At 58.1% G+C, this 47,752-nt stretch carries 38 protein-coding genes and 4 pseudogenes; 30 read left to right on the forward strand and 12 right to left on the reverse strand.

Going from position 1 to position 47,752, the window contains the following annotated elements:
• Positions 1–417 precede the first annotated feature (417 nt).
• The 12 genes from AC07FD_RS19360 (at position 418) to AC07FD_RS19415 (ending at position 13,969) form a co-directional block, all read left to right on the forward strand.
• Positions 418–1,350, forward strand: a complete 933-nt coding sequence (locus AC07FD_RS19360) for a PhzF family phenazine biosynthesis protein (RefSeq protein ID WP_478351147.1) — start codon at positions 418–420, stop codon at positions 1,348–1,350.
• A gap of 745 nt (positions 1,351–2,095) precedes the next feature.
• Entirely contained in the window at positions 2,096–2,254 is a 159-nt protein-coding gene (locus AC07FD_RS19365) for a hypothetical protein (protein WP_478351148.1), read from the forward strand.
• Positions 2,255–2,790: 536 nt separating this feature from the next.
• On the forward strand, positions 2,791–3,798 hold the full coding sequence (locus AC07FD_RS19370) for a dipeptidase (protein ID WP_478351149.1): 1,008 nt from the start codon (positions 2,791–2,793) through the stop codon (positions 3,796–3,798).
• Positions 3,795–5,393 carry an ABC transporter substrate-binding protein gene (locus AC07FD_RS19375; RefSeq protein ID WP_478351150.1) on the forward strand — a complete coding sequence of 533 codons (1,599 nt, stop codon included), beginning with the start codon at positions 3,795–3,797 and terminating at the stop codon, positions 5,391–5,393. The genes AC07FD_RS19370 and AC07FD_RS19375 overlap by 4 nt, the downstream gene beginning before the upstream one ends.
• 60 nt (positions 5,394–5,453) lie before the next feature.
• A complete protein-coding gene (locus AC07FD_RS19380) occupies positions 5,454–6,371 on the forward strand; it encodes an ABC transporter permease (protein WP_478351151.1) in 918 nt (305 codons plus the stop codon).
• Positions 6,368–7,264, forward strand: a complete 897-nt coding sequence (locus AC07FD_RS19385) for an ABC transporter permease (protein ID WP_478351152.1) — start codon at positions 6,368–6,370, stop codon at positions 7,262–7,264. The genes AC07FD_RS19380 and AC07FD_RS19385 overlap by 4 nt, the downstream gene beginning before the upstream one ends.
• An 11-nt stretch (positions 7,265–7,275) precedes the next feature.
• A complete protein-coding gene (locus tag AC07FD_RS19390; protein ID WP_478351153.1) occupies positions 7,276–8,262 on the forward strand; it encodes an ABC transporter ATP-binding protein in 987 nt (328 codons plus the stop codon).
• Positions 8,259–9,125, forward strand: a complete 867-nt coding sequence (locus AC07FD_RS19395; protein ID WP_478351154.1) for an ATP-binding cassette domain-containing protein — start codon at positions 8,259–8,261, stop codon at positions 9,123–9,125. Before AC07FD_RS19390 ends, AC07FD_RS19395 begins: the two co-directional genes overlap by 4 nt.
• 54 nt (positions 9,126–9,179) lie before the next feature.
• Positions 9,180–9,815 carry a helix-turn-helix domain-containing protein gene (locus AC07FD_RS19400; RefSeq protein ID WP_478351155.1) on the forward strand — a complete coding sequence of 212 codons (636 nt, stop codon included), beginning with the start codon at positions 9,180–9,182 and terminating at the stop codon, positions 9,813–9,815.
• Positions 9,816–9,954: 139 nt separating this feature from the next.
• Positions 9,955–11,226 (forward strand): FAD-dependent oxidoreductase, encoded by a 1,272-nt coding sequence (locus AC07FD_RS19405; RefSeq protein ID WP_478351156.1) that lies wholly within the window; start codon positions 9,955–9,957, stop codon positions 11,224–11,226.
• A gap of 78 nt (positions 11,227–11,304) precedes the next feature.
• Positions 11,305–12,315 (forward strand): bifunctional Delta(1)-pyrroline-2-carboxylate/Delta(1)-piperideine-2-carboxylate reductase, encoded by a 1,011-nt coding sequence (gene lhpI, locus AC07FD_RS19410; protein ID WP_478351157.1) that lies wholly within the window; start codon positions 11,305–11,307, stop codon positions 12,313–12,315.
• Positions 12,316–12,406: 91 nt separating this feature from the next.
• Positions 12,407–13,969, forward strand: coding sequence for a M81 family metallopeptidase (locus tag AC07FD_RS19415; protein ID WP_478351158.1), 1,563 nt, complete (start codon positions 12,407–12,409; stop codon positions 13,967–13,969).
• 126 nt (positions 13,970–14,095) lie between these two features.
• Here AC07FD_RS19415 and AC07FD_RS19420 read toward each other — a convergent pair whose 3' ends face one another.
• Positions 14,096–14,998 carry a LysR family transcriptional regulator gene (locus AC07FD_RS19420; protein ID WP_478351159.1) on the reverse strand — a complete coding sequence of 301 codons (903 nt, stop codon included), beginning with the start codon at positions 14,996–14,998 and terminating at the stop codon, positions 14,096–14,098.
• Between the two features lie 201 nt (positions 14,999–15,199).
• On the opposite strand from AC07FD_RS19420, the gene AC07FD_RS19425 reads away from it, so the two are divergent.
• From AC07FD_RS19425 to AC07FD_RS19465, 9 genes are all read left to right on the forward strand, one after another.
• On the forward strand, positions 15,200–16,765 hold the full coding sequence (locus AC07FD_RS19425) for an ABC transporter substrate-binding protein (RefSeq protein ID WP_478351160.1): 1,566 nt from the start codon (positions 15,200–15,202) through the stop codon (positions 16,763–16,765).
• Positions 16,766–16,853: 88 nt separating this feature from the next.
• Positions 16,854–17,876 carry a dipeptidase gene (locus AC07FD_RS19430; protein WP_478351161.1) on the forward strand — a complete coding sequence of 341 codons (1,023 nt, stop codon included), beginning with the start codon at positions 16,854–16,856 and terminating at the stop codon, positions 17,874–17,876.
• A gap of 84 nt (positions 17,877–17,960) precedes the next feature.
• Positions 17,961–19,145 carry a mandelate racemase/muconate lactonizing enzyme family protein gene (locus AC07FD_RS19435; RefSeq protein WP_478351162.1) on the forward strand — a complete coding sequence of 395 codons (1,185 nt, stop codon included), beginning with the start codon at positions 17,961–17,963 and terminating at the stop codon, positions 19,143–19,145.
• A 66-nt stretch (positions 19,146–19,211) separates the two neighbouring features.
• Positions 19,212–20,219: a membrane dipeptidase gene (locus tag AC07FD_RS19440; RefSeq protein ID WP_478351163.1), complete on the forward strand. Its 1,008-nt coding sequence runs from the start codon at positions 19,212–19,214 to the stop codon at positions 20,217–20,219.
• Positions 20,220–20,273: 54 nt separating this feature from the next.
• Positions 20,274–20,501 carry an FAD-dependent oxidoreductase gene (locus AC07FD_RS19445; protein ID WP_478351164.1) on the forward strand — a complete coding sequence of 76 codons (228 nt, stop codon included), beginning with the start codon at positions 20,274–20,276 and terminating at the stop codon, positions 20,499–20,501.
• Positions 20,492–21,550, forward strand: a complete 1,059-nt coding sequence (locus AC07FD_RS19450; protein ID WP_478351165.1) for an NAD(P)/FAD-dependent oxidoreductase — start codon at positions 20,492–20,494, stop codon at positions 21,548–21,550. Before AC07FD_RS19445 ends, AC07FD_RS19450 begins: the two co-directional genes overlap by 10 nt.
• Positions 21,543–22,856, forward strand: coding sequence for an NAD(P)/FAD-dependent oxidoreductase (locus AC07FD_RS19455; protein WP_478351166.1), 1,314 nt, complete (start codon positions 21,543–21,545; stop codon positions 22,854–22,856). The genes AC07FD_RS19450 and AC07FD_RS19455 overlap by 8 nt, the downstream gene beginning before the upstream one ends.
• Before the next feature lie 138 nt (positions 22,857–22,994).
• Positions 22,995–23,084 carry a hypothetical protein gene (locus tag AC07FD_RS19460; RefSeq protein ID WP_478351184.1) on the forward strand — a complete coding sequence of 30 codons (90 nt, stop codon included), beginning with the start codon at positions 22,995–22,997 and terminating at the stop codon, positions 23,082–23,084.
• A 72-nt stretch (positions 23,085–23,156) separates the two neighbouring features.
• On the forward strand, positions 23,157–24,101 hold the full coding sequence (locus tag AC07FD_RS19465; RefSeq protein ID WP_478351167.1) for an NAD(P)-dependent oxidoreductase: 945 nt from the start codon (positions 23,157–23,159) through the stop codon (positions 24,099–24,101).
• A 1,033-nt stretch (positions 24,102–25,134) separates the two neighbouring features.
• Here the strand turns inward: AC07FD_RS19465 and alr are convergent.
• Complete coding sequence (gene alr / locus AC07FD_RS19470; RefSeq protein WP_478351168.1) at positions 25,135–26,361, reverse strand: alanine racemase; 1,227 nt, start codon at positions 26,359–26,361, stop codon at positions 25,135–25,137.
• A gap of 269 nt (positions 26,362–26,630) precedes the next feature.
• Here alr and AC07FD_RS19475 point away from each other — a divergent pair, with 269 nt between their 5' ends.
• Both AC07FD_RS19475 and AC07FD_RS19480 read left to right on the forward strand, forming a co-directional pair.
• Positions 26,631–27,416 carry a class I SAM-dependent DNA methyltransferase gene (locus tag AC07FD_RS19475; RefSeq protein WP_478351169.1) on the forward strand — a complete coding sequence of 262 codons (786 nt, stop codon included), beginning with the start codon at positions 26,631–26,633 and terminating at the stop codon, positions 27,414–27,416.
• Positions 27,417–27,839: 423 nt separating this feature from the next.
• Positions 27,840–28,577 carry a methyltransferase domain-containing protein gene (locus AC07FD_RS19480; protein WP_478351170.1) on the forward strand — a complete coding sequence of 246 codons (738 nt, stop codon included), beginning with the start codon at positions 27,840–27,842 and terminating at the stop codon, positions 28,575–28,577.
• A 155-nt stretch (positions 28,578–28,732) separates the two neighbouring features.
• Here the strand turns inward: AC07FD_RS19480 and AC07FD_RS19485 are convergent, their stop codons facing one another.
• Positions 28,733–29,380 carry a UPF0149 family protein gene (locus AC07FD_RS19485; RefSeq protein ID WP_478351171.1) on the reverse strand — a complete coding sequence of 216 codons (648 nt, stop codon included), beginning with the start codon at positions 29,378–29,380 and terminating at the stop codon, positions 28,733–28,735.
• Between the two features lie 186 nt (positions 29,381–29,566).
• Between AC07FD_RS19485 and AC07FD_RS19490 the strand changes: the two genes are divergently transcribed.
• The 4 genes and pseudogenes from AC07FD_RS19490 to AC07FD_RS19505 form a co-directional block, all read left to right on the forward strand.
• Complete coding sequence (locus tag AC07FD_RS19490) at positions 29,567–29,893, forward strand: hypothetical protein (RefSeq protein WP_478351172.1); 327 nt, start codon at positions 29,567–29,569, stop codon at positions 29,891–29,893.
• 354 nt (positions 29,894–30,247) lie between these two features.
• On the forward strand, positions 30,248–32,881 hold the full coding sequence (locus tag AC07FD_RS19495) for an AMP-binding protein (protein ID WP_478351173.1): 2,634 nt from the start codon (positions 30,248–30,250) through the stop codon (positions 32,879–32,881).
• Positions 32,882–32,923: 42 nt separating this feature from the next.
• Positions 32,924–33,796, forward strand: a complete 873-nt coding sequence (locus tag AC07FD_RS19500; RefSeq protein WP_478351174.1) for a PhzF family phenazine biosynthesis protein — start codon at positions 32,924–32,926, stop codon at positions 33,794–33,796.
• A gap of 234 nt (positions 33,797–34,030) precedes the next feature.
• Positions 34,031–34,336 (forward strand): annotated as a pseudogene (locus AC07FD_RS19505) (hypothetical protein); the annotation flags it as partial.
• Positions 34,337–34,413: 77 nt separating this feature from the next.
• Here AC07FD_RS19505 and AC07FD_RS19510 read toward each other — a convergent pair.
• The 3 genes from AC07FD_RS19510 to AC07FD_RS19520 are packed head-to-tail and all read right to left on the reverse strand — an operon-like array spanning position 34,414 to position 39,668.
• Positions 34,414–36,852 carry a GcvT family protein gene (locus AC07FD_RS19510; RefSeq protein ID WP_478351175.1) on the reverse strand — a complete coding sequence of 813 codons (2,439 nt, stop codon included), beginning with the start codon at positions 36,850–36,852 and terminating at the stop codon, positions 34,414–34,416.
• A 58-nt stretch (positions 36,853–36,910) separates the two neighbouring features.
• Positions 36,911–38,077 carry a mandelate racemase/muconate lactonizing enzyme family protein gene (locus AC07FD_RS19515; protein ID WP_478351176.1) on the reverse strand — a complete coding sequence of 389 codons (1,167 nt, stop codon included), beginning with the start codon at positions 38,075–38,077 and terminating at the stop codon, positions 36,911–36,913.
• A 46-nt stretch (positions 38,078–38,123) separates the two neighbouring features.
• Positions 38,124–39,668, reverse strand: coding sequence for a trimethylamine methyltransferase family protein (locus AC07FD_RS19520; protein ID WP_478351177.1), 1,545 nt, complete (start codon positions 39,666–39,668; stop codon positions 38,124–38,126).
• A 104-nt stretch (positions 39,669–39,772) separates the two neighbouring features.
• Here AC07FD_RS19520 and AC07FD_RS19525 point away from each other — a divergent pair, with 104 nt between their 5' ends.
• Positions 39,773–40,681, forward strand: coding sequence for a LysR substrate-binding domain-containing protein (locus AC07FD_RS19525; RefSeq protein WP_478351178.1), 909 nt, complete (start codon positions 39,773–39,775; stop codon positions 40,679–40,681).
• Between the two features lie 383 nt (positions 40,682–41,064).
• Here AC07FD_RS19525 and AC07FD_RS19530 read toward each other — a convergent pair whose 3' ends face one another.
• Positions 41,065–41,445 carry a hypothetical protein gene (locus AC07FD_RS19530; RefSeq protein WP_478351179.1) on the reverse strand — a complete coding sequence of 127 codons (381 nt, stop codon included), beginning with the start codon at positions 41,443–41,445 and terminating at the stop codon, positions 41,065–41,067.
• On the opposite strand from AC07FD_RS19530, the gene AC07FD_RS19535 reads away from it, so the two are divergent.
• A complete protein-coding gene (locus AC07FD_RS19535) occupies positions 41,423–41,944 on the forward strand; it encodes a helix-turn-helix domain-containing protein (protein WP_478351180.1) in 522 nt (173 codons plus the stop codon). The two genes, AC07FD_RS19530 and AC07FD_RS19535, sit on opposite strands and share 23 nt — an antisense overlap.
• Positions 41,945–42,352: 408 nt before the next feature.
• On the opposite strand, the pseudogene AC07FD_RS19540 reads toward AC07FD_RS19535, so the two are convergent.
• A pseudogene (locus AC07FD_RS19540) lies at positions 42,353–43,328 on the reverse strand (IS1595 family transposase); the annotation flags it as partial.
• Positions 43,329–43,412: 84 nt separating this feature from the next.
• On the opposite strand from AC07FD_RS19540, the pseudogene AC07FD_RS19545 reads away from it, so the two are divergent.
• Positions 43,413–44,309, forward strand: a pseudogene (locus AC07FD_RS19545) (phospholipase effector Tle1 domain-containing protein); the annotation flags it as partial.
• Here AC07FD_RS19545 and AC07FD_RS19550 read toward each other — a convergent pair.
• From AC07FD_RS19550 to AC07FD_RS19565, 4 genes and pseudogenes are all read right to left on the reverse strand, one after another.
• Positions 44,287–44,841 (reverse strand): Mov34/MPN/PAD-1 family protein, encoded by a 555-nt coding sequence (locus tag AC07FD_RS19550; protein WP_478351181.1) that lies wholly within the window; start codon positions 44,839–44,841, stop codon positions 44,287–44,289. The pseudogene AC07FD_RS19545 and the gene AC07FD_RS19550 sit on opposite strands and share 23 nt — an antisense overlap.
• Entirely contained in the window at positions 44,838–46,619 is a 1,782-nt protein-coding gene (locus AC07FD_RS19555) for a ThiF family adenylyltransferase (RefSeq protein WP_478351182.1), read from the reverse strand. Before AC07FD_RS19555 ends, AC07FD_RS19550 begins: the two co-directional genes overlap by 4 nt.
• Complete coding sequence (locus AC07FD_RS19560) at positions 46,612–47,505, reverse strand: nucleotidyltransferase domain-containing protein (protein ID WP_478351183.1); 894 nt, start codon at positions 47,503–47,505, stop codon at positions 46,612–46,614. The genes AC07FD_RS19555 and AC07FD_RS19560 overlap by 8 nt, the downstream gene beginning before the upstream one ends.
• Positions 47,506–47,542: 37 nt before the next feature.
• A pseudogene (locus AC07FD_RS19565) lies at positions 47,543–47,752 on the reverse strand (transposase); the annotation flags it as partial.

Consider the following 47,752-nt stretch of genomic DNA (forward strand, 5'->3'; position numbering starts at 1 on the left):
GCTTAAGCAACCAAATCCTACGTCATTTCAACGGCTTGCACCACATCCGCCAACCTCCATGAATTTTCCGGGTTAACTGGGCTAGCCGATTTCGGAGGTGGCATGATGGATGTGTCGGCGTCGGTTTATCGTCGCGACATCGAGGACCGACCTGAATATTCCTTTCTGGCTCACGACACCGAGCGCGACGTTCGCGAATTAAGGGATGTGCTGCGAGAGTTTGCAATAGGCGGGACATACGCAAGGTTGGTTAGCGCAAGTGACATGGAAGCTAAGCTCGTTCCGGTTATGCGGAGCGAACCATATGGGTTCCTGCATGAGAGCGCCAAATCTGAGGCGCAACGCGCGTTCCCTTGCGAAGAGCAGGTCGAAGACGGCCGAGATGTTCGGTCTTTCGCCGAGCGCAGGAGCTGAGATATGGCTCCCGGAAGTCAAGGTTTTGTCCTCCCGCCCAGCTCAAGCCAGAAAGCTACGCGATCGGAGGGCGCTTCACCGATAGTCGTTCATGCGTTTGCGGACGGCCGCTTCGCCGGCAACCCCGCGGCTGTCGTACTCTATGAGAAATATCCAGCGTCGGCCGAATGCGTAAGGCTGGCCCAAGGTTTCCGTCAACCTGTAACCGTGTTTCTTCGCCCGCTCCAAGATGCAGGTCATTTCGAGATTCGCTGGTTCACGCAGAACGCGGAATTGGACCTCTGTGGACATGGAACGTTGGCGGCGACATATTGGGTGTATTCCTCAGCCGCTTGCGAGCGGAACCTTCAAGTAACCTATCAGTCGCGGAGTGGACTTCTCCGTGGCTGGATGCAAGGGGACGTTGTTCAGGTCGCGCTTCCGCCGATCGACACGGCTGTTGCGACCTCCGCGGAATACGAATTGGTGGAACGGTGCATAGGCGCGCCGGTGAAAGAAATTCGAAAGGCATATGACGACTTCGTCGTTGTCGTCGACCACGAACGTACCGTTCTTGATTATGAGCCGAATTTTGGCAGCATAGCAGAGATCGACTGCCGCGGCGTCGTTCTCACGGCACTTGTCGATCCAAACGGGGCGTTCGCTGAGTTTGATATCGTATCCAGATTCTTTTCGCCGAGAATCGCAATCGACGAGGATCAGGTCTGCGTGTCAGCGCACTGCAAGCTCTATTCATATTGGGCGAAGGTCCTCGGTAGGAGGGATTTGCGTGCTCTGCAGGCTTCCGAGAACGGAGGAGGGCTCCACCTGTCGTCTGAGAATGGTCATGTCATCGTTGGAGGAAGGGCCAAGCTTGGGAGTATGGATGGCTGCCACGAAGGCCCACGAGATGGGCACCGCCGATTGCCATTCGCATGGAAAATCCCATTAGGTTAGCGACGCCATCAGAGTTTGGACTGGACGCTTCTGAGGCCGCCAGCGATCGGCTTCCCGGGTCGGCAGCCGTAGTGCCACTGTGACATTGCGGCATAGCCGTAGCCCGATTTGGACTGTGGAGACTACGACACTGACCCCGACACGAAGCGAACCGCTAGCATTTTCTTTTCCCAGACTCAGGGATAGCCGTCGGAGGTCTGCCAGCGGGGGTGGTTACGATCGAGCCCGTGAATCCTAGGTACATTTCATGCTCCCGGAGAAGGTCATGGGCGTTGTCTGCGATTAGGTCGACCTCGCGCGGATCCGCTGAGACGGCGGCAGCGACATCAAGATCTACGGCTGTCGTCCTCGTCACGGCGAATGCTGGCGAAAAGACATGCCGCCACGATCCTGTGTACCGCCCGGTTGTTACCGTGGAGAGTTGGCCTTGATGCGAGCAGTGGAGTGCGGGTCTGAGACGAAGGCTTCGAGGAAGTCACTCCATTTCAGCGGTGCGGCGCGCATGGGCAAGCATTTGCTCCAGCTCTTCCCTTCCGTCGCGGGTAAGCGAAATTATTGCCTCGTCCGGCCTGGCAGATGCTGATGATGCTAGCTGAGGTTGTCATCATTGCTGACGATCGTTTGAATCAGTCGAGTGCATGCCCTTCTTGGGGACGCCTGTGTCGTCGACGATCCACGCCGGATCGGTTTGCGCTGCTCGTGGAAGAACCCAGTCGCGACCCGCGCTAGGGTCAGGATCTGTAATTTGCAGAGCTTGGCCGCCGCCTGCGACAGCGTCGTGGCGGCATCAGAAGTCCCAACAGCCGAGAGTGAAGCCGCATTCGACGCTTATGTCGATGGTTCGATCAGGGTGATCGGCCATGCCGACCGAGCTTCCAGCCGGGCATGGCGAGCCGCTGCCTGATCACGAAGCTCCACCCTAACGCATCGGCGACCAGCGCGAATTCCTCCGCCGCCGCTACCTTCTGACTCAGCAAGACTATGGGCCTGCCCGGAGTCGCGGTCGCTCATCGTGCCGTCCTTGACAGGGCACTGGCGCAGGCCGCGCTTGCCACGCTGCATTATCGTCTCTGGGAGCCGACGACATCCATCCATTGTGCGAGATGGCGTCCCGTCGTTCACAGGCTGTTCGAGCGGCAGCCGATGCCGGGCATGTCGTCTCCGCCCCAGTCGCGTTCATGCAGGAGCTTCCCCAAATTGTCATGCGGACGGCTCGCGCCGAGCGGCAACCCATGCTCGGGAGGGCCAATGAGCGCCCTGCCGTTGCCGATTCTGGGGGCACAGCGGGGTGGAAGTGCCCATCGTGCGTAAGCCGGAGACGGCGCTTTTTGTCATATGTGTCCACAGTACGACAATTTTGTTGCATATCAGACAAAAGTTTCTTAAAGGAAAAACCTGGTCGGGAGGAGCCGACCAATCAACGGATGGATGGGAGGACGGATGGACGCTGCGGGTGAACGACTTCACGCGGATGCGATCATTGTCGATGCGGTATGCCCGCTATTGGACGATCAAGAGCGTATAGCGGACTATCAGGCCGGCGGGTTGACAGCCATCGCGCCAACAGTCGGCTACTGGCATGGAGCTGCGGTGACGCTGCGGACGATTGGATCATGGTACAGGCTGCTGAGGGAGCGCCACGATCTAATATTGGTCCGTACCGCTGCCGACATCCGGAGCGCCAAGGCTCAGGACAAGACGGGCATCATCTTGCATTTCCAGGGACCTGCGCCGATTGAGGACAGCCTCGATCTCATCGATGCCTTCAAGGCCCTTGGTGTAGGGATCATGCAACTTGCCTACAATGTGAAAAACCGGATCGGCGACGGTTGCGAAGAGCGTACCGATGCCGGGCTGAGCCGCTTCGGGTTGCAGGTCGTCGAGCGCATGAACCAGGCGCGCATGATTGTCGACTGCTCCCACACAGGCACTCAGACGACGATGGATGCAATCGAGCATTCCTCGGCTCCGGTGATCATCTCTCACGCAAACGCGAAAACCGTCTATCCATCGCCTCGCAATGTCTCCGACGAGATGATCAAGGCGATCGCAAAGAACGGCGGCACGATTGGTGTGGTGGGCTTTCCCGGCTTCGTTTCCGGCGACAAGCGCCCGACGATCGATCAGTTCATCGATCACATTGCTTACATGTGCGACCTGGTCGGCACCGAGCACGTCACGCTTGGCATTGACTACTATAGCCACCAGCATCCGTACGCCGACGATCAGGCAGCGAGGACCATGTACGAGAACGCCTTGGCTGACAACAGCTGGAGCCCCAACGCCTATCCGCCGCCCCCGCATTTCTATCCCGCAGGCATCGAGACGCCCAAGAGCATGTCGGCGCTGACCGAGGCTCTGCTGCGACGCGGGTTCAGGGCTGACGACATCCGAAAGATCTACGGCGAAAACTTGCTGCGGATTTACGAAACCGTCTGGGGAGAATGAAGCAGAACGACACTTCCGGCTACATCTTTCGCTGGTACGCACTTCTGTCAACTATCAACAACCGGGGAACTTCCATGAAAAACAAACTGACAAAATACAAAACCGCCCTCGGGCTCATTGCCCTAATTGCCGTTAGCCAGCCGGCTTTCGCTGGCAAGGCGGACGACACCCTCAATGTCGCCTTCACAAACGAGATCGAGACGCTGGACTATTATACGGCGACCAGCCGCGAAGCGCTTTCGGTCGGCCGCATCCTTTACGACGGCCTCGTCTCGAAGGACTTCAAGACGGGAAAGTTCGTTCCGGAGCTGGCCGAGTCTTACAAGTTCAATTCCGACACGCAGATCGACTTCAAAATTCGCAAGGGTGTCAAATTCCACGACGGGTCTGCGTTCTCCGCCGACGACGTGGTTTTTACCCTGAACCTGGTCTCTCGCCCTGACTTTGGCGCCAAGTATGCGATCGCTGTAAATTGGATCGACAAGGCTGAAAAGTTGGACAATGACACGGTCCGCCTCACCATGAAGGCTCCGTATCCGTTGGCGTTGGAGATGCTTGCCGGCAACGTGCCGATTTACTCCAAGGCCTACTACGAGAAGGTCGGTGCGGCGGGCATGGCTGTCAAGCCGATCGGAACAGGACCGTACAAACTGGTTGAACTGTCGCCGGGCGTCGGCGTCAAGCTTGAGCGGTTCACCGATTACTACAAGGGCGGACAGAAGCAAGATCCGAAAATCGGCAAGATCAACTTCCGGGTGCTGCCCGAAAGCAATACCCAATATGCGGAATTGCTGAACGGCAATATCGACTGGATCTGGCGTGTGCCGAAAGATGACATCCAGAGGCTTGCAAGTCAGCCCGGCGTGCAGGTGGAAAGCGCGCCCATCATGCGTTTTGACGAAATCAGCATGGACCCGCACGTGCCGAACTCCCCGCTCGCCGATGTCCGTGTGCGAAAGGCGGTCAACTACGCCATCAACCGCAAGGAAATACGCGACGCCTTCAAGGGAGAAAGTTCTCCGATCATCAACTCGGCGTGCAATCCGGTACAGTTTGGCTGCGAGACCGACGTCACCACCTATGAGTACAGTCCGGAAAAGGCAAAGCAACTGCTGAAGGAAGCCGGGTTTGAAAAGGGGATCAACCTCAGCATGATCATCTCCTCCGAAGGGGTGGCGGTGGCTGAAGCGGTCAAGGCCAATCTGGCCGCGGTGGGGATCAACCTGGCGATCAACAATCTGCAATATGCCGCGGGCGTGGAACAGTGGCGAAACCACAAGCAGGACATGTACTACAGCGACTGGGGTTCCTATGGCGTTGGCGACGTCGCCCTGAGCGTCGGTGATTTCTTCGCAGGGACCGGCGACGATGTTGTCAACGACCCGGAGGTCGTCTCGCCAATCGTCGAAGCCTCCAAGATCATGGACAGGGATCGCCGGAAAGCGCTCTATTCGAAGGCGCTGAAGCTGATCGCGGATCGGGCGTATTGGGTTCCGCTCTGGGTATGGAGCATGAACACCGCGATGTCGAAAGATCTCGATCTTCATATCAATCCTGATGAGTTCATTCCTTTCTACGACGCGAAATGGAAATGATCTCCTGCCGTCCAGCCGCGCGAGGCGGCTGGGCGGCGTAGCTCTTGCCGGGAGCGCACGATGTTGCACTTCGCAATTCGCCGGATACTGATGGCCTGCCTGCTCACGCTATTGGTCTCCTTCATCGCCTATTCCCTGATCTTCGCTGCCGGTGATCCGGCAGCCGCATTGGCCGGCCAGGCCTCGACCGCGGCCGATGCCGACCGGCTTCGGCACCTCTACGGTTTCGATCGGCCCATAATCGTTCAGTACCTCCACTGGCTATCCGGCGTTCTTCGTGGAGATTTCGGGACAAGCCTTTATTTTGGCCAGCCGGTCGCGACGCTTCTTGTCGATCGCTTCGCGATGACAGCTCGGCTGGGGTGTTTCGCCCTAATCCTGGCCCTGCTCGTCGCTGTACCTTTGGGTGTCGTCGCGGGCCGTTGGCCCAACAGTCTTGTCGACCGTCTGGCTTTGCTTTTCGCAGTTGTCGGCCAGGCGATGCCCAGCTTCTGGTTCGCGCTGCTGTTGATCATCCTGTTTTCCGTGAAGCTGGGGATCCTGCCGGCGTCGGGAACGGCGTCGTGGCAAGCCTTCATCATGCCGACTATCGTCCTTGGCTACTTCGCCACGCCGGCGATCATGCGCCTGACACGTTCAGGCATGATATCGGCACTGGAAGCAGACTATATCCGTACCGCCCGCGCCATGGGTCTCTCCGAGACGCGAGTCCTGTTCGATTACGCCCTGCGCAACGCAGCATTGCCCATCATCAGCCTGGCATCGGCGCAGTTCGGTTTCATGCTGGCAGGGTCTGTGGTTGTCGAAAACGTATTCGCCATTCATGGAGCTGGATCGCTCGCCTGGGAAAGCATATCGCGAGCCGACCTACCGACCGTCCAGGCGCTCGTTCTCTGCTTCTCGCTGTTTTACGTCGTGCTGACCCTGCTCGCCGATATGCTCAGTGCCATGCTCGATCCAAGGGTGCGCGGCCAATGACCGAAGCCTCAGCAGTTTCCACGGCAAGATCGGAACCGATTGCGAAAAGGAGCAACCTGGCGCGGTGGCTAAGGCACGGCGGCCTCATGCTTGGGCTCCTGGTCTTGTTGTTCGTCATCGTCATGGCTATGTTTGCACCGCTGCTAGCGCCCTATGACCCTTACCTGCAATCGCTTGCGGCCCGCCTCGCGCCTCCGATCTGGTCGCCGGGCGGCAGTTGGGCGCACCCGCTTGGCACAGACCAGTTGGGCCGCGACTACCTGTCACGCATCATCTATGGGGCGCAAATATCACTGGTGATCGGCGTCGGGACCGCCGTTGTCTCGGGCATCATCGGAACCGCTATCGGTGTTTGCGCCGGCTATTTCGGCGGCAAAGTCGACAGCGTGGCGATGTTCGTCATCACCGCTCGTCTGGCAATGCCGGTCATTCTGGTTTCGCTCGCCGTGGTGGCGCTCGTGGGCTCCTCGCTCACGGTGGTGATGCTGACGCTCGGCCTCTTGCTTTGGGATCGGTTTGCGCTCGTTACGAGGGCAACGACGATCCAGCTGAGGTCGTCCGAATTCGTAACGGCGGCCGAGTTGCAGGGCGCCTCCGTCCTGCAGATCATAAGGCACGAGATCCTTCCGAACCTCCTCAACAATCTTGTCGTGGTGGCTACGCTTGAGATGGCTCAGGCAATGATCCTAGAAGCAGCGCTCTCGTTCCTGGGCCTCGGCGTGCCCGCGCCATTGCCGTCATGGGGACTGATGATTTCCGAAGGCAAAGCCTCGATCCTGTTTGAGCCTTGGCTTATCACGATCCCGGGAGGGTTTCTGTTCACGCTCGTCCTGGGCACGAACCTTCTTGGCGACGGTCTGCGCGATGTGCTGTCGCCGGACGGACGCAATTGATAGGAACGCCCATGCTGATCAACGTGGAAAATCTGAACATTGACATCGCCACGGCGAACGGAACTCTTGCTGCGGTCCAGGATGTCAGTTTCAGCGTCTCGAAGGGCGAAACTGTCTGCATCGTAGGTGAATCCGGCTGCGGAAAGTCGATAACCGCGCTGTCGCTTCTGGGGCTTTTGCCCAAGGTCGCAAAGCGGTCAGCGCGGCGCATGACCTTCGACGGGATCGACATGCAAGCGATGACGAAGCGCCGACTTCGCGACTTGCGCGGAAACCGGCTGTCGATGATCTTTCAGGAGCCAATGACGGCGCTAAACCCGCTGCACACGATCGGGCGGCAATTGACGGACGTTTACCGCGCGCATCGCAAGGCCCCCCGAAGCGAGGCCAGGGAACGGGCCATCCATCTGCTGGAAGAGGTCGGAATTGGCGACGCGGCACGGCGCCTGGACAATTACCCCCACGAACTTTCCGGCGGCATGCGCCAGCGCGTCGTAATCGCCATGGCGCTCATGTGCGAGCCCGAGCTCATCGTGGCAGACGAACCGACAACGGCTCTCGACGTAACCATACAGGCTGAACTGCTGCGGCTCCTCATCGACCTGCAGAAGTCTTTCGGGATGGGGATGATCATGATCACCCACGATCTCGGGCTCGTATCGCGCATCGCCGACAGGGTGATCGTGATGTATGCAGGCCAGGTGGTGGAAACAGCGTCGGCCGAAAAACTGTTCGCCAATCCGTCCCACCCCTATACGCGCGCGCTGCTCGGTTCAGTACCCGATCCCTCGCATCCCCGGATGAAGCCGCTGCCCTCGATAGGCGGGACGGTTCCGTCGCTCCTGACCCGGATAGAGGGCTGCCATTTCTACGATAGGTGCCCTCTCGCCTCCGATGCCTGCCGCAGGCCGATTGAACTGGCGACAATCGGCGAAGGCCATGAAGCACGTTGCATAAAGGCTGGTGAAGCCGAAGTCCGTCTGAAGGTCGTGGCATGATGAGCGACAAACCCGTTCTTGAATTGCGCAAGGTCTCGCATGAATACAGCGGCCGAAGGGGGATTTTCGGCCACAGCGCACCGGTGCGTGCCGTCGATGAGGTTTCGATCCGCGTCGAGAGAGGCGATGTTCTTGGTATCGTTGGAGAATCGGGCTCGGGAAAAAGCACCCTCGCAAAGATCATGCTGGGTCTTCTCCCCCCAGCGCAAGGAGAGGTGCTGCTTAATGGTCGGCCGATTACCGGCATGACACGTCGGCAGATCGCGGAACGCGTGGGGTTCATTTTCCAGGATCCGTATTCGTCGCTAAACCCGCGCCAGACCGTGGGCACCATCGTGGCCTATCCGCTATATTTGCGCGGCGAGGGCACGTCTGCGGAGCGGCACGAACGTGCGCGAAAGATCCTCGACATTGTGGGGTTGCCGCCGCGCTTTCTCGAAGCCTATCCCAGCCAGATGTCGGGCGGACAACGGCAGCGCGTTGCTATCGCAAGGGCTCTGATTTCACGCCCGAAACTGCTGATATGCGACGAGCCGACCTCGGCGCTCGACGTGTCGGTTCAGTCCCAGGTGCTCAATCTGCTTTTGCAGCTGCGCGAGGAATTCGATCTGACCTATGTCATGATCAGCCACAATATGAGCGTGATCCAGCATATGACCACGCAGGTAGCGGTCATGTACCTTGGCCGGGTCGTGGAAATGAACGCCTCCGAGCGGATCTTCGAAAAGCCGCGCCATCCCTACACACAGCTTCTGCTGAACTCGACGCTGACGGTCGCTCCAGGTGCCGGTGTTCCCGATCTGAGGGCTGATGCCGCAGCCCGCCAGGCGATGCGTGAGCATCCATCCTACATTGCTCCCTGACTGATACAAAGGACCTCCGACGCCCTGGAGCGATTCGCCGGGCTTGACCGTGAAATGAAAATTGAGATGACGCAGTTGGATTCCGTAGAGCAGCATAAATATCCACCGGTCGGAGTTACCGTCCAAAAGCTGCGCAAGCAATTCAGGTTTACCCTGAATGACCTGGCGCAGAGATCCGGGCTCTCGATTTCGGCCGTTTCGAAAATCGAAAACGGTCAGGTGTCGCCCACTTACGACACGATCCTGCGTCTTTCGGTTGGATTAGGCGTCGATGTGACAGAGCTCTTCGGCAGTACGAGCAGCAAGTCGAATGCGGCAGGCCGCCTGGTCGTGACCAGAGGCGGCCAGGGCATTCAGCAACGAACACCTCACTACGAATACGAGTTGCTCGGTGCCGATCTCGCAACCAAGCAGTTCACGCCTCTGCTGACGCGTGTGCGCGCGCACTCGATCAAAGAATTCTCCAAAATCGAGGGCCATTTGGGGGAGGAGTTTTTCTATGTGCTGTCGGGCGAAGTGATCTTGCACACCGAGCACTATGCACCCGTCCGCCTCTTGCCAGGCGACAGCAGCTACTACGATTCGACCATGGGACACGCGCTCGTCTCGGCGAGCGAGGAAGATGCACTGATCTTGTGGATCGCCACGCGCGTCCACGGGGTACTGGTCCAGCCCACTTCAGCCGGTTGAAGGCGGCCTGACGACCGTTGCGCACGATAGATTTTGCCGAGAATACACTTCCCGCGAGTGTATCGCATCCCCGCTTGGCGGACCGGCCAAGGGCCGTGGGGGGGGATTGATGAATGTGGTGACGTTTTGAAGACAGTTTATGCGTGACGCAATTGGGACTGACAGGATCGCCGTGATTGGCGCCGGCGTGGCCGGCATCACAACCGCATACGCGCTTGCAAAGCGCGGCATTAACGTAACTGTCATCGACGCATTGTCCGGGCCTGCCGAAATGTGCAGCCGCGGGAACGCTGGGATCATCGCTGTCGGGCATGCGAAGGCCTGGGCAGGGCCGCAAGCTATTGGCGCCATGATGAAAGCTATTGCCGGGCGTGACCCGTCGGTCGAAGTAACACGCCTAAGAGACCCTGCACTGTGGCGTTGGGGCGTTGAGTTCCTGCTCAACTGCCGTCCTTCGGCCCATCGCACGAACACCGACAAGCTCCAGCGCCTGAGCCGCTACAGCCGTGCTCTCGTGGCCGCGGCTGAAACCGACATGAACCTGCCGAAGGAAACCCGACATCAAGGCGGCCTTTACCTGTTCCAGGATCGGAGCCAATTCGATGCTCATGCCGCCTCCATCAAGCGCCAAGGGAACGGCTCGATCGAAGTGCTTAGCCGCGACGCGCTCATTGCGCGCGAGCCCGCGCTGTCGGTATTGCCCCGCCTTGTCGGGGGGCTGTTCAGTGCGGCGGACTCCGTTGGCGACTGCCGACTATTTAGCCAACGGACAGCTGTCTATTTGACCCGGGAATGTGGGAGCAGCCAGCATTTTCACACGCGTGTCACTGGCTTTCACGGCGCAGGAAGCACCATCGCGGCGGTCAAAACCGAGCGAGGAGAGATACCTTGCGCAGGAGTGATCCTGGCCACAGGTGTCGAAACGCCTGACATAACCGGCTCGCTCGGCTTTCGTCCGAACATATACCCGGTAAAGGGCTATTCCGGCACGTGGACGGTAACAGATCCCGCCGGGGTACCGGCGTTGCCTTATGTGGACGAGACGGAATTGCTGGCGGTGGCGACCTACGGCGGAAAAATTCGAGTGACGGCGATCGCCGAATTCGCGGGTCGCGATCGGTCTATTCCCGAAAAGCGCATCGAAAGGCTCACCGACTACATGCGACGGTCTTTCGGGCATGCGGTGGACCTTGAGACGGCGGAATTCTGGTCCGGTCTGCGACCGACCACAGCCGCTGGTCCTCCCTATCTGGGGCGGATCCGAGGGTTTGACAATTTGTGGATCAACGCCGGACACGGGCAACTCGGCTGGACCATGGCGCTCGGCTGCGGTGAGCTGCTGGCGCAAATTGTCACAGGCGAACGAGCATCGCTGGGTGACGTCAGTTCGAGTGCCAGATGGCTTTCATAACCCGTGCAGCCCCAGGCGACACGATATGCGGCGCCCGCTGGAAAACGAGAGCTATGAAGCCGACAAGGAGTAACGACAATGACCGATGCATCCTTCAGGATCGTCGACGCGCAGAACACCGCAGCGTGCCTTCCCTTCGACAGCCTTGTCGACGAGTTGCAGACTGGTTTTGGCAAAGGCTGTGTGGTGCCCGCCCGACATCACCATCATCTTGCAAAGACCGATGAGCCGTCGGCAACCCTTCTCCTGATGCCAGCTTGGGCCAAAGCCGACGACCAGGATCAGTTCCTGGGAGTGAAGCTCGTCACTGTGGTCCCAGGGAACGCCGCCCGAGGCTTGCCCGGGCTGACATCCACATACGTGCTTTACGATGCTGTAACAGGCCAACAGCTGTGCCTGATGGATGGCAATGTCATTACCTCGAGGCGAACCGCGGCCACGGCCGCGCTGGGCGCTCGGTTCCTGGCCCGGGAGGACGCTCGCTCGCTGCTCGTCATCGGAGCAGGGCGTGTCGGCAGTCTCATTCCCGATGCCTACCGCGCCGTCAGACCGATCGAGAAGGTGTCGGTTTGGGATATCCAGCCTGAGGCCGCCCGGAAGCTTGTCCGTTCATTAAACGAGCGCGGGATTGCCGCTGAAGTCGCGAGGGACCTGGAGACGGGCATTGCTGCCGCCGACGTCGTCACCGCTGCGACGCTTGCGACCGAACCTGTAATCAAAGGCGAGTGGATCCGGAAGGGGACGCACATCGATCTCATCGGCGCCTTTACCCCAAAGATGAGAAAATCGGACGATGCGGCATTGGCGATGTCGCGCGCGTTTGTCGATACGGATGAAGCGCTGCACGAAGCGGGTGACCTCGTTCAGCCAATAGAAGCCGGCGTCGTTGCCAAAGAGCATGTTCTCGGCACGCTGGCCGACCTTGCGCATGGCAACTTGAAGGGACGAACCGCCGCCGACGAGATCACGTACTTCAAGGCGGTTGGGTCTGGGCTGGCTGACCTCGTCGCAGCTCGCATGGTCTACAAGAGTGTTTGCGCGTTCGATCGCAATTTGGCGCCACCGGCATTGCGTGCGCAGCCTTCGTGAGCGAGGGGTCCGTAGCGCCAGGAATTGATTAGCAGGAACGGTTCTCGAGGCAGCAAAAGGGCCGGGAGCCGATTTGTCGAAGGAACACCGCATGAGCCAAAGCGCTGAAGCAGCATCGACCAAGGATCAAGAACCTCGCCCGCGCATAGCCATCGCGGGATTCCAGCACGAGACCAACACGTTCGCGCCGTTTGGTGCCTCGTACGACGACTTTGCTCGGGCCGACGGGTGGCCGGCAATGACGTTCGGCTCTGACATCCTTCAGGTCTTTCCTTCCCTCGAGATCCCGATCGGCGGCTTTATCGCTGCAGCGAAGCAGACGTGCGATCTCGTGCCTATTGTTTGGGCCGCGGCAGAGCCAACAAGCTTTGTGTCGGACGACGCGTTCGAACGGATCGCCGCGACCATCTGCAACGGCATCGCCGCCGCGGGGAAACTCGACGCGGTCTATCTGGACCTGCATGGCGCCATGGTGGTGCAATCCTATGAGGACGGCGAGGGTGAACTGCTTCGACGCGTCCGAGCCGTTGTCGGGCCGGAACTTCCCGTCGTCGTCAGCCTCGACCTTCATGCCAATGTGACTGAGGCAATGGTGGAGTTGTGCGACGGCATCACTCTGTTCCGTACCTACCCTCACGTCGACATGGCCGCGACGGGTCAACGCGCCTTTATGCTGCTGCAGCAGCGCCTCGGTCATGGCGGCCCGCTAGCCAAGGTCTTTAGGAAAACGCCGTTTCTGATTCCGCTGGCTGCGCAATGCACCGATTTCGAGCCCTGCAACAGCCTGTATCGGGAGTTGCCGGACTATTTGGACGCCGCCGTCTTCAATGTCGACATCGCGCTTGGCTTTCCGTTGGCGGATATCCGGGATTGCGGGCCGGCACTCGTCGCATACGGTATAGATGCCGCAGCTGTCACCGCCGCAGCCGACAAGGCGTTTACAGCAATGCTCGATGCCGAAGCTAGGTTCGAGATGCCATTGCTCAGCGTCGATCAAGCCGTCGAACACGCACGTAGTCACGGACGCGAGGGGGAAACCATCGTGCTGGCCGATGTGCAGGACAATCCAGGCAGTGGAGGAACATCGGATACCATCGGTCTTCTCAAGGGGATGGTCGAAGGGGGCCTGCACAACAGCGCTCTCGGGCTGCTTTGGGATCCGGAAGCAGCGGCGGCGGCACACGAAGCCGGCATCGGCGCGGAAATCGAGCTGCGTCTTGGTGGAAGGTTCGGCTACGATAAAGAGCCCTACCAGGTCAAAGTTCGCGTTGAGGAACTTTCGGAGGGCAAATTCACAGCCAACGGGCCCTTCCTTGCCGGCGTCCAGGTTGATCTCGGCCGGATGGCACGGCTAAGGATTCTGGACCCGCGTTCCGACGTGCAGGTCGCAGTGTCGACAGTGCGATACCAATGCCTCGATCAGGACTTGTTGCGGGCTGTTGGCATCGAGCCGAAGGAGCAGTCGGTGGTCGCCGTCAAGAGCACTGTGCACTTCCGCGCCGACTTTGCACCCATGGCGAAAGAGATCCTCATGGTCGAGTCACCTGGTGCTCACTGGTGCCGCAGCGAGGCCCTCCAATATCAGCGTTTGCGTCGGGAAGTGCGAAAGAGTCCGACTGGGCTGGTAAAATGGTATGATGATCGCTTCGCCTAACAGTCCGAAAGGGCATTCGAGCGCAGAACGCTGACTGCGGCGTAGCTCTAGGGACTGCAGGCGAGGGCTGGGAGCGCATCCTCGGTTTCCGTCTTTGCACGGCCTCGGCGGTAGCGTGCTGCCTGCCTACCTCACTGAAAGCAGATGCTGGAGGTAGGCCACCATCTTGCCGGTTACCAACGAGTAGCCTGCCTGTCTGGTCAAAAAAAATGTTTCCACAAGCGGCGAAGCCTCGACGAATTCTTTAACCACCAGCTTTGGTAGCTCAGCGTTGCGGACGCATGACGGATAAAGCGTTACGCCAAGACCTGCGGCTACCATACTGAAGATGGTTGCCCCATCTTCTGCCTCAAGAGCGATCCTCGGTACGAACCCGGCAGTTGCACAGAATGCCTCCACGGTCGGGAGGTATAGTTCCCAGCCCTCACGATCACCCATAACGAACGGCTCTTCAGCAAGATCGCTCAAGGAGATGCGTTCCTGTTGCGCGAGTCGATGGTGTCGGCTCATCACGGCCACCAACGGCTCTTGCGTGAACGGCAACACTTCTACGTTGCGCTGAAAGCGGTGCCTGACGGCAAAGCCAACATCGATACGATTGGCGTTAAGATCGGTGGACTGTACGTCTGATCGATGACGTTTTAGGCTGATTTTCACAAGCGGATGGGTCCGCTTAAATTCAGCCAGAAGGGGTACCATAGGGCTGTGGATCGCAAAATCCATGTAGCCAACTCGCAATTCGCCGGTGAGGCCGACCTCTGCCTCTTGCGTCAGCTGAATCGCCCTTTTCATCTGAGCGAGCGTATAGTGCGCTTCCGCCAGAAAGACTTTGCCGGCCAAGGTGACATGTGTTGATCGAGTCGTCCGGTCTAGAAGCTGCACACCGAGCTTGGCTTCCAGCATGCTGATTGTCCTGCTTAAAGCCGGCTGGGCAACGTTAAGGCGCTTCGCCGCACCCACGAAGCTTAGCTCCTCTGCAACAGCCACAAAGGCACGAAGCTCCCTCATTTCCAAGGATGGAGATGCCATCAAGGTTCCATACAACTTTATACCGACTGCTGCTTTATCCCCCCATTCATAGCAAAATCAACAACAATCGGTGCCCAAGTTGTATTGGGACGCCGGTCGTTCCGAAGCTAGAGTTGCGACGTTGAAGTGCCGATCATCCGGACGAGAAACCCACAAGGGAACCGCTGTTTGACGGCCGCCGAAAGCCAATGGGAGCTAACGATGGATTTTGAAGATTCGAGCAACAAGCCGTTGCTCAAGCTTGATCGACGAACTTTACTCCGTGGATCTATAGGTCTCGGCATAGCCGGAGCTGTTGACCGCATTGTTCTGCCTAGAGCGGCATTTGCTCAAACACCACGACGTGGCGGCAAATTTGTCGCCGGGGTCAAGGGTGGGTCGACGACCGATACGGTTGACCCTACGAATATGCCTTCCTCGGTCCCGCTGTTTGTCTCCTATCAGCTTGGCAACCGGCTACTGGAGCGCACTACGGATGGAAAATTGGCCAGTGAGCTGGCTGAGAGCTGGGAGCCGAGCGACGGCGGAAAAACCTGGACATTTACCCTGAGAAAGGACGTCACCTTTCACAACGGTAAAGAGTTCACCGCCAAGGACATGGTCTACTCGCTGAACCGTCACCGCGGCCCCGATACGAAATCGGGCGCCGCCGCCCTGATGAAGGCGATCAAGGACATTAAGGTGGACGGCCCTCACCAATTGACGGTGACCTTGTCCGCGCCCGACGTCAACTTCCCGTACCTGATGACCAATGCGGCACTTATTGCTCAACCCGAAGGAGAAGACCCCGCCAAGGGAATCGGGACGGGACCGTTTATCCTTGACTCGGCACAACCGGGAATCCGCTATAATTTCCACCGGAATCCGAAGTATTTCAGGCCAGAGCAGCCATTGTTCGAAGAGCTCGAGATCTTGGTCATCAATGATGATATGGCCAGGATGTCCTCGCTTCTGGCGGGCTCAACCCACTTTGCCTCGGAGCTCACACCGAACCTTGTCGTGCGGCTCAAGAATTCGTCATCGGTCAGGGTCGACGTGGCGGATACCACCACGTTCTACTATTTCGTGATGCAGACGAACAAAGCGCCATTCGACAATCCCGATCTGCGGCTAGCGCTCAAATATGCGGTTGATCGGAATTTGATCTTAAAAACCACGCAGGCGGGCTACGGCACCATCGGCAACGACAATCCCATCAATTCGATCTATCCGCTTTATTCCGAACTGCCCCAGCACACGTACGATCCCGATAAAGCCAGCTTCTATTACAAGAAGTCTGGTCACAGCGGTGCGATCGATCTCTACACGTCCGAATCCGTGTTCCCGGGAGCGGTCAACGCCGCAGAAATCTTCCAGCAGACGGCAGCCAAAGCTGGCATTACCATCAATCCAAAGCGTGTACCGGCTGACGGCTATTGGAGCGACGTCTGGATGAAAAAGCCCTTCTGTGCCTCCTATTTTGGCAGCTTGGCCACGGAAGATCAGGCGTTCACCCAGCCATTTGAAAGCGACTCACCGTGGAACGACGGAAACTGGTATCGGCCGGAGTTTGACAAGCTTCTGGCCCAAGCCAGGTCGGAATTAGACACCGAAAAGCGCAGGTCCCTATATCACGATGCCGCCAAAATGGTTCAGGAGGACGCAGGCCACGTAACCTTGATGTTTTCGACCTCCATCAACGGCTTGGCGAAAAACGTACAGGGTTTCGTAGGCAATCACTTTCACGGCGAGGCGAAGAACTTCGCACGTTGCTGGTTTGAGGCCTAATAAGCGCATTACGACGCTCCCAGCCACGCTCGAAACGGTTCGAGCGGGGGTCTCCACATCCCTACTTTTGAAAAATCAGGGTGAGAACGTGACTATTACTTTGAATAATGGACGAGAAATATCTCCGGCGGCACGAAAGCTCCTCGCTGATTCGATTGTTTGGGACACGCACGCCGGTGTCGCTTGTCGGCCCAGTCTAGATCTGAGTTTTCTGTCGCGCTGGCGCGACGGCGGGGCAACTTTCATCGGTCTGAACGTCGGATGGGACGCGCTCTCCTGGCAGGAGTCGCTCCGGTGCGCGGCTCACTACCGCAGGTGGCTTGAACTTCATGACGACGAGTACGTAGTCGTCGACCGGTTTGCCGATGTTGAACGTGCCAAACTAGAGGGCAAGCTCGCCGTGGCCCTTGATCTGGAAGGCGCTAATGCCCTCGACAAGAACATTGAAATGATTGGAGCCTTTCATCGTTTGGGCATACGCCAGATGAACCTAGCTTATAACAAGAACAATGCGTTCGCCGGTGGGTGCACGGATGAAGATATTCCTCTCACGCCACTTGGTCGTGAGGCTATAGCCGAGATGAATCGTGTCGGCATGATGGTCGATGTCACCCATACCGGCTATCGCTCTTCGATGGAAGTCATGGAGATTTCCACGACGCCCGTCATCTTCACACACTCCAACCCGCGGGCCCTTTGGGACCACGAGCGCAATCTGCGCGACGACCAGATCAAGGCCTGCGCCCGGACAGGCGGGGTGGTGGGTATCAACGGCGTCAGCAAATACATGGCCGCAGATGAGGATTGTACGCCGGAAACCATCATCAACCACATCGACTACGTCGCGAACCTGGTAGGAGTCGACCATGTTGGCTTGGGCTTGGACGCCGTCCTTGATCCAGATGAGATGCCGAACCTCGTGAAGGAATTTCCCAATGTCTGGCCAGAGTCAGAGGCCGATCAATGGGATTACTCGTCATGGCGGTTCATTCTCCCGGAACAACTCCCTGACATCGCTGAGGGTCTGTTGCTCCGGCAGTACAGTGAGACGGACGTAAGAAAGATCATGGGGCAGAACTTTGCAAGGGTAGCTTCCGAAGTCTGGATCTAGCGTCAGCGCTTCAAAAACTCTGCAACAAGTCTTTGATGCTCGGGGATGTCATCTCTCCGAGCAAAGCCTCTGCTCGGAATTTTTATGAAGATTACCAACATCAAGGTCACACACGTTAACGTGCCGTTGTCAGCACCGCTGTGGTGGACGGCGGGGCTCTATGGCGGCGCTTCCAAATCGATCATTGAAGTTGAGACTGATTCAGGTCTTATCGGCCTGGGCGAAGCTCCTTGGTGGCACTTTGGCGAGGTCGTCAAATCGGATATCGCTCCAGCCCTTATCGGGGCTGACCCGCTCGATCTTGCGGACTGTGAAGCGCGCTGCGTCCCGCCCTGGCAGATCACGGTCAACACAGGTGAAAACGCTGCCTCGATTGCGTTTGGTGCGGTGGAACTCGCGCTTTGGGACATTCGGGGCAAAGTGATTGGCATGCCGCTTTATCGGTTGCTAGGCGGCGCGGTCCGTAAAAGCATTCCTTTCTCCGAGTATTTTGCCTTTCGTCCCGATCAGGACGGAGCGGGTGGGGAAATGACGCCCGAAGCCGTCGTAGAGCATTGCCTTAAAATGCGCGAAGAGCACGGTTCGACCATTTTCGAGGGTAAGCTCATATTAGGCGATCCTCAGCTCGAGATTCGTACAGTGCGAATGCTGCGGGAAGCTTTTGGACAGGGCGCAGAGATCAAGCTGGACACGAACATGCAGTGGTCCCTGACCACCGCGCGCTGGGTTCTGCGCGAGATTGAGCCTTACAACATCCGTAACTATGAAGATCCGGTCGCGACATTCGAGGAGATGGCTGCGTTGCGGCAGCATTCCCGCATTCCGTTCTCGACCCATGTCCCAGATTTGCGGCGCGCCGTAGCGCTTGGCGCTCCCGACTATTTTGTCTGCAACTTCGCAGCCCTCGGAGGTCTTTCGAAGGCGCTGAAGTTCATCGCTGCCTGCGAAGCCATGGGCAAGGGCTTTTGGTGCTATTCTAATGACTTGGGTATCATGACGGCTGCGTATCTCTATGTCGTGGCTGCCACGCCCTGGATCACCGAGGCTTCGCAGTCGCTCTTTCGTTGGCAAGTGGGCGACGTCATTCGCAACGGGCCCTTCCGGCAGACCAACAACACGGTGCCCGTGCCCGAGGGGCATGGTCTCGGGGTTGAGCTCGACCCCCCGGCAATGGCTCGATGGTTAAAGCATTTGCAGGACAACGGTCCAGTCAACCATTTCTTCGATCCGATCCGGCCGGGGCGGTACAGGCGTCTGCCACTTCACTGACGAGACGGTCTCGCGCGGAATCCTCTCGCGAGGTGCCGTGGCATGGAACTGAGCTAGGGAGCGACAATGAGTGCGGCCGCAGAATCCCTCCACCAAAATGCGATCATTATCGACGCGGTATGTCCCCTTTTGGATGACCAGGACATGATTGCTGAATATCGGGCGGGCGGTCTGACTGCGATCGCTCCGACTGTTGGGTTCTGGGACGGGACAGAGGTTACCCTGCGGAAAATTGCATTGTGGCATCGGCTGTTGCGTGAACGTGACGATCTGCTTCTCGTCCGCACGGCGGCCGATGTCCGCAAGGCCAAAGTGCTCGGCAAGATGGGCATCATTATGCACTTCCAGGGGCCTGCACCCATCGAGGATAAACTGGATCTCATCGACACCTTCAAGGTGCTCGGGGTCGGTATTATGCAGCTCGCCTACAATGTTAGGAACCGTCTCGGCGATGGCTGTGAAGAACGCTCGGATGCTGGTCTGAGCCGATTTGGGCTGCAGGTCATAGAGCGCATGAACCGGGTTCGTACGATAGTCGATTGCGCTCATACGGGGGTTCGAACGACCATGGATGCGATCGAACACTCGTCGGCGCCGGTCATCGTGTCCCACGCCAACGCAAAAGCCCTTCACTCGTCTGCCCGGAATCTCTCCGACGAGCTGATTAAGGCAATCGCCGCCCAAGGCGGAACAATTGGAGTTGTTGGCTTCCCTGGCTTCGTGTCTGGCGACAAGCGGCCAACGATCGATCGCTTTATCGACCACATCGCCCATATCTCCAGCCTCGTGGGCCCGCAGCACGTTACGTTGGGCATCGACTATTATGCCGGCCAGTATCCTTATACAGATGATGCCGCCGCGTTGAAGCAGTATCAGAAGTACGTTGCCGACAATGTGTGGACTCCGGAGGCTTACCCACCTCCACCTCACTTCTTCCCTGGCGGTATTGAGACGCCGCGCTCGCTGCCAGCGCTAACCGAAGCCCTGCTGCGCCGGCAGTTCAGCGAACAGGAGATCATGGGCATCTACGGCGGCAATCTCCTCAGGATCTACGAGACAATCTGGGGCGGCTAAGCTCACCACGATCCTGCTCCTGCCAGACTACCGCCCACACGAGGCGGCGACGCCATGGGTCCGAACAACTTCTCAAAACTGCTTCTGGGAAAGAGCATGAACCGGCGGTTCGACACGGTCGTTATCGGAGGCGGCATCGTTGGGGTGAGTGCCTCGTATTATCTGGCGAAGGCCGGGAAACTGGTCGCCCTCGTTGAAAAGGGACGTATCAACGTGAACAGTCAGGCCGTGGCTGGGGCATCATTGGCACGCAAGGCCGTGACCTTCTGGAAATGCCGCTGATGCTCGATGCCCTTGAAATTTGGCGCGGCCTCGAAAATGAACTCGGGGAATCTGTGGGGTGGAAGGAGCAGGGTCAGGTCTCGCTTTTCTCCAACGATCGCGGGCGCCGGCGTTCCGAGGGTTTCATGGCAGTTGCAAAACAATTTGGCCTGACAACGGAGCTTCTTGGGCCGAACGACCTCGTTGGCCTGCTGCCACACACCCAGCCTGAAGGTCAATTGGGAGCGCTGTATACGCCCGCTGACGGAAGTGCTGACCCAGAGCTAACAGCCATGGCCTTTGCGCGAGCAGCCGCGCGCCATGGCGCCGTGATCTGGGAGAACACTGCCGCACGCTCCATTGACGTCTGGGGAGAGCTCGTTTGCGGCGTAGACACCGAGCAGGGCCGTTTGGGCTGTGAGAACATCGTCGTTGCTGCGGGATGTTGGACCAGCCTCCTGTTAAAGCCGCTTGGGATTGCACATCCGAGCCTGTGGATTCGGGGCTCAGTCGGTCGGTCTACGGTGGTGCCGTCTGACATGAAGCTTGCCGTTTCCTGCGATAAGTACGCCTACCTGCAACGAGCCGACGGGCGCCTCAACCTCGCTGCCATCGACGCGTGGGTGCACGACTTGATGCTGCATAGCCGCCCCAAGCTTCTGAGGCTTCACAACCTCAAACAGAAGAAGATCAAGCTCGGCTTAGGCACACCCATGGTCCGTAGTATGATGGGGGATTTCAATGACTTCGTTACTCACCGGGCACTGGATCCAGCTCCTGACCTAGAGGGTTTGAAGCGGGCTGCGACGGCCTTCCATGCGGAACATCCCGTAATTGGCTCAATTCAATACGAGCGATCGTGGGCCGGCTATGTGGATTACACCCCGGACGGACTGCCGATCGTCGAAGCTGTGGGCGAGCCGAGGGGCCTGTTTGTCGCTGCTGGCCTTGGTCACCACGGCTTCGGCCTTGCACCAGCTGTCGGCCGGTCAATTTCCGATCTGATCGTCAAGGGCATTACCCACCGCGATCTGACGCCGTTTAGCTCCCGCCGGTTCCGTCATGACTGAAATGTCGGATCAAACTGTGATCGTGGTGGGTGCAGGGATTATTGGTCTCTGTGTCGCCTACCATGCCACGAAAGGCGGGGCGACCGTGACGATCGTGGATCGGGACCCGGCCGGCGACAAAGCATCTTTCGGAAATGCTGGAGGCATCGCAGTCACCGAGGTCCTCCCGGCCTCAGTGCCCGGTCTCTGGAAAAAAGTGCCTAAGTGGCTACTCGACCCCCTTGGCCCTCTCTCATTGAGGATGACGCATGCTCCACGGCTGCTGCCATGGCTGTGGAACTTCGCGCAGGCCGGATCGCCGGCAGAGGTGGGGCGGATTTCGGAAGCGCTGGCAGCGCTGAACCATCGGGTCTACGCCGATCTTATTCCTCTTTTTTCAGACATAGGATTGAGCGGGGAACTCCATCGCAAGGGCGGTCTCACCGTTTACGAAAGCGAGAAAGGCTGGCATGCCGACACGCCCGTGTGGGAAGCAAAGCGACGGCTTGGTATCGACGTTCGTCAACTATTGGGAAATCAGGCCCGGGAATTGGAGCCGGCGCTAGGACCACTGGTTAAGAGCGCCATTTTGACACCTCAGTGGTCGCACGTGTCCGACCCAAAGCGGGTTGTGGACGGTCTGCGCTCCTGGCTAACGGCTAATGGCGCGACGTTGATTGCGGCCCAAGTCTCCCATGTTGCCCCCAGTCCCGAGGGCGGCACGGTTACCTTGGCTGACGGCTCTATTTTGAACGCATCCAAAATTGTCGTCGCGGCGGGAGCGTGGTCGGCAGAGCTTTCACGCCAGCTTGGCGACCATGCGCTGCTCGAAAGCGAGCGCGGCTACAACACCACAATCGCTGCACCCCAAATCGCACTCAACCGAACGATGATTTTTGCCGAGCGCAAGTTCGTGGCAACGCCTCTTTCTATTGGTTTACGTATCGGCGGTGCGGCCGAATTCGGAGGACTGCGAGCCACCCCGAACTTTGCTCGCTCGAAAGCCTTGGTCGAGCTTGCAAAGGCATATCTCCCGGGCCTGGATGGCCATGGCGGTGTGGTGTGGAGCGGGCACCGGCCCGCGACCCCGGACACGTTGCCCGTTATCAGTCGCTCCGCGACCCATGCCCACATTCTGTATGCGTTCGGGCACGGTCACCTCGGCCTCACACAAGGTCCAACCACCGGCAAACTCATTGGCGATCTGCTCTTCGGGCGTGATCCGCCCATACCACTCGGACCCTACTCAATTGAGCGCTTCAGTGCCGCAAAGCGGATAATTGGTCCGAGAGCCAGTCATTTCCAATTACTAGGAGCTCAACGATGAACGGTTCTGAGCCAATCCAGAAGCGAGAACCGGTAGGGGTCTTTCGCCGCAGCGGCGGCCGCGAGGGCCGTAAGGCTCTGCGAGGAGTTCCCAGCGCTGTCTTTCCCGACTCTGGTGCGCAAGATTCCGGTCTACCAGATGGTTCCGGACGAGGCGGTGGAACTGATCCACGAGGAGTCGCTCTCCATCCTCGAAGAAGTGGGCTGCGAGTATGTGGCCAGGGTTTGAAAACGCGGTCCTTCCGTCAAGGTCGTTCCGTGGCTCGGGAAGATTTCCGCACAAGACTCCACAAATGAAGCAATGAAAGGAAGCGAGACTATGAGAGTTGGTTTTGTTGGTTTGGGGACGATGGGGCGAAACGCAGCCGCCAACGTTCAGCGCAAGGGCTTCGATCTGGTTGTCTACGACATCCGGTCAGAAGCCATGCAGCCGTTTATCGATCAGGGCGCCCGTCCCGCCACCAGCCCGGCCGATGTACTCAACCATGCGGACGTCGTCGTTACCATGGTATTCGGTCCAAAAGAGATCGAAGCCGTCGCGAGCGGAGAGAACGGCCTGTTTTCGGCCGACTGTCAGGGCAAATACTGGATTGACCTCACGACCAGCAGCCCGCAGCTGATGCGATCCCTCGGCAGGGAATTTGTAGCCAAGGGGGGGCACCCCATTGATGCTCCGGTAACAGGGTCGGTCGATTCCGCCATCCGGGGTGACATGATTCTGTTCGTTGGAGGGGAGGAACGCGACGCCGAGCGTATCCGTCCCGTGCTCGAGGCCATGGGAGAAGTTCGCAAAGTCGGCAAACATGGCACCGGCTATGTCGCAAAACTGGTTAATAATCAATTGTGGAAAATCCATGCGGCCGCCATCGGGGAGGCGATGGTAACGGCCAAACTCGCAGGCTTAGAGCCTGAGATCTGGTGGAACGCCATGAAGGGCGGGGCCGCGGATAGCTTCGTCATGCAGCACGACGTGCCCTCCATCTTTGCGGGTCATTATGATCCGTCGTTCCCGTTAGCCCTCTGCCTCAAGGATCTCGGTCTTATTGAAGAGCTTATGAAAGAGACCGGGACGCGAAATGACCTTACGCGGGCGACTCACGAGCGATTCAAGCAGGCTGCTGCCCGCTATGGCATGGGTGCCGGTGAAATGACGGTTTGCAAGGTGATTGAAGATGAAGCTGGCATAGACTTACGCGTCACAGGCGACTGGGTAGCTCCCTGGGAGGTTAAAGCTCCCTCAGCATAGGCGCCGGGCAAACCGGCGCTGGCCGATCGCTACGCTGTTGAATAACGAAGTCAAACCTCCGATGGGATGCCCCCGTCGGTACAGCATCGCTGAGAAGGAAGTAAAATGTCGCTCACCCGGCACTCTGCGAACCTTTGGGCTGTTGATTGCCACTGAGAACTGACCCGGCCGGGTCAGTTCTCAGTGAAAATCAACAGCCTCAGGTCAAACCGAATTCCATGCACTAATTTTGGGGACCATCGACGGCAATCGGATCGCCTTTGGAGGCGACAACCTGTTCCTTTTCGACTTCGAGGGAGACGGGGCCAAACGCACGATTGCCTTTCAGACCACCGTAATGCGCAACAGCTTTCAGTTGGACATGCACCGAACAGCAAGGTAAATTTTACGGTCAAGGTCCGCAACAACCTGGATCGCGCCGTTGTATACAGCGCCCGCCTATTGATGGCCCATGGTTGGACCTCGGATGGTCGGGCTGAAAGCATCTCACTACAACCTGGGCAGCCTGGCGACATAATGCTTGGGGCGAATGCACCCTCCCAGGTCGATGCGCGGCGAAGACTTGTCAGCGCCGAAGTTCTGATTGACGGTGTAACGCAAGGACCGATCTGCGAAGCCCTAGTTTCGGTAGTAGGCGAGGTATCGCGAAGTCAACCGGATGCAGAATGGCTATCGACAGCTTGACGCGGCTCCTCCCGTCCACCGTTGCGATATGACCACGGCGATAGTCAAGCGAACCCTCGCGGCCGGGATTTTGGCGAATTCTAGGTCGACGCCTTCGATCCTTGTGGTAGGGTTGCGTTCACGTTGCGGCGGATCAGAACCATACGCTTCCCAGCGCAATGGCCACCAGCTTCATCCCGGCAAGCTACCGGTGGTTTGTCGAAGACGATATTGGCGAGGTCGGCTGCGGCGGTCAACAACGATCATGGTGATCGCCCGCATCCTTCGTGTTCACATGGCAACCGTCGGCCGCATCGGTGCCGAGGTCAGAACAGAAGTCCGCTGATTGTTATGCCCGTGGCCCGTTTTGCTATCCCTGCAAGACGTCCGAATCCCCAATGTACGAAGGAACGGATCTAGAGCCAAGCGTCGTCAAGACCTCGTTAGGTATGGAACCTACTGATTTGGCGAGCTCATCTAACGATTGTGACGGGCCACAAACCTCGACCAAATCGCCGAGCGACGGCTTTAGATCTGCCGCCGAGCTAAGATCAATAATCGACGTGTCCATGGAAACTAGGCCGATGACGTAAGCCGCCCGACCTTTATAATAGACCCGGAGCCGATCCCGATTGGCCGCAGAATGTGCGTTGCGTGGATAACCGTCTGCATAGCCCAAAGAAATGACCCCGATCAGGCTGTCCCTGTCGAGCCTGTGAGCCCTTCCATACCCGACGTACTCTCCGTGACGAAGTGTCTTCACCTGGAGGAGCCGTGCAGTCACAGAGAAGACTTGTCGAAACGGGCTGCTGCGCGTTGCGAACGGATTACCGCCATAGAGACCTATACCCGGACGAACTAACTCAAAATGGGCCCTGCGACCGAGGAAGCACCCTGCCGAGCCGGCTAGTGAGGCCCGCCGGAGTGCTCCGAACTCTTTGCGGACGTGCCAAAAGGTGTCAATCTGCTCTCTGTTGCGAGGGTCTGAAGGATCGTCGGCACAGGCTAGGTGGCTCATGATCAGATCGAAATAGTGTGTGCGACCTTCGATCAGATGTTTAAGAGTACCCAGTTCCTCCATGCGGAACCCAAGTCGATTGATCCCGGTGTCGACATGCAGGGCGGCTCCGCCAGTCCAGCCTTCGCGTTCGCAGAACTCGATCCAAAGCCGAACCTGAAACTCCGAAGTGAGCACTGGCTTAAGGTTGAGCGTCTTGTGGGCGGACTCAGTCCCAGGAAGGAGTCCATTTAGGACATATATCTCACCGACTGCGTTGTGCTGGCGGAGCTGAGCACCTTCCTGGAGATGCGCCACGAAAAAACTTGTGCAGCCTTGCGATACCAACCGGCGAGTGACGGCAGCGAGCCCTGCTCCATAGGCATCCGCTTTTACTACTGCCGCAACTCGCGCCTCAGGACAAAGAGTTCGGAACTCGTTGAAGTTCCAGGCAAGATTATCGAGGTTGATTTTTAAGTCTGGCGAATGGCAACGGAGCATTGGGTTCGTACTATTGTTGAAGGGTGACGTTCCAAGAACGAGAATGGTCGATGATCCCACGGCGGCATTTTGTCTGTGAATGTGCGAAACCGTTGACATACCCTAAGCCATTTTGAGATCGGTATATGAAAAGGTATTGTTAAATTTAACCTCACGAATATAAATAATAAATGGCAACTCTTTAACAATTTCCGCCCGTCCCAAACGGAAACTTAACTTGACCTTTCATCGATAACATATAAAAGCCGAACCAGACGCAGCTAAATAAATAGATACGTATTATTCTACACGACCTCGCGTTTGGAGGTGCGACACTGACGTGGTGCAAGATCGGCACGTGACGAAAAAAGACACTAAGGAGACGCGTTATGACCAATGCACCGCAAGAAGAAGGTAACGGTTACAGGTCTTTTGGCGACCAATGGGCTGACGTATATGACGAATACGCGGATACACATAACTTCCCTGTAGAGAACGCGACGGCTGTGGCATGCCTAGCGGAACTTGCCGGAGAGGGTACTGCACTAGAACTAGGATGCGGAAATGGACACATCGCGTTACCGCTGGCTGAGGCCGGGCCGCAAGTCCATGGCCTCGACAACTCCGCTCGTATGCTTGCTTCACTAGAAGAAAGGAATGACCGGCGCTTGGTACGCACTCACCACGGCGACATGGATAACTTTGACTTAGGCAAGCGATTTGACCTTGTGTATTGCGTAAACAATTCATTCACGCATATGCTTTCTGTGGACAATCAATTGGCTTGCCTACATGCAGTGATGCGTGCAATGGAGGACGATGGCAAATTTGTTATACATCTTAATTTGCCAAATACGACCGATTTCGTGGGTTCAGGCGTGTACGGAAACCAACGGACGACCGTTGTTCACGTAGACGAATATCGAACTATGGTTCGATTTACGAGACATGACCCTAATAATCAGATGTATATTATGCAAGATCTTTGGATTAATCGGGGCGAGGTGCGTACCCTGCCTTGCAAGCTTAGGTACGTGTATCCATCCGAACTGGAACTTCTTACCCGGATCGTCGGTTTGGAACTAGTTGATCGCTGGGGGGATTGGGAGCGACGGCCATTTGATACGTCGTCTATGAGGCATATGTCGGTCTATCGAAAACGCAGTTCGATTTAAATATCGTTCTTGGTCAGACGACAGATCATCGGCACGCCCACTTACCCCAGATGTTCAAGATGGTTGGGTGGTGGCGATTGTTGTAGCGGCTCCCCTGGCTGGGAGGAGCGGAAGACGAGGAAGGCATCGAAATTTTGTGATGAGCAAAAGTCGCTTATTCTTCGGCGTCACGCCGCTTTCCTTCCATCAGTGTATTGGCGGGGCGACGACGATACCGCGCTTTCGGTCAGGAAGAACAAGGCAGGCCATCATTGGGCGCCCACGCGGACATCGGAGAGCTGATCCGCACCCTGGCGCACTAATTGCCGGACGGGGCAATCGCGTCCCGTGTCAACCGACTCGGCTAGGCCACTGGCAGACAGAACGGATAGACGCAGTGACGTATTATTACAATGCAGTAAGATCCAGCTACAGGAGTGTCAAATGTCTGATGACGTGCTCTACGACGAAAATTGGGCTTCGATTTATAATGGATATACCAATCTGCGAGGTAGGATTGCCGAGGCAGACGCGACCGTTGCTTTTCTTGAGGGATACGCCATCGGACGCAGTGCTCTTGAACTCGGTATTGGGGACGGACGGGTGGCAGTGCCATTGAGCGAACGAGGCGCCAGAGTGGAAGGTATCGACAATTCGGACAGCATGCTGGAACTTCTCGCTAGGCGCACAGATCTGGTGAAAGCTTGGAACGGAGACATTGCCAACTTCCGGTCGGGGCAACGCTACAGTCTGGTGTATTGCATTTATAACACATTTAAGCTGCTCTCCACACGTGAATCCCAAATAAGTTGCCTCCGATCTGCCGCAGAGGCGCTAGATGAAGAGGGGATTTTGGTGATTGAACTCGATGTGCCAGATTTGGATGGTTTTGTCAGCGGACAGAGAATTACTACACTGCTCCTGGATCAGGAGAATACGATCCTTCATGCGGAGGTCCACGATCCACTAGATCAGAACTTAGCCTCAACCATCCTATGGTTTTCTGGTACATTGGTTAAACGCTTGCCGCATCGCGTTCGCTACGTTTATCATCAGGAACTCGATACAATGGCCCAATGTGCAGGTCTGAGACTAGCGGAGCGTTGGGGAGATTGGGCGAGAGGTCCGTTCACCGAAGGGTCGAAGCGTCATATCTCAACTTACCGCCGTCTCGACCTGTAGTTCGGCGTTTTGTAGGGCCCACCCACTTTTTTGATGAGCGTCCTCCAAAAAAGCGCAAGACAACTCTCCGGTAAGCGGTGCGCCAAGGCACCTCCCAAAATCGTCTTGTGATGCGTCTATGGTAGGTCAGCCGTTGGTCCGCTGGCCGCCGGAGATCACTCCGGATCGTCATAACGGGTGACGTAGTGGAGTTCGCGGAGGGCGGGGATGACGAGGGCGATGTCTTTGTAGGCCTCGTGCTCGATGAAGTGCGCGGTCTCGGGCCCCGGCCTGGGCTTGCCGAGGACGGGCCTGCCCTTTTTGTCGACGCAGTAGATCAGGATCGGCAGCAGCAAGCCGTGGTTGGGGTTGTCGAGGTCGAGTAGCCGTTTCCAGCGTTTGATGTTGAGATTCATGGCCGCGTAGAACCCCTGGCACCACGGCCGGGGGTCGATGCCGCCGCTGGGCCTGGTGGCGAATCGGGGCGCATAATCCTGCGGTCTGTCGAACAGCGTCGCGTTGATCCGGTTGTGGATCCTGGCGAGGCTGGCAAACACGGCGTGATCGGTTGCAGAGCCTTTGGCCAGGACGTCGCGCGGCAACCCCATGAGCGGGCACATCCAGTCTTGCGGGTCCGCGAACCGGGGCCCGGTGACCGTCGCCGTTACGAAGCCATCCAGCGCCGACATGGTCCGCACCAACGGGCGGCGGGCGGTCTTGGCGGCCATCCAGGCCTCGAGCGCCTCGTCCGACAGCGCCATGTCATCGATTGCGCTCATGCCGCCAAGGGGAGCGGCATCTCTTGGCGGCGCACCCAGTTCCATATGTGGACGGCTCCCACTTGCAAGTGTTTTTTACAGATATTTTTGATCGGATCGCTTGCTTCCATATGTGCGGCCTTTGTTGCAAGGTGCCTTGGCGCACCGCTTACACTCTCCGTTGCAGTATCGTCATTTGCGGTGTCGTATTGGCGATGGGGATAGTCTCTGTTCGTAGAGCCTACAAGCTGCATGCGCGGCTGGCATCTGGCCCGCCACTCCTGCCGCACCCTGCACCCTGCTGAATGTCGGGACGATCTTGCTCGCTGGTCGGCGGCGGTGGTCGCCGCCATCCAAGCTCCGCCCGCACCCGTGCGTTTCTGCTTAGCCCCTGTGGCCGCGAAGGATGACATCGCCATGCCGGAGCTTGCCATCGAACTGGTCGCTGCTACAGGCGGTAGCGTAGGATCATTCATCGCGGATGTGGTCTCCGGGAAAACAGTGCGGATCGGCGTAAGCAACCGGATCCTGCGTCATTTCTACGCTTGCACCACATGCGCCAACCCCCAACCCCAATGAATTTCAGGTTGGCGGTCCGGTCCACTATTCGGTGGCAAAGGTGTGCGGCACCTGTTGGCAGGCTAGTCACGTGGAAAGGAATCCCTTTGTCGGAAAACGTCGGGTAGCCGACAACTGCTGTCGGGTTTTCAAGGTCGCCCACGATCAGCGTTCGACGAAGTCGTGCTCTAATCCATTGAATACTCTGCGGATTATTTGTTCGCGAGCTCTCTGCGTGCAGTTGGCTCGATTGTTGAAGCTCCCAAGTCGCAACGCTTGACGAAAATGGGATTTGGCCGCGTTCCGGCGCAGTGTCCAAGTTGGTTCCTGAGCACCGCAAGGCGGTTGACCGCAAACTGCAATGGAGACCCTACGATGCAAACTCTCACATCGACACTGTCAGGTCCGCGCCGGCTGTTACGTTTTGGCGGCAACAAGATAGCAGATGTTATCGCAAAGACTTTGGAAGAATTTCCGTCGAACACCGCTGTGCGCACGAATGAGAATGGCGACATAAGCTACCAGGAGTTGGGCATATCCGCGTTCAGTCTTATGGATCGATTAGAGACTGTCGGCCTCCGTCCCGGTGATGCGGTGATTGTCAAACTTCCTCGATCAGTTGAGTTGGTCACGGCCATTCTTGCCACTCAAATGATGGGCGTTGCGTTTGTGCCTGTTGATCCATCGGAAACGGACCGCCGATTGGATCCCATACTGCGCAATACCAAGGCAAATGCCATCGTTAGCCAGGATCCGAGTGGTTCGATACGCGTTGAGCGCCCTCCGACGAGCGACGGCGGCAATTCGGGGTTCACAGACATCGCGTACATCATGCATACCTCCGGGACTACGGGAATCCCGAAAGGGGTACCAGTATCCCAGGCAGCTCTTCTGAATATGGTTGACTGGAATATCGACATGCTCGATTTCTCGGAAGGAGCCAGCATCTCGCAGCTTACACGACCAACATTCGACCTCTCAATCCCCGAGTTCTTCGTACCATTTGCGACCGGCGGGACAATTGTCTTGCCTAGTACGGCACTGGGAGGACAGATAATCGAAACGATTGAATTCCTGATACAAAGCGGCACGAATGTTATTCAAACAGTTCCGACATTGCTACGGCGCGTGTTGGGAGCACTTGAGCGACTTCCTTACCTATCGGAACGATTCACCGATCTCAGATATGTGCTCTGCAGTGGCGAATCCTTACAAGATTCGGTTAGGCGTCGATTCTACTCGGTCTTTCCCAATACCACGTTGATAAATCACTACGGGCCAACCGAGTGCTGCGTTGGAGTTAGCTATCACTACTGTAGTAGAGTCGATGGAGAGGTTCCAATGTATATCGGAACTCCACCCGCTAACGTCGATCTATTTGTTCTTGACGATACCAAATCCAACGTCGGATTTGGTATCGAGGGGGAGCTCTGGGTAGGCGGCATACAGACGTCCCACGGCTATGTGGCTGACGATGCCCAATCGAAGCTGCGCTTCGTGCCATTTATTACGTCCAACGGTGAGCAAGTTCTGTACCGCACAGGGGATTACGTAGTGGCATCGGAAGAACATGGGTTGCGGTTTGTCGGAAGAAAGGACGATCAGATTAAGTATCGAGGAATCCGACTGGAGAAAGGGGAAATTACCAGCGCGATCGACCGGACGGGCCTATGCGCAGATTCAGCAGTAGTCGTGGTGGATAGAGATGACGATACGGGGCAGGAACTGGTCTGCCTTGTCACGCCCGCGAGCGCCGACGTGGATGAACTTCGCCGGCGACTGTTAGATGCACTGCCTAATGATCGTGTTCCGAGGCTCGTTGCGTCTCTTGTAGAGCTTCCTTTTACTGCCAATGGCAAGCTAGACCAGCGCGCCCTTGAGAGAACTGCCAAGCAGGCGCTGAGGGCAACCGAGAGCTGTGACGCACCCCAGACCGAGCATACGATGAGATCACCGTTGGACCATTTGCTGAAGGCGGTACACGCCGTCAAGCGAAAATGGGTATTGCCCGGCTCGATAGTGCGGGAGTGCAATATTGATTCCCTGGACTTCCTCGAGATACAGCTCAAGTTAACCGAAACCGGCCTTATATTCTCCGACGACGTCTATCGAGAGCAAGACCTGTCGCTTGAGGAGTGGGCAAGGCGAATTCAACCGGTCGATCACCGCGAATCTCAAGCGGTCAAGGGAAGGAGTGGACAGACTGCCGAATTTAGTGATGAGCTCCTAAAAATCATCGAACACATTGAAAAGTCATCTCCTAAAACAATTGTACTGCATTCGTCGCTAGCAGCATTTAGAAACGTAAGTTCGAATGAGGTAGCATCCCTTCTTCTTGAATGGATAGAGCGTGTCGCGTCGTCGTCTACCGTAATTCTTCCCGCATTCACATTGAGCTACTGCGCCACCCGGTCTTTTCACTGGGCAAAAAACATGTCCGAAACGGGAGTTTTGGCCGATATTGTCATGCGAGAGCTTTCGGCTGGGCGCACCAAACATCCCGCTTATTCAATGGTCGTGATCGGCCCGAGTGCGCAGGAATTGTGCGAAGCCGACTGGTGGAAATGCAGTCCGTTCGGTGACGACTCGATTTTTGGTGAGATAAGCCGTTCAGCTGGGTTAATCATGGGCTTGGGTACGTCAAGCTTTACCCATGTGCACCGGTGCGAAGTCCTAGCGGATGTGCCTTACTGCAAGACGATCAACTTGCAAGGGCGCGCCGATTTCGGAGGCAGCGCGATTGATGTGGCGACGCCCGTTTATATTCGCGACATCAAGGGCCGACCCGAATATTCGTTTCTTGCACACGATACCACGCGTGACATTCGCGAGATGAGAGGCGTTCTGCGGGAGTTCGCAATAGCCGGGACCTACGCAAGGCTGGTGGACACAGTAGACATGGAGTCCAAGCTGGTTCCCATCATGCGAACCGAACCATTCGGATTCTTACATCATAGTGCCAGAGCCGAGGCGCAGCAGGCATATCCGAGCGAAGAGCGAGATTCTTAACCGTGACATGTTCCTAGATCGATGGCCAAAGGAATTTGAGACATGACAGCCCAAAAAGGTTTTATCCTACCACCAGCTTTGAGCGAGGAGGTGTGTGGTGCGAGCCGTTCGCGTGGCGATCCGTCGTCAGAGGTGGTCTATGCGTTTGCGGACGACCGGTTCGCCGGCAATCCAGCGGCAGTCGTGCTTTATGATAGGTATCCAGCGATAGCCGAGTGCCTGCTGCTGGCCCAACATTTTCGCCAGCCTGTGACAGTGTTTCTTCGCGCCTTAGAGGAAGCTGACCATTTCGAAATTCGGTGGTTCACGCAAAATGCCGAACTGGACCTCTGTGGACATGGAACATTGGCAGCGACGTATTGGCTGTTTTGTGCCGGTTACGGTCGTTCCAATCGAGTCTTCTATCTCTCCCGTAGCGGGCATCTTGAGGCTTGGCGGAAAGGCGATGTCGTACAAGTCGCGCTTCCGGTCATTGACACGACTCCTGCGGATCCGATGGAATACGAAGCTGTCCAACGATGCATGAATATACAGGTTAAGGAGATTCGGAAGGCATATGATGATTATGTTGTTATCGTCGACAATGAGCATGTCGTTGTTAATTATGTGCCGAATTTTCGCAGCATAGCTCAGATCGATTGCCGCGGTGTTGCTCTGACAGCTTTAGCTGATCGAGACGGAGCACTCAAGGAATTTGATTTCGTATCAAGGTTCTTTTCGCCGAGGATCGCCATTGATGAGGACCAAGTTTGCGTTTCGATGCACTGCAAGCTTTACCCTTATTGGGCGAGGCTCCTTGGTAGACCGAATTTGCGCGCGCTGCAGGCATCGGTGGGCGGCGGAATCCTTGAACTCTCATCATCGAATGGCCGCGTCATCGTTGGAGGAAAAGCTAAGCTGGGGGTCGATCGATAGGTGGCACGAAGCTTCCAGCTAAGGTAGGGGAACGTCGACGGAGGCGACCCGCGAGCGGGCGGTTCTGCTATTCGGCCCCTTCCAACCATCGACAGGGGCATCAGAGCCGTGAAGTGGCGCCTGTGGCATGGGCGCGTCGATCGCGCGATCCGCGACCTGGAGCAACTCTTGGAGAGAGTGAAGGATTCGCAAGGAGACAGCGAGTTCTCGATCGCACGGCTTCATAGCCTCGGCTCGCAGCTCCTGACCTATGTCAGATCGAACCGCGGCGCGATCGTCAACTATGGCAAGCGATACCGAGCTGGGCTTCGTGTCGCCACCAGCCTCGCCGAGTCAGCAGTGAATTCGCTTGTCGGCAAACGCATGGTCAAGAAGCAGCAGATGCGCTGGTCTCTCCACGGTGCGCACATGCTCATGCAGGTCAGGACGGCGGAGATCAATGGCGAACTTCGCGATCGGCTGCGGGCACCGTTCCGACAGCCAGAACCGAACGTGCCTCCATTATTCAAGCCCAAACCGCCCCTTCTGCGCGCCGCCTAACCCCAGAGAAGTTACCGGTCTCGTTGTGACGTATCCCGTGTGATCCGACGGTACGAATAGACTTGAGTGTCGCCGGACTAAGATCGCATCAAATCACCGTTCTTATCGTAAAGTGGTTCGATCATCACCACAGCTGGATACATTTGCCCGTCGATTTCGACATCTAGCACGGTGCCGTTGCTAGCGAACTTGATAGGAACGTAGCCCAACGCCAGAGACTCATTGACACGATGCCCATAGCCTCCGGAGGAGATATAACCGACTGCGGCCCCATCTTTGAGCAGCGCCTCGTCTCCGACGACGTCACGGTCGTCGACATTGATCGTCAGGCCAACAAGCTTCCGAGCGGGCCCTGCGTCGCGCGCCCTGGCTGCGGCTTCCTTGCCGACGAAGTCCTTGTTCCAGTCGATGAATGCGGCCAGCCCGCTTTCAGTCGCGTTGAAATCCGGGCGGAAGTCCATTGCCCAAACACCCCAGTTCTTCTCGAGGCGCATCGACATGAGGGCGCGACCCCCATAGAAACGCAAACCGAGGTCGCCGCCTGCCTGTTCGACCGCCTCGAACAGACCCATGAGGAACTGCGGACGGCAATAGATTTCATAGCCTAGTTCGCCCGAGAACGACAGGCGGGATAGTATCACCGGAACGTCACCTACGACACATTCCCGGATATCCCGGAATTTGAAAGCGTTGTGAGACACGTCCTCGCGTGTAATCCGTGAGAGGAGTTCTCGTGATTTCGGACCCGAGATCGCTAGCCCGTGAAATTCGTCGGATCGGTTGGCATAGGTTACCCCCTGGCTCGGCAGATGTCGCTCGAACCATCGGCGATGCATTTCCTGTGCCGCACCCGATCCGAACAGCATGAAGCGGTTTTCCGAGAGGCAGGCGACGGTAAGGTCTCCGTAGAGGTTCCCTTTGGGGGTCAACATAGGTGTGAGGGCGATCCTGCCAGGCTTGGGAAGTTTTCCGGCGAGGACGCGGTCGAGGAAAGCCCTCGCTCCGGGTCCGGCAAACTCGTGCTTCGCATAGTTTGCGATCTCGATGGCGCCCACACCTGTGCGAACGCTTTCGATTTCACGTGCGACGTAGTCATGGCTCCGGTTCCGCTCGAAAGCCGGGTCTTCGTGCGCGTCCTCTGGCCCGTCGGCGAACCAAAGAACATGCTCCAGGCCGAAACTCACGCCCATGACCGCGCCTTTCGCGACCAGGCGATCGTAAAGGGCTGTTGTCTTCTGCCTCCGTCCTTTCGGCAGGGTCTCGTTAGGGAACGTCATTACGAAGCGGCGTTCATAGTTCTCAGAGGACTTCACCGTGCCCCAATCAGCGGTAGCGAAGTTGCCAAACCGGGAGATGTCCATCGCCCAGACATCGATAGAAGGTTCGCCCTCGATCATCCACTCCGCAATAGACCGCCCGACACCGCCGCCTTGGCAGAAGCCGGCCATAACACCGACTGCGGCCCAATAGTTCTGCAGACCCGGGACCGGGCCTATCATCGGGTTTCCATCGGGTCCAAACGTGAAGGGGCCATTCACGACGGTCTTGATGCCCGCTTGACCAAGGGCTGGAATACGTTCGAACGCTAGCTCGAGGCGGTCAGCGATGCGCTCAAGGTCGGGTTGTAGCAGTTCATGGCCAAAATCCATCGGGGTGCCCGACACCTTCCAAGGCGTGGACTTGGGCTCATACGTGCCAAGCAGCATCCCATTTCGCTCTTGGCGGAAGTAAATGTTGGCCTCGTAGTCGATGCCCGCTGGAAGACGCTGGCCGGAGGCCATTCTTTCCACGATTTGGGGGATATCCTCTGTGATTAGATAGTGATGCTCCATAGGCTGCACGGGCATCGTCACGCCAGCCAGCTTCCCGGCTTCACGCGCCCAAAGCCCGGCGGCGTTTACCACGTGTTCGGCGTTAATGGTCCCCCTTGGGGTAACTACGTCCCAGGTGCCGTCCTTCCTCTGGCGCGTTTCGATAACGGGGGTGTGCGTGTAGTACTGGGCGCCATGCACGCGGGCAGACTTCGCGTAGGCATAGCAAACGCCCGAAGGATCGACATCACCGTCGAGCGGGTCCCACAGCGCGGCGAGATAGTGGCTTGGATCGATGAGAGGATGCCGCTCGGCCGCCTCTTTGACGGTGATGAATTCTTGGTCGAGCCCCATGTAACGGGCCTTCGACCGCTCCCGTTTCAGATATTCGTACCAGGTCTTGTTTGACGCGAGGTAGAAGCCGCCCGTATTGTGAAGTCCGACCGAGTGGCCGGAGGTCTCCTCGATCTCTTTGTAAAGATTGATTGTGTAGCCTTGGAGGCGGCTGATGTTCGGATCCGAGCTAATGGTGTGGATTTGACCCGCCGCATGCCAGCTTGACCCGCTTGTCAGTTCGTCTCGCTCAAGGAGCACACTGTCTTTCCAGCCGAATTTTGCGAGGTGGAAAAGGATGGAACATCCGACAACGCCGCCGCCGATGACGACTGCGCGGGCGTGCGTTGCAAATGTTTTTTCAGCTGTCATGGTTGTCCGCTCTGGGCTGGAGGAGGCGATTGCTTTGAGACCGGCCGGATGGGCATGGCTAAGCGAGGGGAAGACGTCTGAACCGACCGGCCCGGGCTGGGTCAAAAAAGTGGTCGAGAGGTCCGTTGTCGACAAAATGGGCGTGCCATGTGGCTAACGCAGCTCGGTCGAGTTCCACACCCAGGCCATGGCCTTCGGGGACGGTGACGAAATTGTTTGTCTGACGGAACGGTCCGCCCTGGATGACATCACCGATCTGCCAACGAAACAGGGACTGGGATGGCTCCGTAATCCAAGGCATTGCCGCAGACATGTGCAGGTAGGCTGCGGTTGCCACGCCTGCGTCGCCCGAATAACACCAGAACCCGACCCCCATGGTCTCGCAGGCGCCGATAAATCGAACGGCGCGGGAAATGCCGCCCAAGACCGCAAAATTGGTGACGATGAAGTCCGGCACGCCGATACGAACAGCTTTTCGAAGATCCGGGACATGGGTGGAGAAGGGTATGCCGGAATGCCGGCGCAATACGCTCATCTCTTCGAAGGTGGCGACGGGATCCTCATAATTCCTGATATCGAAAGGCTCGATTTCGCGAAGGATGCGAATGGCCGTTGGCAATGACCACTGCATATTGCTGTCGAGCCGGATCATATCGCGAGGCCCCAAAGCAGCGCGAAGCGCCTTCACGGTCTCGATCTCAAGGACCGGGTCCCCCAAGATGAGCTTACCCTCGAACATCGTCGAACCATGAAGCTCCCGCATGTGTACGCAATAGTCAGCTACCGCCTCGGGAGAAATTTCACCTCCCTCGCGGAATCCGAAGTATTCAGTAAAAGGTATGTCCTTCCTGACGGCACCGCCTAGCAGCTTGTAAAGCGGCTCCTGCCCCACTTTGCCTCTGATATCCCAGAGAGCGATTTCAATCGCGCCGAAAGCTTTGACCACGGAACTGTCATCGGTATTTTGGACGATTTGCCATGGTGGGACAGTCAAAGATTCACAGTACGCGATGTCGAGAGGATCCTGACCGACCAACCTTTCGCCCATAGCCTGAATTGTTGCCAAGACATCAACTGAAGGCGCCTCGCCAAGGCCAACGATGCCTTGGTCGGTTTCAATTTCGATGATCACCTTCGACGTGCCGGGATAATGTCCACCAGTCCACCAAAGCGGTTTTTCGAGTGGAATATTTACGGGAGTCGCCTTTACAGAACGAATCTTCATTGCGCTATTCCGAAGTTGAGGAAAGATTGGAGCTGGACGCGACAGCTTAGTACCACTGGTCCGATTGCCTAGACTTCTTTCGCGCGCAGAATTCGGCCAGCTCATTGTCTATGGCCGGATCAAGAGGGGGCGCCTGGTACTCAGCAAGCAGCTTCTTCCAGCGCGCGTTGGCGCGTACTAGGGCATCTTTTTCCCCGGCGTCACGCCACTGTTCGAAACTGTTGTTATCCGCGATTTCCGACTCCCAGAACGCCGTTCGGTAGTTCGCGATTGTGTGGCCGCAGCCAAAGAAATGCTTGCCCGGCCCTACCTCGCGAAACGCGTCGAGCGCCAGCTGATTGGGATTGACGGAAAGGCCTGCCATATAGACGTGCAGCGCGCTGCAGAAGTCGGCATCAAGGATCAGTTTTTCGTAACCCATGGTCAGCCCGCCTTCGAGCCAACCTGCCGAATGCAGGATGAAATTGGCGCCGCACTGGACGGCGGCCTGCATAGCGACTGCGCTTTCCATCATCGCCTGACCGTCAGCCACCTTGGAGGAGGTGAAGGCTCCTGAGCAACGCAGCGGCAGGCCCAGCCGGCGTGCGAGCTGACCCACGACCAGCGACCCCAATGCCGGTTCCGGGGTGCCGAAGGTTGGTGACCCGGCACGAAGGTCGGTCGAAGACAGAAAGTTGCCAAAGATGGTGGGGGCGCCAGGGCGCACAAGCTGGGTCAGGGCGCAGCCCACCATGGTCTCGGCAAGCGACTGCGCGATAGCGCCGGGCGTTGTCACCGGACCCATCGCGCCGCCGAGGATGAAGGGCACGATCACCGCTCCCTGGTTGGCGCGTGCATAGACCTTGAGCGCGCCTGTCATGGTGGCGTCGAAAACGAGCGGAGAGTTGGCATTGATATTCGCGAGGATGACGCAGTTCTGGTCGACGAAATCCCGGCCAAACACGATGCGAGCCATCTCGATCGAATCTTCTGCCCGTTCAACCGAGGTGACCGAGCCCATAAAGGGCTTGTCCGAATAACGCAGATGGGCCGCCACCATGTCGAGGTGCCGTTTGTTGACCGGAACGTCGACTGGCTCGCATACCGTTCCTCCCGAATGGTGCAGCCAGGGGATGGAATAGGCAAGTTTGACGAAGTTTTCGAAATCGACGAGCGTCCCGTAGCGGCGGCCACCCTCCAGATCGCGCACGAAAGGCGAACCGTAAGCCGGTGCGAACGCGACATGGCGGCCGCCTATTCTTAGGGAACGCGCCGGGTTTCGGGCATGCTGCGTGAAAGTCGACGGCGCGGTTTTCAAAATCGGGCCAAGCATCCCCCGTTGAAAGCGCACAAGTTCGCCGTCGATCTTGGCGCCTGCGATCCGCCACAGGTCGAGCGATTCCGGATCGTCGCGAAACTCAATTCCGATTTCCTCCAGTATCACCGCGGCGGCGTCTTCGATCGCCAGCAGGCCTTCCTCGGACAGCAGGTCGTACGGGCGTATACGAAGTTCGACGCCGGCGAGAACAGCCGCTGCTTGGTGGCCGCCCGCTGGAGGGCGTCGGTTCGAGCGGCCTCGTGCTCGAGTAGTTGGCGCCTCAGACTCAGACATGCCTTTACGTCTTCCTTTTTTCGTTTCCTTCTATAAGTTTGATTGGTGGGAGCGCTTGGGTAAACCGCAATTATTCTGATACCAGCATAAGTGGAAGTTATGCAATGCCTCGTTTACGCATTCCGAGCCCGGCCGGCCTCATCACCTTTGAGGCTGCGGGGCGGCATCTTAGTTTCACCAACGCGGCCGAAGAGCTTCGCGTCAGCCAGGCCGCCGTGAGTACGGCCATTAAAAGCCTGGAGGGTGACCTCGGCGTTGAGCTGTTCGTACGCCAGCACAAACGGATCGTTTTGACCGAAGCCGGCCAGCGCTTTTACAGTGATGTGGCAATGGGCCTCGGCCATATTTCCCGGTCGGCCGAGGCCGTTCGGCGTACGACCGAGGACAAGCATGTCGTCCTATCGTCGTCGACGGCGTTCGCCAGCCATTGGCTGATCCCACGGCTGCCTAGTTTTCGCGCGCAACATCCGGAAATCGAAATCCGCATTCAGACGGCGGACCGCGACACCGATCTTGCCCCCGACCCCCATCTGATCGGTGTGCGCCGGGGATTGGGTGATTGGCCGAATTACCGCGCGTTCCGCTTCGGCGGCGAGAACCTTATCCCGGTATGCAGCCCCAGCTATCTCACGCAGTCAGGCGTGCCGCGCGATTTGGCGGATCTCGCCGGGCGAACACTCATCCACCTTGACGAGCCCCACCGGCCACGTCCGGCCTGGAAGGACTGGTTTCACCATTTTGAAGTTGATTTCACCGACGTCGGTGAAGGCCTGCGTCTCAATGATTACAGCCTGGTCGTGCAGGCGGCGATAGGCGGGCAGGGCATCGCGTTAGGTTGGACCCACCTCGTTAACCATCCGCTGAGTGAGGGGTTGCTTGTCCCAGCGCTGGCCGCCAACTGGGTAACCGGGTATGCATTCTTCATCGTCAGCAACCGTTCGGTTGATCTCGCTCCGGAAGCCAAACTGGTCAAGGACTGGATCATCGAAGGTGCCCCCAATGACCAGGGTTGACCAGAGCCCGGCTCCCCGAGCTGCCCAAGCTTTCAGTCGCAACAGAGATACAGAGACCGACTACCGCCACGGCGCAGTCCAGCGCCCACCCCCGTTATGCTACGAAGGGTTTCGATTGTGCATTTATCCATGGCGACGCTGTCTACGGAAACCAACACCTTCTCTCCAGTACCGACGGGCTTGCGCAACTTTGACGACTATTACCTTCGGTGTCCGGCATCTTCCCCAAGCGACAGCGTGGCACATGACGGAATCAAGTTCATCTCATCGCTGACGGTACAAAGGTCACTCCGGATTCGGAGCCTCATCGGCGACCGCTTATCCCGTTCGCTCAGGTGGCCACAATATATGGTGCTGCGCGTCTGTCCCTCTTCGCCAGCCAATTAGCGTAGACTGCGACCAAGGTGGCACGATTCGGGTGTTGCCATCATCCCGCCAATTCGGAGATCGGTTAGGCCTTGACGCTCGCCAGCACCCGGCATACTTTCTATAAGCAACTTGCGTAGGGATCGCGTGTGCAGCCCGATGACATCGAACTCATTCTGGACGCTGACATTTCGGAGGACCCATGCCTCCTCTTGGATGTCGTCACGCCCGATGGCGTGCTTCAGCTCTTGGGGAACGTGGAGATGGGCAGCAACCATCTGGTCGTCCGTGACCTCCATATTGGGGGCGATGCCCAGGTCCAGTGGGGTTGGTCCAAATTGCGCAAGCTCGGTCGAGTGATCGCGGAGAAGCTTAATGTCGACTACATCGAAGTTCATGGAGCGGTTCGGACAACGGGTGCGAACCCGGGACGTCGTCCGGGTGTCGTCAGGCTCTCCCGTCCGGCTGAGCCTCAGCTTTCTTCACGGCGCGAATACTCCTGAGGCTGCTCGGGCTCTCGTCAGGAGACAGTTGCCGCTGAGGACGGCCCACGCGGTCCTCACGGAGATGGTTGATCACGGCAAGGCATTCGTGACGGTTCCTTGCGTCGACGACCTCCGGGCACTGAAGGATGAACTCTCGTCCGCAGGAGTGGTAGCGAAGGTTCATGCGCCGCGGCCGATAAGCGTCCGCGAAGTCCGGGACGGCACGAAGCTGTCCCAGGAGGCGTTCTCCGTGAGGTATGGCCTCGATCTGGCAACGCTTCGAAACTGGGAGCAAGGTCGCTCGGAACCGGATGCAGCGGCGAATACGCTCCTATGGACCATTGCCCGGAACCCGGGAGCAGTCGAAGAATCCCTCGACATGGAGGACGAAGTGGCTGCCCCATCGCCCTAGGGAGGTCGTCGGAAAGGCCACTTCAGCGTGCGGCTACTCGGCCGCCAATGCGATGGCCGGCCGCCGCGCGGGAGGCGGCGCCAGTGTCCGCGGAATGAGCGGATCCGGCTTCTTGTAGCGCCGTCCGGTCAGCCGTTCCTCGCCCGCCCGACGCGGCGCCAGCACTGGCCGCCCTGCCTTCCGACGAGTGTAATGGCGCTGATCGCCGAACTCTCGCGCGCCGTCGAAATCCCATTGGAAGCCGCCATACGCGCCTGGATCCTCCTCCTTGAGGCGATCCACCCACCAGACGAGTTCCTCCAGCACCTTGACCCTGTGGACGCGGTAGTAGCTCGCGAGATCCTCCACGATTTGCCGTTTGTTCGGGTGGCACATCTTGAGGATCTCGCCGATGTGCTCTTTCTTCCACTGCGTCGTATCGCCGACGATGCCGCGGTGCGTAACGGGAGCGATGCGCTGGCCGACGCCCAAGCATCGTGTCCATTGCGCTGTGAAAATGGCGCCGCCGGTTCCAGCGGAAGGCGAACTCGCCGAGGTAAGCGTCAAGATGCTTCTCCCGGAAGCCATGGAATGTGCCCAGCGCCCAGCGCTTCAGGTTCGCAAAAACGACGTGAATCCACTTGAAGACGATGTGGGCGGGCATCGTCCTATTGCTCAGATTGACCTGCCTGAGGCGACGGCCGGGCACCTTGTCGTACGAGGCAAGGGAGTCCGTCCGCACCGCCGATCCGGGAAGGGTGTTGGCTACCACGAACGGAACGATGCTTTGAGCCGACCGATCCGCGATGCGCGCGAGCCTGATGCGTCCGACGCCATGGTTACCGACCGTCTCGACCGCCCCAGCGATCCATATCTGGTTGGCTGTGCTGCTACCGCCACCCCTTTCCAACGCGTCCGCCTTACGCCGATACGGAATGGCGGACTCGTCCACGTCGACAGTTCCGGAAAGCGGTGTCCGGTTGGGGTTCACCATTGCCCGCCTGAGCTTGTGCAGCACCAGCCAGGCGGTTTTGTAGGAAACGCCGAGCTTAGGTTGGAGCTGCAGCGCCGAAATAGAGTTGGAGTGCGTCGCCATTAGATATGCCGCCAGGAACCACTTGCGCAGCGGCAGGTGCGTGCCTTGCATGACCGTCCCGGCGATCACGGAGGTCTGTTTCCGGCACCCACGCCTGTCCCCTTTGCCTGCGCATTCGAAAAGCCATGGCCGGGCCTCGAGGCGCCATGCTTTCCTGGAACCGCAGCGTGGGCATGTGAAGCCGCCCGGCCAGCGCTTGTTGAAGAGGTAGTCAGCGCATGCGTAATCGTCGCGGAAAGTCTCCACGAACTTCTCGATCGACGGTGGCTTGTCGTTCTTCCACCGGGTCGGAAACAACGCCTCGCCCATGTCGACGCCAATAGAGCAGGCGAGGCGATCCGTCAGCAACAATCGCTAGATATGGTTACCACCTGAGCGAACGGGATAAGCGATTCGCCGCATCAGTGGAATCTCGCCGGTGCTGCATTGACGGCGTATAAACAGACAGGGTCGGCGATCGATACGGCACGGTCGGCAATGATAGAGGAATCTGAACGCGGAGAAGTAAGCGGCCAGCCTATTCCATCGACTAAGGACGATCGAGCCTCGCAGTTCGCCCGGATTGTTTCTTCGAGATGGCCGACGATCAAATTCGTTGGAGTATGGGACACGGTCGCGAGCGTGATAGTCCCGCGTCCTGATAGGTTCTATGCGTTCAGCCTGCAGACGCTTGCCAATACCAGAAACAATCCTAGCGTTCGCATTTTCCGTCAGGCGATCGCGATCGACGAACGAAGAAGAATGTTCAGGCTGGATGCCTGGGATGAACCGCAAACGTTCATGCACAATAGGTTCAGCGCTACGAACAATGCGGAACCGCAGGACGCGCAGCAAGTCTGGTTTTCAGGTGCGCACGCCGATATCGGGGGAGGCTACCCGGAGCAAGAGAGCGGTCTTTCGAAATTCCCACTGATCTGGATGATCGACGAAGCGGTGAAGCATGGCTTGGCCGTCGACCGCAGGACTGTGAACCAGCTGGCCTGGGGAGTGCAGAGAAAGGGAAGTCCGTTCAGCTACGTTCCACCCGAAATCATGCGTGATCCGCATGATTCGATGTCGACCGGTTGGCGCCTGCTGGAGTGGTTGCCGAAGGCAGACAAATACAAGGAATGGGCTGCTCGCAAGTCGTTCCTCGGCCACTACATCCCAAGCGCCGAGCCGCGCTTTATATCGCCCGAGGCGTTTGTTCATCAATCTGTCGTGGACAGGATGGCCGCTGTCACAAAATACAGGCCCGTGAACTTTCCCGAGAACCCCAGAGTCGTTCCTATGTCCGGGAGCCCGGCGTAGCGGAGCTTCTTTCAAGGTGCGCGGAGCTGCGGGTAAATGAAATCAATGAAGAATCGATCGATGCAGCGTTTCGCGCCAACTCATACACGGAAGATTTGTCGCACACAGAAACGTGCAGTCCGTCAGGAATCGGAGTCCTGCCCACGATCACCATGATGAAGCCATTCAGCGCGTGGTGGGAGCGGCGCACGCAATCGGCGATATTTCGACGGTCGATATGCGAAGGCGATGCGATATCCTCCGGGTGGGTGTGCCAGCAGCCCACGAAATGCAGCCCGCGCGAAAACATATCGTCGATCTCGCGCTGTTCGGCACGCTCATCCGGACGGTAAGAATAACGAGACCGGCGATCTCCGCGCCTCGGGCCGGTTGCGACGTCGATGTTGAAAACCGGAAGCTGAAATCTCGCAAATAGAAGTCCACCGGCCTCGTTCTGCCAAAAGCGTGCTTGACGGTGTTGGTTGAAGTGCTCCAGAACGCTGCCGCTGAACGCGAGCGATTGTCCAGATAGTCCAATGTCGAAGGAGATCACGCCGCCAGATCCTTCGCAGCCTGGCTCCATCGTCTTTCGATCATGGTCGCGCCGTCGAGCGCTTGCGGAGCGATAGCTCGCAGTTCGTCGCTCCACGTGCCGCCCGCAGCCTCGACGAAGGCGCGGCGCGCAAGCCAGATGCGATGTGTGGCCGATGCCGCCTGACCGAGAAGGGCGTCAAGTGCGGTCTGTGCCACCATCGAGGTGATGAATCCCAATTCGACAGGGCCGTAGGGATCGAACGCCGCTCCGCAGGCAGGCTCGTACAGCCGGGTTTCATGTGCCCAACGTGTGGCGACGAGGTGCGGCGATCCGGTGGCATCCAGTCCGTCGCGCAGGCGGTCGCCGCCGGAGACGACGATCGCGTGCCCGGCAGCGGCGTGCGGTTCCGTCCAACCGTAAACGATGGGAAAGCGTCGCATTTGGAAAGCCTGCCATTCGTCGAGAAGGGATTCGCTCGGCCAATCGCCGAGCGCGGAGACGACAAGATCGACGCCGGCGAGGGGGCAGTCGGCGCGAAGCAGAAGGTCCTGCACGAGCGACTTATGACACTCCACCTCTACGTGCGGCAGGTCTGAGCGGATGCGCTTCGCGAGTTCGATTGTCTTGGCCGCGCCGATTGAGCCCACTCCGAGAGGGTGTCGGCCGACATTGGCACCCGTGAAGGTCTGCTTGTCGACGAGGATGAGCTTGCCGACACCAGCTCGGGCCAGCGTCATCGCAACCGGTGCGCCGACTGATCCGCATCCGAGAACGGCGACGGTCGCCCCGAGCAGCGTGGGAACCCTAGGATCGCGGTCGCGCCCGTGGACCCATGTCGGATCGACGCGTTCGACCGAAGTGCGGTCGGCGGCATTTCCTCCAAACAGTCGGGCGTGCAGCACGTTCTCGGGCACGCGCGAAGGGCGAAACCCGGCGATCAGCGGATCCGATCCACGAACGATTTTCGGTCGATTGACGACCGTGGCTGCGATCGCCGGTCCGTTCTCGGTGCTCGCGCCTAGCATCACGATTAGCCGTTGACGCATCTGGCGGGCAAGTTCGTCGAGATGGTCGGCGACGCCGGCGCGGGCAGCGATGTCGTAGACGTCCTTCGCCGAGGAGGGGTATTCGGACGGCAGTGGCACGACATCCATCCAGACCAGCAAGCCGCTATTGAAGCGGAGCTCGGCTGTGGGGATTGCCGGAGCGAAATTGCGAAGCCAATCGCGCAACGTCTCCTCATTGTCGGCGATGATAGTTCGTCTTGCGCCTTCCCAGATCCTGACGATCCGCGACGGCGGCGCGGGTTCGATCAGCGACAGGATCGTCCGGGCCTGTCCGCGTCCTGCATGACGCCAATATGTGAGAAACTCGCTTCGGAAGTCGCCAATGCGTTCGCCGCGGATCAGCGCTTCGATCAGATCGAACGTCATCTCAAGCAGTTCGGCGATTCCGGCGTACGGATCGTCGATGGGAAACGTGGCGTGATCCGGCACCAGACAGAGCACGCCGTCGCTTTCGACATGGGGCCAAGTCAAAAAGGAAGGACGATCAACCAGCGCGATCCGCGCGGGCGCAAAAGGAAAGGCCGCGGTCACCAGGACGTCGAGCCGGCGCCGGCAATCGGAAAAGACGCAGTCGAAACGCCAGCCGATTTCGGCGGAGCGCCCCCGGTAGGCAGCGAGTTGTCTGGTGTCGAGCCTTCGCGGGCGCAAGCCAGCTTGCTGCCAGCGTGATTCAACGACGCTGACAGCTGACTTGAAGCGCTTCGCGAGAGGGTCGACACCCTCAGGCATTCCGGCGATCTCCCTCGATGCGGACGGCCGAGGTCCTCGCCTGCGCCTCGCTGCGAACGAGACCGGCGGTCAGCAGGGCTGGTGTACTGAGCCGAGTGGTCGAACGCCGCCGCGTCCAGTCCGCAATGTCGGCACCGACGCCCTTGGCAAGTTGCTCGGTGATCAGTTGCTTGTTAGACAACTGCGCCACCGCCGCGAAATCGGCGCGGGCCTTTCGTAGCCAATTATGGAATTCCGTCTCCCGCTCCGGATGCTCCTTCCACTTGTCGGCGAAGTTCTCCAGCGGATCGCTGGGATTGGCGATGAGACGGCTCCCGTCAACTGCGGTCCCGATGAAGCTGTCCATCTTCGTCAGGATCACGAACAGCGCCTCGGCGATCTTCTCCTCTCCTTCGTAGGAGTGGGCGGCGAGCGTCGTCAGGATGATCGAGATCGGCTTGTCGTCGCTGCGGCCGATGTACATGATGTCGCGATGGCGCTTCAGGATCATGATTGCGTACTGCAACGGGGTGCGGATCCGATAGTCCGGAATTGGCTCGGTGCCCGCCGTCACGCCTTTCTGAAGAAGCTCTTTCTTGCGCTTGTCGTAGGCTTTGGCCATGCGTGTCAGAAACCATTTCAGATAGCCGCGTGGATTCGAGCGCTGCCAATCCGCCGCGATAATCTGGTAGCGCGGGTGGCGGTTGTCGGTGATCGAGATTGCGGTCTCGGCGAGCGAAGCATCGAATCCGCGCGTTTTCAGGAGTTGGGCCAGTTCGCTACCGCTCGGAATTCCGGGCGTGACGTCCATGTGGAATTGAGCTTCGTCCGCGTAAGGCTGCCTCCAGCAGCGGCGATGCTCCTCCAGCGGCTTGATCATGTTCTTGCTGCGGGCGTAGAGCCTCATTTCGATTTCGAGAAGCCGCTTTAAGGCTTGTTGAGATTCATCGTGAGTTTATGACGGCAGCAGCAAGATTGATGAAGGCTGCGAAGCTCTGGTCGGTTTTGTCAGCTCGCATGGCGATACGCTTGAATTCCTTGAGTTTGCAGAAGAAATTCTCGATCAGGTGGCGCCATTTGTAGAGTTCCTTGTCGAGCGGCAGAGGAAAAGTCCGACGTGAGTGCTGTGAAATAACGATCTTGGCGCCGCGCTC

Source organism: Mesorhizobium waitakense (genome assembly GCF_056431085.1).

Excerpts from the sequence above, each read along its gene's own strand:
- AC07FD_RS19525 (WP_478351178.1), top strand. The coding sequence starts at position 39,773 with ATGCCTCGTTTACGCATTCCGAGCCCGGCCGGCCTCATCACCTTTGAG.
- AC07FD_RS19425 (WP_478351160.1), top strand. The coding sequence starts at position 15,200 with ATGGATTTTGAAGATTCGAGCAACAAGCCGTTGCTCAAGCTTGATCGA.
- AC07FD_RS19560 (WP_478351183.1), bottom strand. The coding sequence starts at position 47,505 with ATGAGGCTCTACGCCCGCAGCAAGAACATGATCAAGCCGCTGGAGGAG.
- AC07FD_RS19480 (WP_478351170.1), top strand. The coding sequence starts at position 27,840 with ATGTCTGATGACGTGCTCTACGACGAAAATTGGGCTTCGATTTATAAT.
- AC07FD_RS19360 (WP_478351147.1), top strand. The coding sequence starts at position 418 with ATGGCTCCCGGAAGTCAAGGTTTTGTCCTCCCGCCCAGCTCAAGCCAG.
- AC07FD_RS19450 (WP_478351165.1), top strand. The coding sequence starts at position 20,492 with ATGCCGCTGATGCTCGATGCCCTTGAAATTTGGCGCGGCCTCGAAAAT.
- AC07FD_RS19490 (WP_478351172.1), top strand. The coding sequence starts at position 29,567 with ATGCGCGGCTGGCATCTGGCCCGCCACTCCTGCCGCACCCTGCACCCT.
- AC07FD_RS19460 (WP_478351184.1), top strand. The coding sequence starts at position 22,995 with ATGGTTCCGGACGAGGCGGTGGAACTGATCCACGAGGAGTCGCTCTCC.
- AC07FD_RS19535 (WP_478351180.1), top strand. The coding sequence starts at position 41,423 with ATGTCGACTACATCGAAGTTCATGGAGCGGTTCGGACAACGGGTGCGA.
- alr (WP_478351168.1), bottom strand. The coding sequence starts at position 26,361 with ATGTCAACGGTTTCGCACATTCACAGACAAAATGCCGCCGTGGGATCA.
- lhpI (WP_478351157.1), top strand. The coding sequence starts at position 11,305 with ATGACCGATGCATCCTTCAGGATCGTCGACGCGCAGAACACCGCAGCG.
- AC07FD_RS19375 (WP_478351150.1), top strand. The coding sequence starts at position 3,795 with ATGAAGCAGAACGACACTTCCGGCTACATCTTTCGCTGGTACGCACTT.
- AC07FD_RS19520 (WP_478351177.1), bottom strand. The coding sequence starts at position 39,668 with ATGTCTGAGTCTGAGGCGCCAACTACTCGAGCACGAGGCCGCTCGAAC.
- AC07FD_RS19420 (WP_478351159.1), bottom strand. The coding sequence starts at position 14,998 with ATGGCATCTCCATCCTTGGAAATGAGGGAGCTTCGTGCCTTTGTGGCT.
- AC07FD_RS19555 (WP_478351182.1), bottom strand. The coding sequence starts at position 46,619 with ATGCCTGAGGGTGTCGACCCTCTCGCGAAGCGCTTCAAGTCAGCTGTC.
- AC07FD_RS19405 (WP_478351156.1), top strand. The coding sequence starts at position 9,955 with ATGCGTGACGCAATTGGGACTGACAGGATCGCCGTGATTGGCGCCGGC.
- AC07FD_RS19530 (WP_478351179.1), bottom strand. The coding sequence starts at position 41,445 with ATGAACTTCGATGTAGTCGACATTAAGCTTCTCCGCGATCACTCGACC.
- AC07FD_RS19475 (WP_478351169.1), top strand. The coding sequence starts at position 26,631 with ATGACCAATGCACCGCAAGAAGAAGGTAACGGTTACAGGTCTTTTGGC.
- AC07FD_RS19400 (WP_478351155.1), top strand. The coding sequence starts at position 9,180 with ATGAAAATTGAGATGACGCAGTTGGATTCCGTAGAGCAGCATAAATAT.
- AC07FD_RS19495 (WP_478351173.1), top strand. The coding sequence starts at position 30,248 with ATGCAAACTCTCACATCGACACTGTCAGGTCCGCGCCGGCTGTTACGT.
- AC07FD_RS19390 (WP_478351153.1), top strand. The coding sequence starts at position 7,276 with ATGCTGATCAACGTGGAAAATCTGAACATTGACATCGCCACGGCGAAC.
- AC07FD_RS19370 (WP_478351149.1), top strand. The coding sequence starts at position 2,791 with ATGGACGCTGCGGGTGAACGACTTCACGCGGATGCGATCATTGTCGAT.
- AC07FD_RS19500 (WP_478351174.1), top strand. The coding sequence starts at position 32,924 with ATGACAGCCCAAAAAGGTTTTATCCTACCACCAGCTTTGAGCGAGGAG.
- AC07FD_RS19380 (WP_478351151.1), top strand. The coding sequence starts at position 5,454 with ATGTTGCACTTCGCAATTCGCCGGATACTGATGGCCTGCCTGCTCACG.
- AC07FD_RS19465 (WP_478351167.1), top strand. The coding sequence starts at position 23,157 with ATGAAAGGAAGCGAGACTATGAGAGTTGGTTTTGTTGGTTTGGGGACG.
- AC07FD_RS19485 (WP_478351171.1), bottom strand. The coding sequence starts at position 29,380 with ATGGAACTGGGTGCGCCGCCAAGAGATGCCGCTCCCCTTGGCGGCATG.
- AC07FD_RS19455 (WP_478351166.1), top strand. The coding sequence starts at position 21,543 with ATGACTGAAATGTCGGATCAAACTGTGATCGTGGTGGGTGCAGGGATT.
- AC07FD_RS19445 (WP_478351164.1), top strand. The coding sequence starts at position 20,274 with ATGGGTCCGAACAACTTCTCAAAACTGCTTCTGGGAAAGAGCATGAAC.
- AC07FD_RS19385 (WP_478351152.1), top strand. The coding sequence starts at position 6,368 with ATGACCGAAGCCTCAGCAGTTTCCACGGCAAGATCGGAACCGATTGCG.
- AC07FD_RS19510 (WP_478351175.1), bottom strand. The coding sequence starts at position 36,852 with ATGACAGCTGAAAAAACATTTGCAACGCACGCCCGCGCAGTCGTCATC.
- AC07FD_RS19435 (WP_478351162.1), top strand. The coding sequence starts at position 17,961 with ATGAAGATTACCAACATCAAGGTCACACACGTTAACGTGCCGTTGTCA.
- AC07FD_RS19515 (WP_478351176.1), bottom strand. The coding sequence starts at position 38,077 with ATGAAGATTCGTTCTGTAAAGGCGACTCCCGTAAATATTCCACTCGAA.
- AC07FD_RS19440 (WP_478351163.1), top strand. The coding sequence starts at position 19,212 with ATGAGTGCGGCCGCAGAATCCCTCCACCAAAATGCGATCATTATCGAC.
- AC07FD_RS19395 (WP_478351154.1), top strand. The coding sequence starts at position 8,259 with ATGATGAGCGACAAACCCGTTCTTGAATTGCGCAAGGTCTCGCATGAA.
- AC07FD_RS19415 (WP_478351158.1), top strand. The coding sequence starts at position 12,407 with ATGAGCCAAAGCGCTGAAGCAGCATCGACCAAGGATCAAGAACCTCGC.